General features: G+C 72.9%; 48 protein-coding genes and 2 pseudogenes (1 of these 50 running past the window's edge). 28 read left to right on the forward strand and 22 right to left on the reverse strand.

From position 1 onward, the window contains the following. Nucleotides 1-488: 488 nt before the first annotated feature. A complete protein-coding gene (locus tag IE255_RS36185) occupies nt 489-1,415 on the reverse strand; it encodes a cyclase family protein (RefSeq protein ID WP_190054666.1) in 927 nt (308 codons plus the stop codon). A gap of 106 nt (nt 1,416-1,521) precedes the next feature. Here IE255_RS36185 and IE255_RS36190 point away from each other — a divergent pair, with 106 nt between their 5' ends. The 3 genes from IE255_RS36190 to IE255_RS36200 all read left to right on the forward strand — a co-directional run bounded on the left by IE255_RS36190 (nt 1,522) and on the right by IE255_RS36200 (nt 4,735). After that, on the forward strand, nt 1,522-2,436 hold the full coding sequence (locus IE255_RS36190; protein WP_190054667.1) for an SDR family oxidoreductase: 915 nt from the start codon (nt 1,522-1,524) through the stop codon (nt 2,434-2,436). Nucleotides 2,437-2,543: 107 nt separating this feature from the next. Beyond that, nucleotides 2,544-3,686, forward strand: coding sequence for an acyl-CoA dehydrogenase family protein (locus IE255_RS36195; RefSeq protein WP_190054668.1), 1,143 nt, complete (start codon nt 2,544-2,546; stop codon nt 3,684-3,686). Next, on the forward strand, nt 3,686-4,735 hold the full coding sequence (locus IE255_RS36200) for a Zn-dependent alcohol dehydrogenase (protein ID WP_190054669.1): 1,050 nt from the start codon (nt 3,686-3,688) through the stop codon (nt 4,733-4,735). Before IE255_RS36195 ends, IE255_RS36200 begins: the two co-directional genes overlap by 1 nt. A gap of 45 nt (nt 4,736-4,780) precedes the next feature. Here IE255_RS36200 and IE255_RS36205 read toward each other — a convergent pair whose 3' ends face one another. Beyond that, nucleotides 4,781-5,818, reverse strand: a complete 1,038-nt coding sequence (locus tag IE255_RS36205) for a GlxA family transcriptional regulator (protein WP_190054670.1) — start codon at nt 5,816-5,818, stop codon at nt 4,781-4,783. Nucleotides 5,819-5,889: 71 nt separating this feature from the next. On the opposite strand from IE255_RS36205, the gene IE255_RS36210 reads away from it, so the two are divergent. From IE255_RS36210 to IE255_RS36220, 3 genes and pseudogenes are all read left to right on the forward strand, one after another. Next, a complete protein-coding gene (locus tag IE255_RS36210; RefSeq protein WP_190054671.1) occupies nt 5,890-7,194 on the forward strand; it encodes an MFS transporter in 1,305 nt (434 codons plus the stop codon). Between the two features lie 198 nt (nt 7,195-7,392). Continuing rightward, complete coding sequence (locus IE255_RS36215; RefSeq protein WP_190054672.1) at nt 7,393-8,892, forward strand: alpha/beta hydrolase; 1,500 nt, start codon at nt 7,393-7,395, stop codon at nt 8,890-8,892. Nucleotides 8,893-9,688: 796 nt separating this feature from the next. Beyond that, a pseudogene (locus IE255_RS36220) lies at nt 9,689-10,801 on the forward strand (methyltransferase); the annotation flags it as partial. 23 nt (nt 10,802-10,824) lie between these two features. On the opposite strand, the gene IE255_RS36225 reads toward IE255_RS36220, so the two are convergent. From IE255_RS36225 to IE255_RS36235, 3 genes are read right to left on the reverse strand one after another with little or no spacing between them, the layout of a single operon-like run. Continuing rightward, a complete protein-coding gene (locus IE255_RS36225; RefSeq protein ID WP_190054765.1) occupies nt 10,825-11,442 on the reverse strand; it encodes a flavin reductase family protein in 618 nt (205 codons plus the stop codon). Between the two features lie 41 nt (nt 11,443-11,483). Next, nucleotides 11,484-12,278, reverse strand: a complete 795-nt coding sequence (locus IE255_RS36230) for an enoyl-CoA hydratase/isomerase family protein (RefSeq protein WP_190054673.1) — start codon at nt 12,276-12,278, stop codon at nt 11,484-11,486. Then, nucleotides 12,275-14,503, reverse strand: coding sequence for an acetate--CoA ligase family protein (locus IE255_RS36235; protein ID WP_190054674.1), 2,229 nt, complete (start codon nt 14,501-14,503; stop codon nt 12,275-12,277). The genes IE255_RS36230 and IE255_RS36235 overlap by 4 nt, the downstream gene beginning before the upstream one ends. Nucleotides 14,504-14,817: 314 nt before the next feature. On the opposite strand from IE255_RS36235, the pseudogene IE255_RS40635 reads away from it, so the two are divergent. After that, nucleotides 14,818-15,375: pseudogene (locus IE255_RS40635) on the forward strand (transposase); the annotation flags it as partial. A 380-nt stretch (nt 15,376-15,755) separates the two neighbouring features. Further along, entirely contained in the window at nt 15,756-17,042 is a 1,287-nt protein-coding gene (locus tag IE255_RS36245) for an FG-GAP-like repeat-containing protein (RefSeq protein WP_229906763.1), read from the forward strand. A gap of 442 nt (nt 17,043-17,484) precedes the next feature. Here the strand turns inward: IE255_RS36245 and IE255_RS36250 are convergent, their stop codons facing one another. Then, the gene (locus IE255_RS36250) at nt 17,485-18,690 is read right to left on the reverse strand and encodes a flavin-containing monooxygenase (protein WP_190054675.1); all 1,206 of its coding nucleotides are present in this window, start codon (nt 18,688-18,690) and stop codon (nt 17,485-17,487) included. Nucleotides 18,691-18,960: 270 nt separating this feature from the next. Here IE255_RS36250 and IE255_RS36255 point away from each other — a divergent pair, with 270 nt between their 5' ends. From IE255_RS36255 to IE255_RS36270, 4 genes are read left to right on the forward strand one after another with little or no spacing between them, the layout of a single operon-like run. Continuing rightward, complete coding sequence (locus IE255_RS36255) at nt 18,961-19,410, forward strand: DoxX family protein (RefSeq protein WP_190054676.1); 450 nt, start codon at nt 18,961-18,963, stop codon at nt 19,408-19,410. Continuing rightward, nucleotides 19,410-19,943: a Zn-ribbon domain-containing OB-fold protein gene (locus IE255_RS36260; RefSeq protein ID WP_229906764.1), complete on the forward strand. Its 534-nt coding sequence runs from the start codon at nt 19,410-19,412 to the stop codon at nt 19,941-19,943. The genes IE255_RS36255 and IE255_RS36260 overlap by 1 nt, the downstream gene beginning before the upstream one ends. A gap of 31 nt (nt 19,944-19,974) precedes the next feature. Then, nucleotides 19,975-20,631, forward strand: a complete 657-nt coding sequence (locus tag IE255_RS36265; protein ID WP_190054677.1) for a GNAT family N-acetyltransferase — start codon at nt 19,975-19,977, stop codon at nt 20,629-20,631. Between the two features lie 3 nt (nt 20,632-20,634). Further along, a complete protein-coding gene (locus tag IE255_RS36270; protein ID WP_190054678.1) occupies nt 20,635-21,492 on the forward strand; it encodes a GNAT family N-acetyltransferase in 858 nt (285 codons plus the stop codon). Nucleotides 21,493-21,501: 9 nt separating this feature from the next. Here IE255_RS36270 and IE255_RS36275 read toward each other — a convergent pair whose 3' ends face one another. The 5 genes from IE255_RS36275 to IE255_RS36295 all read right to left on the reverse strand — a co-directional run bounded on the left by IE255_RS36275 (nt 21,502) and on the right by IE255_RS36295 (nt 25,694). Then, complete coding sequence (locus IE255_RS36275) at nt 21,502-22,128, reverse strand: NADPH-dependent F420 reductase (RefSeq protein ID WP_190054679.1); 627 nt, start codon at nt 22,126-22,128, stop codon at nt 21,502-21,504. A gap of 111 nt (nt 22,129-22,239) precedes the next feature. Further along, complete coding sequence (locus tag IE255_RS36280; RefSeq protein ID WP_190054680.1) at nt 22,240-22,905, reverse strand: pyridoxine/pyridoxamine 5'-phosphate oxidase; 666 nt, start codon at nt 22,903-22,905, stop codon at nt 22,240-22,242. Between the two features lie 37 nt (nt 22,906-22,942). Next, nucleotides 22,943-23,368, reverse strand: coding sequence for a pyridoxamine 5'-phosphate oxidase family protein (locus IE255_RS36285; protein WP_190054681.1), 426 nt, complete (start codon nt 23,366-23,368; stop codon nt 22,943-22,945). An 80-nt stretch (nt 23,369-23,448) separates the two neighbouring features. Then, the gene (locus IE255_RS36290; protein ID WP_190054682.1) at nt 23,449-24,321 is read right to left on the reverse strand and encodes a 4Fe-4S domain-containing protein; all 873 of its coding nucleotides are present in this window, start codon (nt 24,319-24,321) and stop codon (nt 23,449-23,451) included. Nucleotides 24,322-24,524: 203 nt separating this feature from the next. Then, nucleotides 24,525-25,694 carry a thiolase C-terminal domain-containing protein gene (locus IE255_RS36295; protein WP_190054683.1) on the reverse strand — a complete coding sequence of 390 codons (1,170 nt, stop codon included), beginning with the start codon at nt 25,692-25,694 and terminating at the stop codon, nt 24,525-24,527. 109 nt (nt 25,695-25,803) lie between these two features. Here IE255_RS36295 and IE255_RS36300 point away from each other — a divergent pair, with 109 nt between their 5' ends. Together IE255_RS36300 and IE255_RS36305 are read left to right on the forward strand one after the other, a co-directional pair. Further along, nucleotides 25,804-26,985 (forward strand): acyl-CoA dehydrogenase family protein, encoded by a 1,182-nt coding sequence (locus tag IE255_RS36300; RefSeq protein WP_190054684.1) that lies wholly within the window; start codon nt 25,804-25,806, stop codon nt 26,983-26,985. Further along, nucleotides 26,982-27,452 carry a nitroreductase/quinone reductase family protein gene (locus IE255_RS36305; RefSeq protein WP_190054685.1) on the forward strand — a complete coding sequence of 157 codons (471 nt, stop codon included), beginning with the start codon at nt 26,982-26,984 and terminating at the stop codon, nt 27,450-27,452. Before IE255_RS36300 ends, IE255_RS36305 begins: the two co-directional genes overlap by 4 nt. Before the next feature lie 82 nt (nt 27,453-27,534). On the opposite strand, the gene IE255_RS36310 is transcribed toward IE255_RS36305, so the two are convergent. Then, complete coding sequence (locus tag IE255_RS36310) at nt 27,535-28,182, reverse strand: TetR family transcriptional regulator (protein WP_010035683.1); 648 nt, start codon at nt 28,180-28,182, stop codon at nt 27,535-27,537. 122 nt (nt 28,183-28,304) lie between these two features. On the opposite strand from IE255_RS36310, the gene kbpA reads away from it, so the two are divergent. Both kbpA and afsK read left to right on the forward strand, forming a co-directional pair. Further along, nucleotides 28,305-29,027, forward strand: a complete 723-nt coding sequence (kbpA, locus tag IE255_RS36315; RefSeq protein ID WP_190054686.1) for an AfsK-binding protein KbpA — start codon at nt 28,305-28,307, stop codon at nt 29,025-29,027. Between the two features lie 192 nt (nt 29,028-29,219). Further along, nucleotides 29,220-31,604 carry a protein serine/threonine kinase AfsK gene (afsK, locus tag IE255_RS36320; protein ID WP_190054687.1) on the forward strand — a complete coding sequence of 795 codons (2,385 nt, stop codon included), beginning with the start codon at nt 29,220-29,222 and terminating at the stop codon, nt 31,602-31,604. Between the two features lie 135 nt (nt 31,605-31,739). On the opposite strand, the gene IE255_RS36325 is transcribed toward afsK, so the two are convergent. The 4 genes from IE255_RS36325 to IE255_RS36340 are packed head-to-tail and all read right to left on the reverse strand — an operon-like array spanning nt 31,740 to nt 35,088. After that, nucleotides 31,740-32,690, reverse strand: coding sequence for an alpha/beta fold hydrolase (locus IE255_RS36325; protein WP_190054766.1), 951 nt, complete (start codon nt 32,688-32,690; stop codon nt 31,740-31,742). 49 nt (nt 32,691-32,739) lie between these two features. After that, nucleotides 32,740-33,516: an enoyl-CoA hydratase/isomerase family protein gene (locus IE255_RS36330; RefSeq protein WP_190054688.1), complete on the reverse strand. Its 777-nt coding sequence runs from the start codon at nt 33,514-33,516 to the stop codon at nt 32,740-32,742. Then, nucleotides 33,513-33,926, reverse strand: a complete 414-nt coding sequence (locus tag IE255_RS36335) for a Zn-ribbon domain-containing OB-fold protein (protein ID WP_190054689.1) — start codon at nt 33,924-33,926, stop codon at nt 33,513-33,515. Before IE255_RS36335 ends, IE255_RS36330 begins: the two co-directional genes overlap by 4 nt. A gap of 1 nt (nt 33,927) precedes the next feature. Then, a complete protein-coding gene (locus tag IE255_RS36340; protein ID WP_190054690.1) occupies nt 33,928-35,088 on the reverse strand; it encodes a lipid-transfer protein in 1,161 nt (386 codons plus the stop codon). Nucleotides 35,089-35,183: 95 nt separating this feature from the next. Between IE255_RS36340 and IE255_RS36345 the strand changes: the two genes are divergently transcribed. Continuing rightward, nucleotides 35,184-36,791, forward strand: a complete 1,608-nt coding sequence (locus IE255_RS36345) for a FadD3 family acyl-CoA ligase (protein ID WP_190054691.1) — start codon at nt 35,184-35,186, stop codon at nt 36,789-36,791. Here the strand turns inward: IE255_RS36345 and IE255_RS36350 are convergent. Next, the gene (locus IE255_RS36350) at nt 36,781-37,704 is read right to left on the reverse strand and encodes an SMP-30/gluconolactonase/LRE family protein (protein WP_190054692.1); all 924 of its coding nucleotides are present in this window, start codon (nt 37,702-37,704) and stop codon (nt 36,781-36,783) included. The two genes, IE255_RS36345 and IE255_RS36350, sit on opposite strands and share 11 nt — an antisense overlap. A 105-nt stretch (nt 37,705-37,809) precedes the next feature. On the opposite strand from IE255_RS36350, the gene IE255_RS40070 reads away from it, so the two are divergent. Continuing rightward, nucleotides 37,810-37,938: a hypothetical protein gene (locus IE255_RS40070; RefSeq protein WP_267975502.1), complete on the forward strand. Its 129-nt coding sequence runs from the start codon at nt 37,810-37,812 to the stop codon at nt 37,936-37,938. A gap of 124 nt (nt 37,939-38,062) precedes the next feature. Here IE255_RS40070 and IE255_RS36355 read toward each other — a convergent pair whose 3' ends face one another. Continuing rightward, on the reverse strand, nt 38,063-38,248 hold the full coding sequence (locus IE255_RS36355; protein WP_190054693.1) for a hypothetical protein: 186 nt from the start codon (nt 38,246-38,248) through the stop codon (nt 38,063-38,065). A gap of 240 nt (nt 38,249-38,488) precedes the next feature. Continuing rightward, on the reverse strand, nt 38,489-41,482 hold the full coding sequence (gene afsR, locus IE255_RS36360) for an SARP-family global regulator AfsR (protein ID WP_190054694.1): 2,994 nt from the start codon (nt 41,480-41,482) through the stop codon (nt 38,489-38,491). Between the two features lie 226 nt (nt 41,483-41,708). On the opposite strand from afsR, the gene IE255_RS36365 reads away from it, so the two are divergent. From IE255_RS36365 to IE255_RS36390, 6 genes are all read left to right on the forward strand, one after another. Continuing rightward, nucleotides 41,709-42,953: an amidohydrolase family protein gene (locus tag IE255_RS36365; protein WP_190054695.1), complete on the forward strand. Its 1,245-nt coding sequence runs from the start codon at nt 41,709-41,711 to the stop codon at nt 42,951-42,953. A 14-nt stretch (nt 42,954-42,967) separates the two neighbouring features. Beyond that, nucleotides 42,968-43,870, forward strand: coding sequence for an LLM class F420-dependent oxidoreductase (locus IE255_RS36370; RefSeq protein ID WP_190054696.1), 903 nt, complete (start codon nt 42,968-42,970; stop codon nt 43,868-43,870). An 8-nt stretch (nt 43,871-43,878) separates the two neighbouring features. Continuing rightward, nucleotides 43,879-44,649, forward strand: coding sequence for an SDR family NAD(P)-dependent oxidoreductase (locus tag IE255_RS36375; RefSeq protein ID WP_190054697.1), 771 nt, complete (start codon nt 43,879-43,881; stop codon nt 44,647-44,649). A gap of 97 nt (nt 44,650-44,746) precedes the next feature. Beyond that, a complete protein-coding gene (locus tag IE255_RS36380) occupies nt 44,747-45,865 on the forward strand; it encodes an LLM class flavin-dependent oxidoreductase (RefSeq protein WP_190054698.1) in 1,119 nt (372 codons plus the stop codon). Nucleotides 45,866-45,888: 23 nt separating this feature from the next. Continuing rightward, complete coding sequence (locus IE255_RS36385; RefSeq protein WP_268255767.1) at nt 45,889-47,691, forward strand: N-acyl-D-amino-acid deacylase family protein; 1,803 nt, start codon at nt 45,889-45,891, stop codon at nt 47,689-47,691. Further along, nucleotides 47,688-49,139, forward strand: a complete 1,452-nt coding sequence (locus IE255_RS36390) for an aldehyde dehydrogenase family protein (protein ID WP_190054700.1) — start codon at nt 47,688-47,690, stop codon at nt 49,137-49,139. The genes IE255_RS36385 and IE255_RS36390 overlap by 4 nt, the downstream gene beginning before the upstream one ends. A 3-nt stretch (nt 49,140-49,142) precedes the next feature. Here IE255_RS36390 and IE255_RS36395 read toward each other — a convergent pair whose 3' ends face one another. Then, nucleotides 49,143-49,535, reverse strand: a complete 393-nt coding sequence (locus IE255_RS36395) for a nitroreductase/quinone reductase family protein (protein ID WP_190054701.1) — start codon at nt 49,533-49,535, stop codon at nt 49,143-49,145. 101 nt (nt 49,536-49,636) lie between these two features. Here IE255_RS36395 and IE255_RS36400 point away from each other — a divergent pair, with 101 nt between their 5' ends. After that, complete coding sequence (locus IE255_RS36400) at nt 49,637-50,473, forward strand: endonuclease/exonuclease/phosphatase family protein (protein WP_190054702.1); 837 nt, start codon at nt 49,637-49,639, stop codon at nt 50,471-50,473. 7 nt (nt 50,474-50,480) lie between these two features. Here the strand turns inward: IE255_RS36400 and IE255_RS36405 are convergent, their stop codons facing one another. After that, the gene (locus tag IE255_RS36405; protein ID WP_190054703.1) at nt 50,481-51,995 is read right to left on the reverse strand and encodes a CehA/McbA family metallohydrolase; all 1,515 of its coding nucleotides are present in this window, start codon (nt 51,993-51,995) and stop codon (nt 50,481-50,483) included. Between the two features lie 196 nt (nt 51,996-52,191). Here IE255_RS36405 and IE255_RS36410 point away from each other — a divergent pair, with 196 nt between their 5' ends. Genes IE255_RS36410 through IE255_RS36420 form a run of 3 tightly spaced genes read left to right on the forward strand, consistent with a single transcriptional unit; the run spans nt 52,192 to nt 55,921 of the window. Continuing rightward, entirely contained in the window at nt 52,192-53,046 is an 855-nt protein-coding gene (locus IE255_RS36410) for an LLM class F420-dependent oxidoreductase (protein ID WP_190054704.1), read from the forward strand. 39 nt (nt 53,047-53,085) lie between these two features. Further along, a complete protein-coding gene (locus IE255_RS36415; protein WP_190054705.1) occupies nt 53,086-53,292 on the forward strand; it encodes a hypothetical protein in 207 nt (68 codons plus the stop codon). Nucleotides 53,293-53,335: 43 nt separating this feature from the next. Further along, nucleotides 53,336-55,921 (forward strand): bifunctional FO biosynthesis protein CofGH, encoded by a 2,586-nt coding sequence (locus IE255_RS36420; RefSeq protein ID WP_190054706.1) that lies wholly within the window; start codon nt 53,336-53,338, stop codon nt 55,919-55,921. 13 nt (nt 55,922-55,934) lie between these two features. Here the strand turns inward: IE255_RS36420 and IE255_RS36425 are convergent, their stop codons facing one another. Continuing rightward, nucleotides 55,935-56,522 carry the 3' portion of a hypothetical protein gene (locus IE255_RS36425; RefSeq protein ID WP_190054707.1) on the reverse strand. The gene runs 816 nt beyond the window's last position, so only the last 588 of its 1,404 coding nucleotides appear in the window; its start codon lies beyond the right edge, outside the window — the gene reads right to left on this strand; the stop codon is at nt 55,935-55,937.

Genomic DNA, 56,522 nt, shown 5'->3' on the forward strand with positions numbered 1-56,522 from the left:
TCACCGGCACTGAACAGCACCGTCACTTCCCTGCGACCTGATCCAAACGACAGGCCCTAGGGGCTGTCGTCGGGGCCGCGCCGCAGACGTGGACGGCCCGCGGTGTACGGCGGCACATGCCGCGCGGAGTTGCGGCGGGGCCGGGGCACGGATGCACGGCGGATCGGCCGGTTTCGTCATGGCATGCGGCGATGCGCCGGGATGTGCTTCCGTGCGCGCCTGCGATAAATGCCGTATAAGCGACAAATCCCCGAACGGGCGTTGACGCGTCGTGACCGGTTGCTCACGCTTGAGGGCAGCGATTCGCCGTGAGGGGACGGCGAGGGCCTCGACGACGGTGGCCCTCGGCGAGTGTGAGTCGTGATTCGGCGTCGGCTCCTTTCAGGGCCATGGGAGCCGGGGCGGGAGCGCCGGAGTCGGGTGGCGGCGCGCGCTGCCGTGCTCGGGGCGAGCAGCGCGGCGCCGCCATCCAGCTTCAGGGGGATGGCCTACAGGACGGCGACCGGGGCCACGGGAGCCCCGGTCGCCCCTGTGAACGGCTCGGGCGTGGCCGCCAGCAGAAACGTGGAGCGGCCCGTTTCTCCACAGGCTGTGGACAACTCTTCGAGATTCCAGTTCTGGCCCTGCGGCATCCCCATCTCCACGAGATGGAGGGCGTGCACCGGCAGCCACAGGTCCTCCACCTCGGGCGGGAACACCTCGAAGGTGAGGGTGTCGTTGGCGACGGCCGCGACATCGCGCGCGTGGAACCACTCCGGCGTCCGGAGCGACAGCCCCGGCGACGGATACGCGTACGCGTGCCGGTCCCCGGCCAGGCAGACCTGGACCTGCCCCGTCCGCACGAGCACGATGTCACCGGCCCGCACCCGCGTACCGGCCAGCTCCTCGGCGGCGTCCAGGTCCTCGGGCGTGACGGCGTACCCGCCGTCCAGGCGGTCCGTGCCCCGGGCCCGGGCCACGTCGAGCAGCACCCCGCGCGAGACGACGTGCCGGACCTTGTCCATGCCGCCGAACCCGGCGCCGCCGTGTGCGGTGATGCTGCTCGCCGGACGGCCGTTGTAGAGCCGGCCCGAGTGCGAGACGTGGGGCAGCGCGTCCCAGTGGGTGGCCGCCTGGAGCCCCATGGTCACGGCGTCGTCGCTGCACGCGACCGTGCCCGGGCCGAAGAGCTCCTGGTTGATCTGCACCATGACGTGCAGCGGGTTGACGCGGCCCGGGATCATCCCGGTCTGCACGCCGTCCTGCCGGAGGGGCAGCGCGAGCGGGATCCGGCGCCCGGTGCGGACACCGGTGGCGGCGTCCCGGACCACCTCGTCGGTGATCAGGTTCAGTGTGCCGAGTTCGTCGTCGGCTCCCCAACGGCCCCAGTTGTTCACGCGCTTGGCGATGTCGTGGAACGCGTCCGGCAGTGACATGAGTCCTCCCCAGGGGCTTGTCTTCCCGTATCTGACGGGTCGTAGAATTCGGGAACCGAGAAATCTAACAGTCCGTCAGAAACCGTGGCGCGGGAAGGGGCCGGGCGTGGGGAACTTCTTGGCAGGCAAGGTCGTCGCCGTCACCGGCGCGGGGCGGGGCATCGGCCGGGCGGTCGCGCGCGCGGCGGCGGCCGAGGGCGCGCGGGTCGTGGTCAACGACTACGGCGTCGCGGTCGACGGCGCCTCACCGACCAGCGAGGTCGCCGAGGCCGTGGTCAAGGAGATCACGGCGGCGGGCGGGGACGCGGTGGCCGTCGCCGACGACATCTCCACGATGGCGGGCGGGCAGCGGGTGGTCGACGTGGCGCTGTCCTCGTACGGGCGGCTGGACGGTGTGGTCTGCGTGGCCGGGATCCTGCGCGAGCGGATGCTGTTCAACATGACCGAGGAGGAGTGGGACCCGGTCGTCGCGACCCACCTGAAGGGGACGTTCACGGTGTTCCGGGCGGCCTCGGCGGTGCTGCGGAAACAGCGTGCGGGGACGCTGATCGGGTTCACCAGCGGCAACCATCAGGGGTCGGTGTCGCAGGCGAACTACAGCGCGGCCAAGGGCGGGGTCATCTCGCTGGTGCGGAGCGCCGCGCTGGGGCTGCACAAGTACGGGGTGACCGCGAACGCGGTGGCGCCGGTCGCCCGGACCCGGATGTCGGCGGGGGTGCCGATGGAGCTGGCGGAGATCGGGGAGCCGGAGGATGTCGCCGCGCTGGTGGTGTATCTGCTGTCCGACCAGGCCTCTCGGCAGGGGATAACCGGTCAGGTGTACACGGTCGCCGGGCCGAAGATCGCGGTGTGGGCGCAGCCGAGGGAGTTGCGGGCCGCGTATGCCGCCGGCGGTTGGACCGTGGAGAGGATCGCGGAGTTCCTGCCCGGGTCGGTGGGGGTGGATCCGATGCCGATGTTGGAGCGGGTGGAGGCGATGGAGAGGGCTGCGCGGGGAGGGGAGCGGCCGAACGCCCACTAGCTCGGGGGCGGGTGTGGTGTGGCGGGTGCGGGTTCGTTGCGGCTTGTCGCGCAGTTCCCCGCGCCCCTGAGGGCTCGCACCCCTGCCGTGTCGAGAGGAGGACTCCGATGGACTTCGGCTTCGGTCCGGAGGACGAGACGTTCCGCAGGGAAGCCCGGGACTGGCTCGTCTCGCACGCCAAACCCGGTGACGATCGCCGTACTTGGGAACGCACCCTCGGCTCGGCCGGCTGGATCGGGCTCGGGTGGGGCGCGTCCGGGTACGGGAACCGCACCGCCACCCTCACCCAGCAGGTCGTCTGGGCGGAGGAGTACGCCCGGTCGGCCGCGCCCCCGCGCTCGGGGCACATCGGGGAGAACCTGCTCGCGCCCACGCTCATCGCCCACGGCACCGAGGAGCAGAAGTCCCGCTTCCTGCCCCCGATCGCCGCCGGTGCGGAGCTGTGGTGCCAGGGGTACAGCGAACCCGGTGCCGGGTCGGACCTGGCCGGGGTCCGGACGGCGGCGGTGCGTGCGGGCCGGGCGTATCGCGTCACCGGGCAGAAGATCTGGACCTCGCTCGCGCACGAGGCGGACTGGTGCTTCGTGCTGGCCAGGACGGAACCCGGCTCGGTACGCCACCACGGGCTGACCTTCCTGCTCGTCCCCATGGACCAGCCGGGGCGGATCGAGGTCCGTCCCATCCGGCAGCTGACCGGCACCAGCGACTTCAACGAGGTCTTCTTCGACGGCGCGCACGCCGAGCACGTCGTCGGCGGGGAGGGCAACGGCTGGCGCGTGGCCATGAGCCTGCTCGGGTTCGAGCGGGGCGTGTCCACACTGGCCCAGCAGATCGGGTTCGCCGAGGAACTGGGCGAAGTGGTGCGGGCGGCCGTGGAGTCGGGCGCGGCCCGCGATCCCGTCGTACGGGAACGGCTCGTACGGCAGTGGGCCGAGCTGCGCACGATGCGCTGGAATGCCCTGCGCACCCTGGGGGGTTCGGCCGATCCGGGCGCGCCGAGCGTGGCCAAGCTGCTGTGGGCCGGCTGGCATCAGCGGCTCGGGGAGCTGGCGGTGCTGGTCCGGGGCGCGGCGGCGGGGGTGGGGCCCGTCGCCTGGTCGGCCTCGGCGCCGTACGAACTGGACGCGGCGCAGCACCTGTTCCTGTTCTCCCGGGCCGACACCCTCTACGGCGGCTCGGACCAGATCCAGCGCACGATCATCGCCGAGCGCGTGCTCGGTCTGCCCAGGGAGCCCAAGGGGGCCGTGTGATGCGAGGCGTGATCTTCGACGGGAAGCAGGTCCGGGTCGTGACGGACCTGGAGGTGCGGGAGCCGGGGCCGGGCGAGGTGCGGGTCGCGGTCGCGGCGGCCGGGCTCTGTCACAGCGATCTGTCGGTGGTGGACGGGACCATACCTTTCCCGGTTCCTGTGGTGCTGGGCCATGAGGGTGCCGGGATCGTGGAGGCGGTGGGTGGGGGCGTCACCCATGTAGTGCCCGGTGACCATGTGGCGCTGTCCACGCTCGCCAACTGCGGCACGTGTCCGGAGTGCGACCGGGGACGGCCGACCATGTGCCGGCACGCCATCGGCCGCCCGGGCCGGCCGTTCCGCCACGGCGGCCTGCCGGTCCACCAGTTCGCGTCCAACTCGGCCTTCGCGGAGCACACGGTCGTGAAGGCCGTACAGGCGGTCCGCATCCCCGAGGACATCCCGCTGACGTCGGCCGCGCTCATCGGGTGCGGGGTGCTGACCGGTGTGGGCGCCGTACTGAACCGGGCGCGGGTGGACCGGGGCGACAGCGTCCTGGTGATCGGGACGGGCGGGATCGGTCTGAACGTGCTCCAGGGGGCGCGGCTCGCGGGCGCGTCGCGGATCGTGGCCGTGGACGCCAACCCGGCGAAGGAGGAGGCGGCGCGCCGGTTCGGCGCGACGGACTTCCTGACGTCGGCGGAGGGGCTGCGCGACCTCCTGCCCCTGGGGGTGGACCACGCCTTCGAGTGCGTCGGCCGGGTGGAGCTGATCCGCCAGGCGATCGACGCGCTGGACCGGCACGGCCAGGCGATCCTGCTCGGGGTGCCCCCGGCCACGGCCGAGGCGTCCTTCCGCGTCTCCTCCCTGTACCTGGACAAGTCCGTCCTGGGCTGCCGCTACGGCTCCTCCCGCCCGCAGCGGGACATCGCGCTGTACGCCGACCTGTACCGCGAGGGCCGCCTGCTGCTCGACGAACTCGTCACCAGGACCTGCCCGGTCGAGGAGTTCGAGAAGGCGGCGGCGGACGCGGAGGCGGGGCGGGTGGCCCGGGCCGTGCTCACGTTCTGAGGGCAGGGGGCCGTTGCTCAGGATCCGAGGGCAGGGGGCCGTTGCTCACCTTCCGAGGGCAGGGGCCTTGCCGTTCTCCGCCCGGAACGTGCGCCGGTAGGCGGTGGGGGTGACGCCGAGGGCCGCCTGGAGGTGCTGGCGCATCGACTGGGCCGTGCCGAAGCCGGCGTCCTGGGCCACCTGGTCGACGGAGCGGTCGGTGGACTCCAGCAGGTGCCGGGCCCGCTCCACGCGCTGCTGGGTGAGCCACTGGCCGGGGCTGACGCCGGTCTCCTCGCGGAAGCGGCGCGTGAAGGTGCGGACCGACATGGACTCCTGGGCGGCCATGTCGCGCAGCTGGATCGGCTCGTGGAGGCGGCCCAGGGCCCAGGCGCGGGCGGTGGTGGTGGACGCCTGCTGCGGGTCGGGCACCGGCCGGGCGATGTACTGCGCCTGCCCGCCCTCGCGGTGGGGCGGTACGACCGTACGGCGGGCCACGTCGTTGGCGACGGCGGCGCCGTGGTCGCGGCGCACCATGTGCAGGCACAGGTCGATGCCGGCGGCGACGCCGGCCGAGGTGAGGATGTCGCCGTCGTCGATGAACAGCACGTCCGGGTCGACCTCGACCTTGGGGAAGAGCCGCTGGAGGCGCTCGGCCTCGGCCCAGTGGGTGGTCGCCGGGCGGCCGTCGAGGAGGCCGGCGGCGGCGAGGACGTAGACGCCGGTGCAGATGGAGGCCAGCCGGGTGCCGGGGCGCAGGTGGGTGAGCGCCGCGGCCAGTTCGTCGGTCAGCACGCCCTCGTCGTAGACCGGGCCCAGCTCGTACGACGACGGGACGATCACCGTGTCGGCGGTGGCCAGGGCCTCGGGGCCGTGGGTCACGTGGATGGCGAAGTCGGCGTCCGTGCCGACCGGGCCCGGCTGCCGGACCGAGCAGGTCACGACCTCGTACAGGGGCCGTCCGTGAGCGTCCTTGGGGCGGCCGAAGATGCGGTGCGGGATGCCCAGTTCGAAGGGGAGCAGGCCGTCGAGGGCGAGGACGACGACGCGGTGCGGGCGGGCGCCGGGAGCCGTGTCCGGAGCGGAGTGGGTGGCCGAGGTCATGGCCCGATCCTAGCGAACGCTGTCCTCCGGGCCACTCGCTGCGATGACGCGCAGACCGGAAGCTCTATGTCGTGACCCAGACAACCGAAGCAGCGGCCGTCGAGCAGCCGCCGAAGTCCAGCCGCCGTCGTCGTGTGCACCGCGCCTGGTTCGTCGTCGCCGTCACCTTCGTGACGATCATCGGCGCCGCCGCCTTCCGTTCCGTGCCGGGTCTGCTCATCGACCCGCTGCACGACGAGTTCGACTGGTCGCGCGGCACGATCGGCGCCGCGGTCTCCGTCAACCTCGCGCTGTACGGTCTGACGGCCCCGTTCGCGGCGGCCCTGATGGACCGCTTCGGCATCCGCCGGGTCGTAGCGGTCGCCCTGACCGTGATCGCGCTCGGCTCCGGGCTCACCGTGTGGATGACGGCGGCCTGGCAGCTGATGCTGTGCTGGGGGCTGCTGGTCGGCCTCGGCTCGGGCTCGATGGCGCTGGCGTTCGCGGCGACCGTCACCAACCGCTGGTTCACCGAGCGGCGCGGCCTGGTCAGCGGCATCCTCACCGCCGCCTCCGCCTCCGGCCAGCTGATCTTCCTGCCGCTGCTGTCCTGGATCATCGAGCGGCACGACTGGCGCCCGGCGGCCGTGACGGTCGCGCTCGCCGCGCTCGCGGTCGTGCCGTTCGTGTGGCTCCTGCTGCACGACCACCCGGCCGACGTGGGCCAGAAGCCGTACGGGGCGGTGGAGTTCGTACCGAAGCCGGCACCGGTTCCCGGCGCCGCGCGGCGCGCGCTCACGGTGCTGTTCTCGGCCGCGCGCACCGGCCCGTTCTGGCTGCTCGCGGGCACCTTCGCGATCTGCGGTGCCTCCACCAACGGCCTGATCCAGACCCACTTCATCCCCGCGGCCCACGACCACCACATGCCGGTCACGGCCGCGGCCTCGCTGCTCGCCGTCATCGGCGTCTTCGACGTCGTCGGCACGATCGCCTCCGGCTGGTTCACGGACCGCTTCGAGCCGCGCCGCCTGCTGGCCGTCTACTACGCGCTGCGAGGCGTGTCCCTGATGTTCCTGCCGATCCTGCTGGCGCCCAGCGTCCACCCGCCGATGATCTTCTTCATCGTCTTCTACGGCCTCGACTGGGTCGCCACCGTCCCGCCCACCCTCGCCCTGTGCCGCGAGCAGTACGGCGAGGACAGCGCGATCGTCTTCGGCTGGGTCCTCGCCTCCCACCAGATCGGCGCGGCCCTCGTCGCCTTCCTGGGCGGCGTCGCGCGGGACACGTTCGGGTCGTACGACGTGGTGTGGTACGCGTCCGGGGGGTTGTGTGCGGCGGCGGCGTTGATGGCGTTGGTGATTCGGCGGCGGGCCGGGAGTGTGGCGGCCGCGGCCTGATCCGGGCTCAGTGCCTGCTGTGTCTGCTCTGCTGCCGCTTTTCGCCCTGAGCCCCGATCGCCCCTGAGCGGTCCCCGACCCGACCCCGAAAAGCCCCTGACGAGGGCACCACATGGGCGGCAGCGCGCCTAACGTGACGACGGTGCCCCGGCCGGGTCTGCACGCCTGACACAACCGCTCTCTTCACGAGGAGGATCCATGCCGTTAAGGGGCAGATCCGCAGTGCGGGGCATCGCGGCACGGGGCACGGCCATGACTGTGGGAACCGCCATGGCCGTGGGAGCCGCCATGGCCGTCATCACCGGTCTCGCCGCTCCCGCGGTCCATGCGTCGCCGTCTGCCAGCGGGGCCCTGCGGTGGGCACCGTGTGCCGGCCCGGCAGAGCCGGGAGCCGAGTGCGCCACTCTTTCGGTTCCGGTCGACTGGGCCCGCCCGGCCGGGCCGAGACTCGACCTGGCCGTGGCCCGCCGCAAGGCCACCGACCCCGGCGCACGCGTCGGCTCGATGGTGTTCGGCCCCGGCGGGCCGGGCGACTCGGGTGTGGAGACGGTGGTGCGCCGTATCAGCCGCTTCAGCCCCGAGGTCCGCCGCAGATTCGACATCGTCAGCTTCGACCCGCGCGGCGTGGGCCGCAGCAACCCGGTGACCTGCTCCGGCGACCTGCTTGCCGAGCGGCCGTCACCGGAGCTGAAGAGCCAGGCGGACTTCGACGCCACCGTGGCGTACAACAGGCGGCTCCGTGCGGACTGCCGGGCGCGTACCGGCCCGGTGTTCGACCACCTTGACACCGCCCAGACGGTCCGGGACCTGGACGCCCTGCGGGCCGCCCTGGGCGAGCGGAAACTGACCTTCCACGGCAGCTCGTACGGCACGCTGCTCGGCGCTCAGTACGCCGAGACCTACCCGCGCCGCGTGCGCGCGATGGTGCTGGAGAGCGTCATGGACCACAGCGTGCCGACCACCCGTGACTTCCTGCGGTCCGCGGCGGCCACGGCAGAGGATTCGTTCCAGGAGTTCGTGAGGTGGTGCGACGGTGCCGCGGACTGCGCGCTGCACGGCCGCGACGTCCGCACCGTCTGGCAGGGCCTGTTGGCCCGGGCCGGGCACGGCGAGTTGGAGGACCCGGCGAAGCCGGGCACCTCGCTGTCGTCTTCGGACCTGGTCAACAAGATCGCGTTCCGGAAGTTCTACGCGGCCGACTACGCGGGTCTGGCCACGGGGATCGCGGGGATGGACGCGAGCACGCCGCTGCCCGCGTCGCCCACCACGACAGCGCCGCTGCCTCCGGCCACCCCGGTCTTCTGCTCGGACTGGCACCTGCCGGTGCGCGACCACCAGGAGTACGCCTCACTCGTCGCCATGATGAACAGGACCGCGCCTGACCTGCCTTACCTGCTGCCGATCCACATGGTGGCGGCGTGTCTGGGCGCGCCGACCACCAACCCGCAGCACCGCCTGGACGCCCACGGCGCCCCGCCGATCCTGCTGTCCAACGCGCTGCACGACCCCGCCACCGGCTACCCGTGGGCGGTCTCGGTGGCCCGCCAGCTCGGCCGCAGCGGCGTGCTCCTCACCTACGAGGGCCACGGGCACGGCAGCGTCACCAGCGGCCCGTGCATGGAGAACGCCGTGGACAGCTACCTCATCGACCTGGCAGTACCACCGCGGGGGGCCACGTGCCCTGCGATGTCGTCCTGACCGAGCCGTTCCTGCCGATAGGCGAGTACGGTCCGTAACCCGTGCGGCTGCGGGATCCCCCAGGTACGGCGAAACGACCGCGATCCCAGCAGCCCTCGCCGCGGATCGGGCGCTCGTCGCCGCAGAGCGCTCCGGCGAGGGTGCGCAGCCCGCGGTGGCTCGTGCGATCGCCGTGCTGCGCGAGCAAGGTGTTCTGGTTCTCGATGGCCCGGACGGGTACGAGTCGCATCCTCCGAAGCGCGGGAATCCTGAGGCGTACCCCTTGGGGAAGGCAAGCACTCGCGGCTGTTCGGCGTCAGGGTGGCCTGATCGGTGCGTACGTCGGAAAGTAACTGTCGGGGCCGCCCGCTTCTTTGCCAGTGTCGTGCTTCCGCGGCCTGCCTCAAGGGCGCTGCGCGTCGCCTTCGGCGATGGCCCTGCGGGCCACCCTTGACCCAGGCCGCTCCAGCACGGGAGAGAAGCGAGCGAGCGGCCCGGAAAGGCGGGTGGCCAGGCCGGCGCTCCCTTCGGTCCGTTGCCCGGTTGCTCGGCGACAGGGTGGCGCGGGCGCGCCTCGCCTGCACACCGGGTGGAGTAAGCGGCGATCGGCGTGTGGGTGGTGGGGCGGCGGCTGTCCGCAGGTGGGGTGTCGGGGCGCGGGTTCGGCCTATTCTTGAAGCCAGGGGCTGGTTTCCCCCTGTGTTCAACTACTTCGCTGCCTCGAAAGGCCAGTTGATGACACTCGGCATGGTCCTCGGTGACGTGGTCGTCGTGACTTCGCGCGTTCGCTCACGTTCGGCCTTCCGAGGAGTTTGCCGTGTCCACGATCCACTGGATCGAGGCTCAACCCCGTTCCGCCCGCTTTCACTCTGAGTCGGGCCTGCCGCTGCCCCGCCGGGTCGTTGTCGCCGACGATCGGATGCGGGCCTCCGTCGCCTACCGCCTGGCCTGCGAGGGCACCGCGTTGCTGTGGCGCGGGGACTTCCACAACGCCCGGCAGTTGCTGCGGGCGATGGATCGCCGGGTCGGCCGTAGCGCGCCCGGTGCGGCGCCGGCGCCGGCCGAGACCTTCCGTCTGCAACGTCGGTTCCGTGCCCACCGCGCCCGTGTGCTCGGCAAGTTGCTGGTCGTGTTGGAGGATCACGCCTTGGCGCTGCGCCGGGCGCCTGATGTGCGCCGGGCGTGTGACGAGGCGTACGGGCCGGCTGACGGGCCTGTGGCCGTCGCGCTGACGGAGCTGCTGGGGGTGGTCAGTGCTCGGCAGTGGCGGGAGAGGGGGGTGCACGTCCCCGCGTTGGAGGCGCGGGTTCATCCGCATTACGGGGTGTTCGCGCCGACCAGGGGGGAGTACGTCGATCTCGTGGCGCGGGCGCCGTTGCCGTGTGGCGGGGGCGTGCGTACGGCGTTCGACCTGGGGACGGGCACCGGCGTGCTCGCCGCCGTGCTGGCCCGGCGGGGGGTCGGGCAGGTCGTGGCGACGGATGTGAGCGCGCGGGCGCGGGACTGTGCCCGGGACAACGTACGGCGGTTGGGGCTCGGCCGGACGGTCCGCGTCACCGGGCCCGGCCTGTACCCGGAAGGGCGCGCCCACCTCGTCGTCTGCAACCCGCCCTGGATCCCGGCCCGGCCCGCCTCCGACCTCGACCTCGGTGTCTACGACGCCGACGGCGGCATGCTCCACGGCTTCCTCGACGGGCTCGCCGGACGGCTGGAACCCGGCGGTGAGGGCTGGCTCGTCCTGTCCGACCTGGCCGAAGGCCTCGGGTTGCGCAGCCGGGAGGAGCTGCTGAGCGCCATTGAGGCGGCAGGGCTGCGCGTGGTCGACCGTCTGGATACGCGTCCGCGGCATCCGCGCGTGCGGGACACGGGTGATCCGCTGCATGCCGTGCGGGCCGCCGAGGTGACGTCCCTGTGGCGGCTGGCCCCGTCGGGTGACTGGGTGACCGGACCGGGTCAGTCCGTCAAGCCTGTGAAGCGTCCTCGGTGGAAGAGCAGCGGTCCCTGCGGGGCGTCGTCGCCCGTGCCGAGGGCGTTCACCCGGCCGACCACGATCAGGTGGTCGCCGCCGGTGTGGACGGCGTGGATCGCGCAGTCGATCCAGGCGACGGCACCCGACAGGCGCGGCGAGCCCGACACGGGCGCCGCGTCGTACGCCACGCCCGCGAACTTGTCCGCGCCGCTCACGGCGAAGGCACGGCACAGCTCGGCCTGGCCGGCGGACAGGACGTTCACGCAGAAGGCACCGGCCCGCGCGATCCGCGGCCAGGTCGTCGACGTACGGCCGACCATGAAGGCCACGAGGGGCGGGTCGAGGGAGAGGGAGGTGAAGGACTGGCAGGCGAAACCGGCAGGGGAGTCGCCGGTGGTGGCGGGTGGTGCCGTGACAACGGCCACGCCCGTCGCGAAGTTCCCGAGGACACGGCGGAATTCACGCGCGTCCAGAGGGGCGCGCTCGTCGTCGCCGACGCACCGCAACTCGGGGCGCGGCAGCGGCTCGACGGGCTCCGGCGCGGTGGCGCGGACCGACCTGAGGTAGCGGACGGCGGCTTCCGCCACCCCTGCTTGTCCCATCACATCCACCATTGAAGCTGACGGATCGTCAGATAGGAAGGTCAGCGGCCCCGGTACTCCGGGCTCCTGCGTTCCACGAAGCTCCGTACGCCCTCCTGCGCGTCCGCCGTCGTCATGTTGATCTCCTGCGCGGCGGCCTCCGCGGCGAAGGCGGTCGTACGGTCGGTGTCGAGGGAGGCGTTGACGAGCTGCTTGGTCAGGGCGAGGGCGCGGGTCGGGCCGGCGGCGAGGCGTTCGGCCCAGGCGCGGGCCGTCTTGTCCAGGTCGCCGTCCGGGACGGCCCGGTTCACCAACCCCATCCGCTCCGCGTCGGCCGCGGTGAGCGCGTCGCCGAAGAACATCAGCTCCTTGGCGCGCTGTGGGCCGACGAGGCGGGGGAGGAGGTAGGCGCCGCCGCCGTCGGGGACCAGTCCGCGCCGTACGAACACCTCGATGAACCGGGCCGATTCGGCCGCGAGGACGAGGTCGCAGGCGAACGCGAGATGCGCGCCGAGGCCGGCCGCCGTGCCGTTCACCGCCGCGATCACCGGCTTCTCGCAGTCGAGGACGGCGGCGATCAGGCGCTGGGCGCCGGTGCGCAGGGTGCGTGCGACGTCCCCGGCGATCCGCTCGCCCGTCACGGCGCCGGTGCCCCGCAGGTCCGCGCCCGCGCAGAAACCGCGGCCCGTGCCCGTGAGCACCACGGCTCGTACGGCGGGGTCGGCGGAGGCGCCGGACAGCAGGTGGATGACGCGTTCGCGTTGGTCGGGAGTGAGGGCGTTCAGTGCCTCGGGCCGGTTGAGGGTGAGGGAGAGGACGTGGCCGCCGGTGGTGTGCAGCACCTCGGGTCCCGTCATCGGCCGCACACCGCCAGCGCGTCCAGCGCCACGGCGCCCTGCCCCTGCGGCAGCACCATCAGCGGATTGATGTCCAGCTCCGCGAGCCGGTCCCCGAGTTCCAGTGCCATGCGCTGCACGCGCAGGACGACCTCGACGAGCGCGTCCAGATCCGCCGGTGGCCGCCCCCGGACCCCGTCGAGCAGGGCCCGCCCGCGCAGCCCCGCGAGCATGTCCCGCGCCCGCTCCTCCCCGAAGGGCGGCACCCCTACGGCCGTGTCGCGCAGCACCTCGACGAGGACACCGCCGAGCCCGACGGTCACGGTCGGGCCGAACAGGTCGTCGTGGGTGACGCCGACGACCGTCTCGACGCCCTGCTCGACCATCTGGCAGACCAGCACGCCGTCCAGGGAGACATCCTCGTAGCGGGCGATGTCGGTCAGCTCCCGGTAGGCGTCGCGGACCTGGCTGGCCGAGGTCAGGCCGATCTTCACCAGGCCCAGCTCGGTCTTGTGGGCGATCCGGGCGCCCGAGGCCTTCATGACGACCGGGTAGCCCACGAGCCCGGCCGCGCGGACGGCCGCCGCCGCGCTGGTCACCAGCTGCTCGCGCGGCACGCGGATGCCGTACGCCCGCAGCAACTGCTTCGCCGCGTGCTCGCTCAGCTGCTGTCCGGGCTGCATGAGCGCCTGCGCCTTGCGGTAGGACGGCGAGGGGGTGCGCGGGGCCTCGTCGAAGGGGGAGCGGTAGCCGGTCGTGAAGCGGTGGTGGGCCAGGTAGGCGCGGACGGCCGTGAGGCAGTTGCCGACCGTGCGGAAGGTGGCCACGCGCGAGGAGCCGAGCAGGACCTCGCGGTAGGCCGGCTCGGTGCCGACCGGCGACCCCCACACCACGCACACCAGCTTGTCCGTGTGCTCGGCCGCGTCCACCAGGTCCCGGACGAGCCGGTCGCTGAGCGGGGGGAACGGCCCGGTGATCGGGCAGACCAGCACGCCCACCTCCGGGTCGTCGAGAAGCGCGTCGATGATCTTCCGGCCGCGCCGGTCACCGACCGGATGGCCGCCGTTGTCGACGGGGTTGGCGACGCTGAGGTACTCCGGTATCCACTGGTGCAGCTCGGCCTGCTTCGCCTCGCACAGCACCGGCAGCCGCAGGCCCGCCTCGGTCGCCAGGTCGGCGACGTGCGCGCCCGTGCCGCCCGAGATCGAATAGACGACGACCCCGTCGGCGCGCGGCGGCCGGGCCCGGGCCAGCAGGGCGGCGGTGTCCTGGAGTTCGTCGAGCCCGTCGACCCGGATCACGCCGTACTGCAGTAGCGCCGCGTCCACCACCGCGTCCGCGCCGGTCAGCTTGCCGGTGTGGGAGGCGGCCGTGCGGGCGCCGGTCTCGGTGCGGCCGACCTTGACCGCGACGACCGGCACGCCGCGCCGGGCGGCCCGGTCGGCGGCGAGCAGGAAGGAGCGGCCGTCCTTCAGCCCTTCCAGGTAGCAGGCGATGGCGCCGACCTCGGGCTGCTCGGCGAAGTAGGAGAGGAAGTCGGCGGTCTCCAGGTCGGCCTCGTTGCCGGTGGGCGCCCAGTGGGAGAGGCGGATGCCGAGTTGCTGGAGGGCGAAGACGGGGCGGCCCTGGTGGCCGGACTGGGTGATCAGCGCGATCGCCGGCCCTTCCAGGTCGTCGCGGAACCGCTCGAAGGCGTTGAGGTTGGTGTTCGGCCCCAGTAGCCGCAGCCCGGACCGCTCGACGGCGGCGGCCAGTCGCCGCTGGGCGGCCTCGCCCTCCGGCCCGGTCTCGGCGAACCCGGAAGCGAAGACGACGGCGAACCGCGCCTTGGCCTCGGCCAGTTCCTCGATCACCGGCAGGGGATCACCGACGAGGACGACGGCCAGATCGACCTGCTCGGGCAGGTCCGCGACGGAAGGGGAGCAGGGAAGACCGAAGACGGACGGACGGCTGGGATGCACCGGATACAGCCGGGCCCCGACCCGCTCGGCCCAGTCGGCCAGTTGCCGGGTGATGCCGGTGTTGGGGCGCCCCTCGGCGTCCGAGGCGCCGATCACGGCGATCGAGCGGGGGCGGAAGAAGCGGTCCAGATCGGGGACGTCGGCGTGCAGCGGACGCCCGCTGACATCGAGGTCGCCCACCTGGGCCGGCCTGCCGTGCACGGCGGGTCCGGACCGCTCGCCACAGGCGATGGCCCGGGCCCGGCGGGAGTCGGTGGTGAGGGTGCCGTGGGTCGATCCAAGCATCGTTCCGCCCGCTCCTGTGAGACAGCCGCTAACTGACGCTCTGTCAGATTATCTGAACTGACATGACGTCAGGAATGGTCGGGAGCGGGCGAAGTTGCCGCTGGTCCGGCGAATCGTCCGAACCCGGTGCATGAGAAGGGGCGTTCGATGCCACGTTGAAGGGATGAGTGAGGTGGCCTCCGGTATGCGGTTGATGACCATGAATGTGCTGGCACCGCAGTACGCCGACGGCGCGAGTCGGCGGGCGGTGCTGGCGCAGGAAGTCCGGCGTCAGGGCCCGGATGTGCTCGCGTTTCAGGAAGTCACTCGTGAGGCCGTGGCAGCCCGCATACGGCGGGCTGGGACCACCCACCCTGCCCCGCTACCGCGAGGCCGCCAAGCCACTGACCGCGTTTGTCGACTCCGATACCCGCTTCGAGCCGGTCACCTGGCGACAGGGCAGCAAGGGCACGATGACCTCGCACTTCGCTGTGCTCGAAGTGCGGCCCTCGGGCAAGGAAGCCACCCGAACCGCTCAGGAAGCGGCTGGCGGACGCAGCCGCTGGAACGGTGTGCTGCCGCTGCGGACCCTGCTGGTCGAGCAGCAGCGGCTGAGCCGACCGGTTACTGGATGACCGACCTGCCGGCCACCACCCCGGTCGCCGACCTGGTGCGGTGGGCGAAGATGCGCTGGCGGATCGAGCACGACTACCGCGAGCTCAAGCACGGCCTGGGCCTGGACCACTTCGAAGGCCGCACCTGGCGCGGCTGGCACCATCACGTCACCCTCGTCACCGCCACCCAGACCTTCCTCACCCTTCGGCGGCTCGACCCAAAAGCACACGTCGGCCTGACCCTCTACCAGGTCCTGGACGCACTCCAGGACCTGCTGAGGTGCTGGACCGGTACCTGCGCCACCTGCGGCCGCCCCCTCACCACACGCAGAACCAAAGCCCAAACCCAACGAAGCACTACTAGAACGCGGGCGACGGCGCGGTGTGGTGGCTGAAGTCGGCGACCACATCGGGCGCGAAGTCCTTCGGCCCGTCGGCGCTGGGAGTGTCGACCTCGGGAGCACCGGGGTTCGGAACGGCACTGGGCGGCTGACGAAGGCTCCCTGCCCTTACCCCAGAAGTTCACCGAACTCCCGTACAACCCTCCTGCACCATCGCTGGTCTTCTAGTGGCAGATCTCTCACGTCCCACGTCACACGGCAGTTGGGCCGACGCCCAGGCGGCGGGACCCCGGCTCCTGGCTCCCTTCTGGAGTTCCCTTGCGCACTCGTCCGTTCCTCATGGCCGTCGGCCTGCTCACGAGCACGCTTGCGCTGACCGCGCCCACCGCCCACGCGGCTGGTCCGGCCGCCCCATACGACTTCAACGGCGACGGCTACCGCGACCTGGCGATCGGCGCCCCCGGCGCAACGGTCGGCGGCAAGACCAAGGCCGGCGCGGTGACGGTCGTCTACGGCGGCTCGACGGGCCCGAGCACGGCCAAGTACAAGCTCCTCACCCAGAACACGACCGGTGTGCCGGACAGCGCCGAGTCCGGCGACGGCTTCGGTACGGCGGTGGCCTCGGCCGACCTGAACAAGGACGGCTACGCGGACCTGGTCGTCGGCACACCGGGCGAGGAACGGAGCAGCGACACCGACGACGGCATGGTCCAGGTCGTCTGGGGCGGCACGTCGGGCCTGTCGGGTTCCCTCACCCTTGCCGGCGGCGATACCTACACCGACCGCCTCGGCCAGGCCCTCGCCATCGGCGACTTCGACGACAACGACAAGATCGACGTGGCGATGGGCGGCAGGGGCGCCGCCGACCTCGTCATCCTCCAGGGCCCGTACACCAGGGCGGGCGGCGCCGACGGAGGCCCGCGGGCCGCGTCGATGGCGAACGCGCCGAAGCCCTACGACCCGGCGTACGGCGTGGAGTACCTGTCGGCGGGCGACATCTACGGCCAGGGCTTCGACAGCCTCGTCGTCCACGGCCGCAAGAAGGGCACTGACGACGCGCTCACAGCGGTCGCCGACACCCGCGTCCTCGACTTCCTCGGCTGGATGGAGTACGTGCCGGGCGGCTATGTCTCCGCCGTCGGCGACGTCACCAAGGACGGCCGCGCCGACCTCCTGATCGGCAACCACCGCGAGCCCTCCGCCGACCCCTCCGGGGCGCTCGGCGGCAAGGCGACGCTCGTGCTGGGCGCCCCCGAGTCCCAGTGGGTCAACGCCCGCTCCACCGGGACGATCACCCAGGACGCCTCCGGTGTCCCCGGCACCGCGGAGCCCGGCGACGGCTTCGGCGGCGGCGTCGCCATCGGCGACTTCACCGGTGACGGCTACGGCGACCTGGCCGTCGGCGCGCCGTACGAGTCCTTCGGCGGCGCCGAGGACACCGGCACGGTGACCCTGCTCCGCGGCATGAGCGTCGGCTGGTCGCCGACCGGCGCGGTCACCCTCTCCCAGTCCACCTCCGGCGTCCCCGACACGGCCGAGTCGGGCGACCGCTTCGGCGCCCGCGTCGTCCTCTCCGACACGACGAAGGCGGCAAGGCCGACCTGACGGCGGCTGCCCCCGGCGAGAACTCCGGCGACGGCGCCCTCTGGTGGCTGAAGTCGGCGACCACGTCGACCGCAAGGACCTACGGCCCCGCGAAGTTCGGCATCTCCACCACCGGCACCCCGGCCTTCGGCGCGACCCTGCGCGGCTGACCCACCACCGACCCCACGACCTCCCGAGGACCCCTGCATGCGCAAGCACACTACGGCGACAGCCCTGACCACCGCGTTACTGACGCGCTGACCCTCCCCAAGCACTACTAGGGGCTGTTGTTTGGATCACGCCGCAGACGCGGGGTCTGGCACGCACATCTGCCGCGTTGTCGTCGGTTGCCGACTCCCCCAAGCTCTCGACTTCGCTCGAGCAGGGAGGTACCCCCATGACCCCGCTCACCGGCACTGAACACCACCGTCACTTCCCTGCGACCTGATCCAAACAACAGGCCCTAGCCCGGCAGCCGGGACACGCTCCCCGAGCCGTCCCGGGCGATGGCCTTCGCGATCTTCACCGCGTCGATCGCCATCTCGCGGAGGTTGCCGCTGATGGGGTTGGTGAAGCCGGTGAAGTGCAGGCCGGGGGCGGTCTTCGGGCTGCGGGCGCCGTGGACGACGGGCCTGCCGCGGGCGTCGAGCACGTCGAGGTGGCCGACCAGGTGTTCCAGGGCGCGGACGTACCCGGTGGCGGCGATCACGGCGTCCGGGGAGATCCGGGTGCCGTCGGCGAGCAGGATCTTGCCGCCGTCCTCGAAGCTGTCCACGGCGGCCACGATCTCCACCCTGCCCTTGCGCACGGCGTCGATCAGACCGACGTCCTGCACCGGGATCGCCCCCTGCTTCACCCTGGTGTACAGCCCGGTGTCGGGGCGCGGCAGTCCGTGTGCCGACAGGTCGGGCAGGGCCAACCTGGCCTGCACCCGGCAGAGCCGGTCGACGAGGGCGACCGGCAGCCGGCGGACGAGGATGCCGCTGTACTGGGCGGCCCAGCCGGCGGTCGAGCGGCGCACGATGTGCGGGACGGTGCGCACGGCCAGCCGGACCCGGGAGGCACCGTTCTCCACCAGGTCCACGGCGATCTCGGCACCGGTGTTGCCGACGCCGACGACGAGGACGTCCCGGCCGGCGTAGGGCTTGCCGTTGCGGTACTGCCCGGCGTGCAGGAGCTCGCCGGTGAAGGCGGAGCGGCCGGGCCAGTCCGGCAGGCGCGGGGTGTGGTTGTAGCCGGTCGCGACGACCACCGCGGCGCCGGTCAGCTCCCGGCCGCCGGTGGCGTGCAGCAGCCAGCCGGTGCCGTCGGGCGTGCGCTCGACGCGGGACACCTCGACGCCGGTGACGATCTCGAGGCGGTGGTGCTCGGCGTACTTCTCCAGGTACCGCACCACGTCGTCCCGGGACACCCACCGCCCGAACCGGCGGGGCATCGGCAGGCCGGGCAGGGCCGACAGGCGGCGGGTGGTGTGCAGGTGCAGTCGGTCGTAGTGGCGGCGCCAGGACGCCCCGACATGGTCGGACTTCTCCAGGACGACGGCCCGTATGCCCCGGGCGCGCAGCGCGTACGCGGCGGAGAGTCCGCCGGGGCCGCCGCCGATGACGTAGACGGGGCGGTCGGGTGTGGGGTGCGCGGTGGTGTGTGTGGGGGGAGTGGAGTCGGCCATGAGCGGGAGCGTAACCACGGCCCTGGTTGATGGGTCTCGGTCAAGACCGGAATTGGTTTCGGATTGATCACGGCTGTAGGAGGAGGGGGTGGGGATCGTGGCGCAGCGGGCCTGCTTGTGGCGGGCTGGTGATCATTCCTGACGCCGGGCTTCCTCGCTGCCGGGGAGGGGGCGGGCTGCCTGGTCGCAGCCGGCTCCCAGGGCTTGTTGGCCCGCCCGCATCTGACGTACCGTCAGATTCCGGTGTCGGGCGGCAGCGCGGGAGCATCCATGGACACGATCTGGCTCACCGGAGCGGAATGGCTGGCCGTACTGCGGATCGGGCTCGGGCTGTGGTGGCTGGAGAGCTGGCGGCACAAGGACCGCAAGGCCTGGTTCGAGCGGGGCACCGGGATCGCGTGGGCGGCCGGGATCGCCGCGAAGCACCGCTGGACGGCCGTCCGTTCGGGCTTCGAGGTGGCCGTCGCGCCGCACCCGCGCGTGATGGCGTACGTCGTCGTCTACGCGGAACTCGCGCTCGGCCTCGGCCTGATCACCGGATTCCTCACGCCGATCGCCCTGGCCGGCGGGTTCCTCCTCAACGCCCTCTACTTCACGCTCATGGTCCACGACGTCGCCGAGCAGGGGCAGAACTCGATGATGGCGCTGATGTCGGTGGTCGGGCTGTTCGGGATGTCCTGGCAGACGTGGTCGCTGGACAGCGCGCTGGGGCTGTTCTGATGTCCGGCCGCTTCGACCTGCCCGAGATCGACGCCTTCACCCGGACGTACTGGGACGCGGCAGCCGAGGGCAGGCTGCTGATCCGCCGCTGCCGCGCCTGCGGCCGGGCCCACCACTACCCGCGCGAGTTCTGCCCGCACTGCTGGAGCGAGGACGTCACCTGGGAGACCGCGAGCGGCCGGGCCACGCTCTACACCTGGTCCGTCGTCCACCGCAACGACCTGCCGCCCTTCGCCGGCCGCACGCCGTACGTCGCCGCCGTGGTGGACCTGGCCGAGGGCCCGCGGATGATGACGGAGGTGGTCGGCGCGGAGGATCCGCCGACCGGGGGCCTGTCGGCCGGGAGTCTGCCGGCGGGGAGTCTGTCGGCAGGGGGCCTGTCGGCCGGGGCGGATCTGGAGGTGACGTTCCGGGACGGGATCCCGGTCTTCCGGCCCGTGCGGGGAGCGGCGGGCGGGGAAATCCACTGGACCGGGAGAACAGCGCTGGACCGGGAGAACAGCACTGGGCGGGGGAACGGCACGGGCGGGTGAACCGCACTGCCCCACGCGCTTGAATGGCTCCATGGCGCCCATACGTGACCACTCCCTGACCGGCCCCGACCCCTACCCGGAGCTCCACGGCCACGGCCTGCGCCTGCGCCCCTGGGACGCCGGGTCCGGCTCCGACGTCGACACGTGGCTGCGCGGCATGCGGGACCCCGAGTTCCGCCGCTGGAACACCCCGCTGCGGCCGGTCACGGACCGCAGGAGCGCCCGGGAGTCGCTCCTCGCGCGGGAGCAGAGCGCCGTGGAGGGCACGTCGCTGTCGTTCCGGATCGCCGACGAGCGCAGCGACACGCCACTGGGCCACATCGGCGTCAACGAGATCAAGTACCACCTGAAGGTCGCCCGCGTCGGCTACTGGGTGCTCCCCGAGGCCCGCGGCCAGGGCGTCGCCACCCGGGCCCTCCTGCTCGCCGCCCACTGGGCCCTCACCGAACTCGGCCTGCACCGGTTGGAGTTGGACCACGCCGTCGGCCACGACGCCTCGTGCCGGATCGCGGAGCGCTGCGGTTTCCCGTACGAGGGCACCCTGCGCGGGGCGATCTTCCAGGAGGACCGGCACGACGCGTTCCGCGACGCCCACCTGCACGCCCGACTGGCGACGGACCCGGAGCCGGCGGGACCGGAAGCGGGAGGAAATTCGGAAGTGCCGGGGCGCGGACCGGCGGCACCATGAGGCATGGACACCGGCGGCTGGCACCTCACCCATGACCTCGACGACTTCCTGGCCCGCGCGGGCGCCTTCCTCCGCTCCCGGCCGGCCATGCACACCGTCCCGTTGACCGTGACGGAAACGCTGCGCACGCAGGGGGCGCACGTCTACGGCGACGAGCCACCGGAGTTCGGCGTACTGGAACGGGACGGCGTGGTCCGGGCGACCCTCTTCCGTACGCCGCCGCACTGGCTGAACCTCACCGCCCTCACCCCCGCGGACGCCGATGGCCTCGCCGCGCGACTGGCCGCCCTCGGGCAGCGCCTGCCGGGTGTGAACGCCGACCGCGACACCGCCGCCGCCTTCACCGAGGCCTGGCGGCGGCACACGGGCGCCGCGGCCACGCTCCGGCAGCGGCAACGCCTCTACCGGCTCGGCACCCTGACCGTGCCCCGGCCGCTGCCGCCCGGCGGCCCCCGTGTCGCCGTCGAGGCGGACCGCGCGCAACTCATGTGCTGGCACGACGAGTTCAGCGAGTCCGTCGGCCTGGGCACGGTACGGGACGCCGCCGGGTGGGCGGACGCCCGTATCGAGAGCGGCGGCATGACCTTCTGGGAAACCCCCGACGGCACGCCCGTCGCCATGGCCGGCACCAGCCCCCGGGTCGTCGGCCAGGTGCGCGTCTCCGCGGTCTACACCCCGCCCCAGCACCGCGGCCGGGGCTACGCGGGTGCGGTGACCGCCGAGGTCAGCCGCGCCGCCCTCGCCGCCGGGGTGAAGGAGGTACTCCTCTTCACCGACCTGGCGAACCCGACCAGCAACGGCCTGTACCAGCGGATCGGGTACCGGCCGGTCGCGGACTTCACGGTGTACGACTTCTCGTAGACCGGGGCGTCACGCGGCTGGGCGGGGGACGACCTTGATGTTGAACGTGTGGGACCCCAAGCCGTTCGCGATGCCCATGAAGAGCAGCGCGAAGTGCTCCTGGCCGCGTGCGGTGGTGATGCCGCCGATGTCCAGCTGGGACGACGCGGGCCAGCCCAGGTCGGTGAGGAGCCGGCCGGTGGTGCGTTTGGCTTCGACGTCGTCGCCGGAGAGGAAGACGGTGCTCGGGCCGTCGAGACTGTCCGGGGCGATCATCGCGGTCGAGTCCATGGTGCACAGCGTCTTGACGACGGGCGTCTGCGGGAAGGCCTCCTGGATCTGTTCGGCCAGGCTGCTGTTGGGGTGCGAGAGCTCGGTGAAGTCGTCGGAGAGGCCGACGCCGACGTCGATCAGCACGGTGCCGGCCAGCGCGGCCGCCCCGAGGGAGCGCAGCAACTCCAGGGAGACGGTCCCCGGGGTGGCGTTGACCAGTACCTGAGCGTGTGCCGCTGTCTCGCTGAGGCCCGCCACGGGCAGGCCCAAGCCGGTCCGTTCCTCGGGGCGGCGGGAACCGAGGAGTACGTCGTGTCCTGCCGCGCTCCAGCCCTGGGCCAGTGCGCGGGCGACATTGCCGGTGCCGAGTAGTCCGATACGCATGCTGTGACGCTAACCGGCGCCAGGGGCCCGCGAATCGGGCCGCGGACCCAGCTCGGCCCGGCACCAAAGATGTAGTTCCCAAGTCGGTGGCACGGGTACGCCAGGGCCCGCTCACGGCCACAGCAGCTCCCGCGACCACCCCTCCGGCTCGCGCCGGTAGCGGAGCCGGACGTGCCGCCGCCGCTCGTCCCCCTGGAAGAACTCCACCTCCTCGGCCCGCAGCCGGTACAGCGTCCAGGACGGCACCGGCGTCTCCGGCTCCCGCGACGCCCGCTCCCACGCCGACTCCGAGGCCCGGGCCAGGTCGTCCAGCGACTCCAGGACCTCGCTCTGCCGCCCGGTCAGCGCGGCCGCCAGCGCGCCCGTCGAGCGGGCGTGCAGATCGCCCTGGGACTCCTCGGACGGGGCGGCCGAGACCGGGCCGCGTACGCGGACCTGGCGGCCCAGCGCCGGCCAGTAGAAGCCGAGCGCGGCGTACGGGCGTGCGGCGAGGTGGCGGCCCTTGCGGCTGCCCGCGTGGGACGCGAAGGACCAGCCCGACTCGTCCGCGCCGTGCAGCATCACGGTCCGTACGTCGGGCAGCCCCGACTCGTCCGAGGTCGCCAGGGACATGGTGTGCGGCTCGCTCTGCCCGGCCGCCACCGCCGCCGCGAACCACTCGGTGAAGAGGGGAAGGGGCGCGGCGGGGGCGGTGGCCGGGTCGAAGGGCGGCAGGTGCGTGTTCTCCGGGTCCCAGACCCGCAGTGACCTCAGCAGCTCGTGAAGATCGGTTGCCATGCCCCGATTGTCACTGGTGGCGGGAACCCCCCGGGGCTCACACCTGTCCCAGGTCCGACGACAGCCAGCGCTCCGGCCGCATCCGCAGCACCAGCTGGTCACCGTGGTTCTTCCAGGAGAAGTCCACATAGCCGTCGACCTTGTCGGCCGGCAGATAGCGCGCCGAGATCTCCCGGAGCTGGTCGAGGGTGGCGGGGGCCGTGTCGATGACCGGGCCTTCGACCGACACGTAGCGGATCGTCGGTTCGAGCCGGTCCGCCATGAGCGAGAACCGGCCCGCCGCCTTGATCAGCTCGTACTTGCGGGAGTTCCCGCCGGTCAGGATCCAGATGTCGCCGCCGGGCTCGTACTGGTACCAGATCGGCAGCGTGAGCGGGGCGCGGCCGGGCCCCGCGTCGACCGCGAGGGCCCCGATGTGCGGCTCGGCCAGGAACTGTTCACGCTCTTCACGGGTCAGGGCCATTTCCGGTCTCTCCTTCGGCAGGGCGGTCGGCATGCGGAGCATCACAACGCCCTTGCGGGTGGCGGATGTTCCCCGGTCGGTCACCAGCGGACCGCCGTGAAGTCGATCGGCCTCGGCCGGAGCCGCCGCGTCCGTTCCGCCAGGGCCCGCAGCCGCCCGGACATCTCGTCCACCGGCAGGCGCCGCCGGTCGCCGTGGCCCGGCAGCAGCCACTCGAAGCGCAGCCGTCCGGCCACCCTGGTCAGGGAGCGGGCCAGTTCCTCGATGGAGTGCCAGGTCACGCTCTCCGCCACTTCCAGATCGCCGGTCGTGCGTGACCAGTAGAAGCTGTCGCCGCTGAAGCAGTACCGCTCGTCCGCGAGGTAGAGCACGGATCCCCGGGTGTGGCCGGGCAGCGGATACGCGGTGACCCCCGTACCGATCTCCAGCGGCTCCGGCCCGCGCAGCACCCGGTCCGCGTCCGGCGCAGCGTCCAGGTCGCCCTCGTGGATCCAGAGCCGGGCACCGAAGTGGTCCGCGTAGCGGCGGCCGTGCGCGGCGTGGTCGCGGTGGGTGAGCAGGATGTCGGTGACCGGGCCGCTCGACGCCTCGTACCGGTCCGCGAGTTCACGGCTCCAGCGCGGGGTGTCGATCATCATGGCCGTGCCGGACGGGCGCGGGAGCAGGTAGGAGTTGGCGCCGGCGGTCTGGGGGGAGTTGTGGCCGCACAGCAGCACGCCGTCGTCCAGGGGCATCGGGAACGGGTCCAGCGACCGGTCCGGCCGGCCGGACGCCGGGCGGATCGAGCGGGTGGGGCAGGCGAACGCGGCCGCGTGTAACCGCCGTTCCTCCGCCGCGTTCCCCGGCGGTCGCAGGATCCGCGAGCGTCCTTCCCGCTCGCCGATCAGCTCGGGCGCGAGCTGCCGGGCCGCGTCGCAGTTGACGCAGCGGTCGTCCACATACCAGCCGTCCATGGCAGGGCTCCTTCGCTGGGGAAACGGCCCGGACCGGTGGGCCGCCGATCCAGGTTCCCCGCCCGCCGCCCGAACCGGTAGCCCCTGCCGATCTTGTGTTTCCGCCCCCGAGCCACTCTGCCGCCTCGCCACCACCCACGGGGATATGTGCCTGTTTGCCCGAGATGCGACTCGCCTCGTCCTCAACATCCCCGAGGTGTGACTCACCCCGCCCCCAGCACCACCGTCCCCGACGAGCAGAACCAGCCCCCCGTCCCCGACGCCACCGCCAGCCGTGGCAGCGCACCGCCGCTGCGCCGCACCTGCCGCTCCCCGCACTCCCCGCGCAGCTGTCGCACCGCCTCCACCAGCAGGAACAGCCCCCGCATCCCGGGATGCTGGGCGGACAGCCCGCCCCCGTCGGTGTTCACCGGCAGGTCGCCGCCCTCGACCCGCAGCCGCCCCTTCGACACGAACGCCCCGCCCTCGCCCTTCCCGCAGAAGCCGAGGTCCTCCAGCGTCACCAGGGTCATGTAGGTGAAGGCGTCGTAGATCTCGGCGACGTCGATCTCCGAGGGCCGCACTCCCGCCCGCCCGAACGCCAGCCGCCCGCTGACCGCCGCCGGCGACACCGTGAAGTCCGGCCACTCGGACATCGCCGCGTGCGAGACGGACTCCCCGCTCCCCAGCACCCACACCGGCGAGGTACGGCAGTCCCGTACGTACTCCTGCGCCGCCAGCAGCACCGCCGCCCCGCCGTCGGAGCGGACGCAGCAGTGCAGCTTGGTGAAGGGGTCGGCGATCACGGGGCCGGACTGGACCTCGTCCACGGTGACCGGGGTGCGGAACATCGCCTCGGGGTTCAGGGCCGCGTTGGCCCGGGCCTGCACCGCCACCTCCGCCAGCTGCTCGATCGTCGTGCCGTACTCGATCATGTGGCGGCGGGCCGCCATGGCGTACTTGGCGATCAGGGTGTGGCCGTAGGGGACCTCGAACTGGAGGGGTCCTCGCGCGCCGAAGGACAGCGTCCCGGTGCGGCGGCCCGCCCTGACGTCCGCCCGGGCCGTGGAGCCGTAGGCGAGCAGCACCACGCGCGCGTGCCCGGCCGCGATCGCGTCCGCCGCGTGGGCCGCCATGACCTCCCAGGTGGAGCCGCCGACGGAGGTGGAGTCCACCCAGGTGGGACGCAGCCCCAGGTACTCGGCGACCTCGACGGGGGCCAGCGTGCCCAGGCCCGCCGAGGCGAAGCCGTCGACCAGCGACCGGTCCAGGCCCGCGTCGGCCAGGGCGCGCCGGGCCGCCTGGGCGTGCAGGGCGTACGGGGTCGCGCCGTCCACGCGGCCGCAGTCCGAGAGGGCCACGCCGACGACGGCCACTTTCCTCCGGGCCATCATGAATCTGACGGTACATCAGATACGGCCCTCGCGGGAGCCGCGGAACTCTGGGCATCGCCGCCCCTCCGCCCTAATATGACGCACCGTCAGATACGGAGAGAGGCAGCCGATGGACGCCCGCTTCACCGCCGAACAGGACGAGATCCGCCGCACCCTGCGCGACCTGCTCCACAAGCGGTGCGGCCCCGGGGAGCTGCGGGCCGCCGTCGGCACCCCCGCCGGGCACGACCCGGCCCTGTGGACGGCCCTCGCCGCACAGCTCGGCCTGCCCGGGCTGGCCCTCCCCGAGGCCTACGGCGGTGTCGGCTGCTCGGTGACGGAGCTGGCCCTGGCCTGCGAGGAGACGGGCCGGGCGCTCGCCCCCTCGCCCCTGCTCGCCACGGCCGTCCTCGCGGCCCCGCTGCTGCTCGCCCTCGGCACCGAAGCGCAGCGCGCCGGGCTCCTCCCGCGCATCGCCTCCGGCGACCTCACCGCCGCCCTCGCCGTACCGGGCCCCGCCCTCGCCACCGCCCTCGCGCTCACCGGCCACGACCCGCGCGGGGACTGGGCGGGCGGCGGACGGGCCGGGGGCGTGCAGGCCCGGCGCACGGAGGACGGCTGGCGGCTGTACGGGCAGGTCGACCAGGTCCTCGACGGGCACAGCGCGGGCCTCCTCGTGGTCGCCGCGCACGCCGGAGGGTTCGCCCGGTCCCGTGTCCTGCTCTTCCTGGTGCGCGGCGACGCGGCCGGCCTCACCCGCGTACGGCAGACCGCGCTGGACGCCACCCGGCCGCAGGCCCGCATCCAACTCCGCGATGTACAAGCCGAGTTGCTGGGGCAGGACGGCGACGACGTCCTCGCCGCCCTCGCCCGGCTCGGCGACACCGCCGCCGCCTGCCTGGCCGCCGAGGCCGTGGGGGCCGCCGACCGGGTGCTGGAGCGGACCGTGGAGTACGTGGGGCAGCGGGAGCAGTTCGGGCGGCCGATCGGCTCCTTCCAGGCGGTCAAGCACCGGCTGGCCGACGTCTACGTCCAGGTGCAGGCGGCCCGCTCGGCGGCGTACTACGCGGCCTGGGCCGCCGCCCGGGAGGAGACGGCCGGCGGGCCGGCCCTCGCCCAGGCGCTCCAGGCCCTGCGCGAGGCCGCCGCCGAGGGCATCCAGTCGCACGGCGGCATCGGTTTCACCTGGGAGCACGAGGCTCACCTGTACTTCAAGCGGGCCGCGGGCGACGAGCTGCTCTTCGGGCCGGTGCACCGGCTGCGGGCACACGCCGCCGACGTGGCGCACGTCTTCGAGGAGGCCGGCCGATGAGGAGCGTGCGGTTCGTGCAGAAGGTGTCCTCCACGCGCGGGTTCGCGCGGGTGGCGCCGTACGTCTTCCCGGCCCTGGACCGGGCCGTGCACCGGCTCACGGGCGGAAAGGTGCTGCTCAGCGCGCAGCTCCTGCCCGGGGTGGTGCTGACCTCGACCGGGGCGAGGAGCGGGCGGGCCCGCCGTACGCCGCTGGCCTGCATGCCCGAGGACGGCGGGCGCGGCTGGATCCTGGTCGGGTCCAACTTCGGGCGGCCGGGACACCCCGCCTGGACCCACAACCTGCTGGCCCACCCGGAGGCCGAGATCAACTGGAAGGGCCAGGACATCCCGGTCACGGCCCGGCTGCTGGAGGGCGAGGAGCGGGCGGCGGCCTGGAAGGCCGTACTGGCGTTCTGGCCGCCGTACGCCGCCTACCAGGCGCGGGTGGAGCGGGAGATCAGGGTGTTCCGGATCGTACGGCGGTAGAAAGCGCGACAGGCGGCGGCCCGGGTGGACCGCCGCCTGCCAGACAGGACTTGGGTAAGAGAAAAAGGGCCGCCGCGACCGGCTACTTCGTCGGCTTTCTGCCCGTGACGCCCAGGTGCACCAACAGCGCGAGGTTCGGCTTCAGTTCGGCCTGCTTCACGCCCCAGGAGGAGAAGCCCTTCTGGTGGGAGGCGACGGCCGCGAGCATCGCGACCAGCGAACCGGCGACGGCCGCCGGGTTCACGTCCTTGTCGACCCGGCCCTTGGCCTGGAGTTCGGCGACGGCGTCCGCGAGGGAGTTGTTCACCGAGTTGAGGATCTTCATGCGGAGCTTGTAGAAGCGCTTGTCGCCCTCGGCGGCGCCGAGATCCACGACCCGGAGGATCGCGTCGTTCTTGCGCCAGAACTCCAGGAACCCGTCGACGAGTTCCTGCGCCGTCTGCCAGCCGGCCTTGCCGGCCCAGGAGCGGCCCTGGAGGAGCTCGGTCAACGCGGCGCCCTCGGTCGCCATTTGCTCGGCGATCTCCAGGACGGCGCCCTCGACGTCCGGGAAGTACTGGTAGAAGGTCGCGGGCGAAGTGCCCGCCTTCCGGGCGACATCGATGACTTTGACGTCCCGGTACGGGGAGGAGCTGAGCATCTCGCTGAGGCAGTCGAGCAGCTTCTGCCGGGTCGCCTGCCCACGCCTACCGGCCACGCGGCCGTCGACGGTACGCACTTGTCCTGTCATGCCGTCAGCTTACCGAGGCGTGATCGGGGCGCGATTCGGCCGACTGCAAATGGGGTGTGAGGGAGTACGGAGGCTGGTGTGCCTGGTCTGCGGGCTGCCGCCGTCGCGGTTACGTTGTCGGCATGGCCGAAAACAGGGCATCGGTGTACGCAGAGGGCGTCCCCTGCTGGGTGGACGCGCAGCTTCCCGACGTGGAGGCCGGCAAGCGGTTCTACGGTGAACTTTTCGGGTGGACCTTCGAGGACTGGTTCGGCCCCTTCGTGCGGGCGCTGAAGGACGGCGAACCCGTGGCCGCGCTGGTCCGCAAGATGGACGGCCGGCTGCCCACCGTGTGGACGGTGTACTTCGCCACCCCGGACGCCCCGGCCCTGGCCCGGCGGATCCGGGAGGCGGGCGGGCAGGTCGTCTCCTCGCCGGTGCCGGCCGGCGAGCTGGGCGTCACCGCGCTCGTCACCGACCCGGAGGGGGCCGTCTTCGCCCTGTGGCAGCCGGGCGAGCACCCCGGCTTCGGCAGGCGGCACGAGCCGGGCACCTTCGCCTGGGCCGAGCTGTACGCCCGGGACACCGAGGCGGCCAATGCCTTCTACGGCGATCTCTTCGAGGAGGCCCTGTTCGGCCCCGGGGCGAAGCCTGATTTCGGCCGCGCCCCGGTCTCCGACGTCTTCCCGGCCGAGATGCCGCCCCACTTCCTCGTCCATTTCGCCGTCGAGGACGTACCGGCCGCGCTGGAGGACGTCACCCGGCTCGGCGGCCGGATCCAGGCCCCGCCGTTCCGGACCTCGTACGGCACGGTCGCCGTCGTCACCGACAATCAGGGGGCGTCCTTCGCGCTGCTGCACCGCTGAGCAGGCACCATATGGTCATGCTTTGCACCTGTATGTGCCGAGACACCCCAATGGTCACCGGGTTCGCAACCAGGGCTCCGGCCAGGAAGAATCGGGGTGCGTGCCGCCATGGCGGTGCGGTGGTGAGACGCTGCACGGGGTCGCGTGGAACATGTGGCTTGGCGCGGCTCGTACGGGGAGGTGGCAGGCAGAGTGGTGGATCAGCTGACGCAGCACGATCCGCGGCGGATCGGGCCGTTCGAGGTGCTGGGACGGCTGGGTGCCGGCGGCATGGGGCTGGTCTATCTCGCGCGTTCGGCGTCCGGCCGGCGCGTGGCGATCAAGACCGTCCGGACGGAGCTGGCCGAGGACCAGCTGTTCCGGGTCCGCTTCACGCGTGAGGTGGAGGCGGCCCGCGCCGTCTCCGGCTTCTACACGGCCGCGGTCGTGGACGCCGACCCGCGCGCCGCCGTGCCGTGGCTGGCCACCGCGTACGTCCCCGCGCCCTCGCTCGAAGAGATAGTGAACGAGTGCGGTCCGCTCCCGGCCCAGGCGGTGCGCTGGCTGGCGGCGGGCGTGGCCGAGGCGCTCCAGTCCATCCACGGCGCCGGGCTGGTGCACCGCGACCTCAAGCCGTCGAACGTCCTCGTCGTGGAGGACGGCCCGCGGGTGATCGACTTCGGTATCGCCTCGGGCGTGTCGAACACGCGTTTGACGATGACGAACGTCGCCGTCGGCACGCCCGCCTACATGTCCCCCGAGCAGGCCAAGGACTCCCGCAGCGTCACCGGCGCGAGTGACGTCTTCTCCCTCGGCTCCATGCTGGTCTTCGCCGCCACCGGACACCCGCCCTTCCACGGCGCCAACCCGGTCGAGACGGTCTTCATGCTGCTGCGTGAGGGCCCTGACCTCGAAGGACTCCCGGACGAGCTGCGTCCGCTCATCGAGTCCTGTATGCAGATGGACCCGACGGCCCGGCCCAACCCGGCCGACCTCCAGGCCCAGCTCGCCCCCCACCTCTTCGGCTCCGGCTCCGACGACAGCGGCACGGCCTCCGCCTGGCTGCCCGAGCGGGCCGTCGGCCTGATCGAGTCCCGCCGCAACGGCCGCCCCGCCGGCAAGCCCGCCTCCGGCGCCGGCCGCAGCGGCGGCGGACGCCCCGCCCCAGGCCCCGCGCCCATCCCGCCCCCGCCCTCGCACGACCCCGTCGTCCCGGCGCCCGTGCCCGCGCCGGTCGGCGGCCCCGACACCGGCCCCGTCCGGCTGGCCGGCGCCCAGGTGCCGATCGGCCCGGGCCCGCGCGTGGCCGACGTCCGTGCCGCCGCCGTCAAGGCGCCCCCTCCGGAGGCCGCCCTCGCCGCCTCCTGGTCCAAGCCCCGCCCCGGCGTCAACGGCGCCGACCCCGTCGTGGGCCCGGCCGTCGCCGCGCCCCCGGCCCCGGCCCCGGCCGCGCCGCCGGAGCAGGCCGGCGGCTGGCGCCCCTGGCGCTTCCGCATGTCCAACGACGTCTGGGGCACCCCCGCCGTCGCCGACGACCTCGTCTACGTCACCTCCTTCGAGGTGCACGCCCTGGACGTGGCCACCGGCCGCCGCCGCTTCAAGACCCGGGACGTCGCCTGGTCCATGGCCGTCGCGGACGGCCGTATCCACGCCTCCGACGGGCCCACGCTGTTCGCCCTGGACGCCCGCGAGGGCGCCGACCTGTGGCGCCTGCAGACGGACGCCTGGGTCTACTCGCTCAAGGCCGGCCGCGGCACCGTCGTCACCGGCACCCGGGGCGGCGGCGTCCAGGGCTGGGAGGCGTCCAACGGCCAGAAGCTCTGGGAGATCACCGGCTGCCAGGCCGACTTCGAGTCGCCGGAGGCCGGACCCGCCCTGCACGACGGCACGGTCTACGTCTGGCAGGACTCCCGGCTGCGCGCCCTGGACGCCCGCACCGGCGACGAGCGCTGGTCGTACCCGATCGGCGACGCGGCCTCCTGCGGCGGCGTCCCGGTCCGGATCGCCCCGGCGACCGACGGGTACGTGTACGTCTGCGCCGGCACCCGCGTCCTCGCCCTCGACGTGGCCGCCGGGCACGTGAAGTGGCACTTCGAGGCCCCGGCCGTCTTCCTCTCCCCGCCCACCTTCGTCCCGGGCCCGGCCGTCACCGGCGGCGGCATCTACCTGGCCGACTACCTCGGCACGGTCTACGCCCTCGACGCCACCGACGGCCGCGACCGCTGGCGCATCGCCACCGAGTCCCGCGCCTCCGTCGAGCCCGTCCTGGTCGCCGCCGGCCACGTCCACGTGGGCAGCGGCAAGGGCCTCTACACCCTCGACGCGGTCACCGGCACGCCCAAGTGGCGCTTCCAGGCGGGCGGCGACATCGTGGGCGCCCCCTCGGTGGCCGAGGGCCGGATCCACTTCGGCTCCACCGACCACCTGCTCTACACCCTGAAGGCCGACGACGGCCGGCTGCGCTGGAAGCTCGCCACCGGCGGCGAGATCACCGGCTCCCCGGTCGTCCGGGACGGAGTGGTGTACGCGTGCAGCAAGGACCGCTGCGTGTACGCGCTGGACGCGGAGAAGGGCACGGGCACGGCGCGCACGGCCTGACGCGCGCGGGACGGCCGTCGCACGGCGTACGGAAGGGGCTCCGGACGGCGGCCGCCGCATGGGGGAGCGGCCCGTTCACCGCTCTCACCCAAGACGCTACGCCGGGTACGCGCCGGTCGCCAGGGCGGCCGTACGTCAGTCCCGCAGCTCCGTCAGGAAGTCGATCAGCGCCGCGTTCACCTCGGCGGGCCGCTCCTGCTGCGTCCAGTGGCCGCAGCCCGGCAGCACGAGCGGCTTGCGGCGCAGGCTCGGCATCAACTCCGGGAGCCTCTCGATCAGTTCGGGCGTACCCGGGAACGCGGGGACGAGGTCCCGGTCGCCGTAGACGTACAACGCGGGCGTGGACACCACCGCGCCCTGCCAGGGGGCGGTCAGCTCCCAGTTGCGGTCCAGGTTGCGGTACCAGTTGAGCGCGCCGGTGAAGCCCGGCGCGAAGCTCTCGGTGAGGACGTCGAGGTCCTCCTCGGTGAGCCACTCGGGCAGCACCTCGGGGTCCGGCGCGTCCGCGAGCCAGCCGCGCTCCAGGTCGACCAGCGCCTGCTCGGGACGCCCGGCGCCCGGGGCGTCACCCGAGGCGGAGTACAGCAGCTTGCGCAGGGTGGTGCGGGTGTCGGCGGTGAACTCGGCTTCCGCGACGCCGGGCTGCTCGAAGTAGTTCCAGTAGAAGCGCCCGCCGAACCGCTCCCGCATGGCCGCGAGCGGCGGCTGCCCGCCCCGGAACGGCGGCGGCACGCTCAGCCCCGCCACCCCGCGCACCACGTCCGGCCGCAGCAGCGCGGTGTTCCAGGCCACCGGCGCCCCCCAGTCGTGCCCGACGACGAACGCCCGCTCCTCGCCCAGCGCGTGGATCAGCCCGACCACGTCCCCCACCAGGTGGAGGATGCTGTACGCCGCCACGTCCTCGGGGTGATCGCTGCCGCCGTACCCGCGCTGGTCCGGCGCGACCACCCGGAAACCGGCCTCGGCCAGCGGACCGAACTGGTGCCGCCAGGAGTGCCAGGACTCCGGGAAACCGTGGAGCAGCACCACGAGCGGGCCCTCGCCCTGCTCCGCGATGTGCAGTTGTATGCCGTTCACGTCGATCATTCGATGCTCAACCACCCGTCGAGCATACGCGTGTACGGGGCAACGGTTCTTACCCGCGCAACCGGTACTCGCGCCGCCGCCCCGCGAACCGCCGGGCCTGCTCCTGACCCCGGGCGTTGCCGAGCGCGATGAGATGCGGCGCCTGCGCGATCCCCTGGGCGCGCCCCGCCTCGCTCGCGGCCCACAGGGCTCGCACCGTCCCCTGCACCGCCTCCGTCGGATACCCGGCGATGATCGCGGCACAGGCGGTCGCCGCCGCCACCACCTCGCCCTCCGCCACCAGTTCCGACACGAGCCCCACCTCGTACGCCCGCCGCGCCGAGATCCGCTCCGCCGTCCCCAGCAGCGCCATCCGCGCGACCTCCCCGTACGGCATGCGCTGCGCCATGAGGACGGACTCGTAGGCGCTGACCATGCCGTAGGTGGTGTGCGGGTCGAAGAAGGAGGCGGTGGTGTCGGCGACGACGAACTCCGCCTCGCCGAGCAGGTAGAAGGCGCCGCCGCAGGCCATCCCGCGCACGGCGGCCACGACCGGCTTCCACAGGTCGTTCGCCTTCGGCCCGACCCGGAGCAGCGGATCGTCCTGCGCGTACGGCGAGTTGGGCTGCGGCACGACGGCGTCCCGGTCGATGCCCGTGCAGAAGGCGCGCTCCCCGGCCCCGGTGAGGACGACCGCCCGCACGGAGTCGTCGAACCGCAACTCGCGCCAGACGGCGGCGAGTTCGTCGGCCATGGCGAGGTCGATGGCGTTGAGCCGCTCGGGCCGGTTCAGGGTGACGACGGCGACCCCGCTGTCCTTGTCGGCGCTGACGAGCACGCTGCTCATGGCCGCTCCAGGACCCACCGGGCGAGGCCGTCGTCGAAGACGACCCGCACCCGGGCGCCGATCCTGAGGCGGTCGGCGGGCACGGAGTCGATCGCCGCGCCCGGCTCCGCGACCAGATTCCCGACGAGCCGGATGCGCGGCGCCTCGTCCAGCTCGACGACGACCACGTTGTAGGGCGCCAGCGCGGCGTAGTCGGGCAGCAGCGGCGGATGGGCGACCACGTAGGACCAGACGCGGCCCTGGCCGGACATCCGGCGCCAGTCCGCCTCGAACGACTGGCAGTGCGGGCAGCAGGGGCGGGGCGGGAAGCGGAGTTCGCCGCAGTCGGCGCAGGCCTGGACGCGCAGCTCACCCTGTTCCGCGTACGTCCAGAAGGGGGCGCCGTCCGGGTCGGTGACGGGTCGCAGCATCTCAACTCCTCAGGAGCAGGGCGGAGGTCGGCACCCCTTCGCCCGCGGTGACGAGGCAGGTGGCGGCGCCCGGCACCTGCGCGGTGCTGGTGCCGCGCAGCTGCTTCACCCCTTCGGTGACGAGGTTGAAGCCGTGCACGTACGCCTCGGACAGCCCGCCCCCGCCGGTGTTCACGGGCAGCAGCCCGCCGATCTCCAGCGCGCCGCCCTCGGTGAACGCCCCGCCCTCGCCGCGCCCGCAGAAGCCGTAGCCCTCCAGGGAGAGCAGGACCAGGGGCGTGAAGGCGTCGTAGATCTGGGCGACGTCCACGTCCTCGGGGGTCAGGTCGGCGTGCTTCCACAGGTGCCGGGCGGCGGTCCAGGCCGGGCCGGTGAGGGGGTCGTCGTTCCAGTAGTTGACCATCCCGTGGTGCTGGGCGGGCAGCGACTGGGCGGCGGAGTGGACGTAGACGGGCCTGCGCCGGCAGTCCCGGGCCCGCTCGCCGGACACGACCACGCAGGCCAGCGCCCCGTCGGTCTCCAGGCAGTTGTCGAAGAGGCAGAGCGGCTCGCTGATCCAGCGGGACGTCATGTACATCTCGCGGGTCAGGGGGCGGTCGTACATGATCGCGGCGGGGTTCTGGTTGGCGCGGTTGCGGCAGGCCAGGGCGACGTTGAACAGGTGGTCGCGGGTGGCGCCGTACTCGTGCATATAGCGGCGGGCGAGCATGGCGATCTCGTCGACGGGCCTGAGCAGCCCGTACGGCCGGGTCCACTGGGCCGGGGTCGGGAGCTGGACCGCGGTGTTCGTCCACGGCCGCGGCCCGCTGCCCCGCTTGCGGGACCGCCAGGCGACCCCGACGCTCGCCTGCCCACTGGCGATCGCACCGGCGAGATGGGCGACGGTCGCGCACGAACCCCCGCCCCCGAAGCCGACCTTGCTGAAGAACGTGAGGTCGCCGAAGCCGCAGGCCTTCGCCAGCTCCACCTCGTCGGTCTCCTCCATGGTGTAGGAGGCGAGTGCGTCGACCTCGCCGGGCGCGATCCCGGCGTCGTCGAGGGCGGCCAGGACGGCACGGCAGGCGAGGGTCCGCTCGTCCTCGGGGAGCCGCCTGGCGAAGGGGGTCTGGCCGATGCCGACGATGGCGGTGGCGTCCTTGAGGCCTGCCGATCCTGCTGCCATGCTGCGCGCACCTCCGGCCCGAGCGGTCGCTGACAGATCGTCAGATTACCGCTAATCTGACGGTCAGTCAGCTCCTAGGTCTGGGGAGGCCTGCTGTGCGAGCGGATGCGGAGTGGGGAAGCGTTCCGGGCCTGGTGCGGGCGGCGGCCGAGCGCTACGCGGACGTCGAGGCGGTCGTCGAGGGCCGTACCCGGATCACCTACGCGGAACTGGGCGCACGCGTGGACCGCGCGGCGGCGGCCTGCCTGGCGACCGGGCTCGGGCCGGGCGACCGGGTCGCCGTCTGGGCGCCGAACACGCTCGACTGGATCGTCTCGGCACTCGGAGCGGTGTCGGCGGGCGGCGTCCTGGTCCCGCTCAACACCCGCTTCAAGGGCACGGAGGCGGCGGACGTCCTGCGCCGCAGCGGGGCCCGGCTGCTGTTCGTGACGGGCACGTTCCTCGGCACCTCGTACGTGGCCTCGCTGCGCAGGGCGGCGGGGGAGGGCCCGGGCGACGGCCCGCTGCCCGGCCTGCCGGCCCTGGAGCACGTGGTGGTCCTCGCGGAGGACGCCCCGGCCGACTTCCTGACCTGGAAGGACTTCCTGGCGAGCGGGGAGGGGAGGGATCCGGCGGAGGTCCGCCACCGAGCCGCTGCCGTCGACGGCACCCACCCCTCGGACATCATCTTCACCTCGGGCACGACGGGCAGCCCCAAGGGCGCGGTCATCACCCACGCGCAGACGCTCAAGGCCTACGACATCTGGGGCGAGCTGGCGGGCCTGGCCCGGGGCGACCGCTACCTGATCGTCAACCCCTTCTTCCACACCTTCGGTTACAAGGCCGGGGTGCTCGCCTGTCTGATGCGGGGCGCGACGATGATCCCTCAGCCGGTGTTCAACGTGAGCACGGTCCTGGCCAACATCGCGGCGGAACGCGTCTCCGTCCTCCCCGGCCCCCCGACCCTCCTCCAGTCCCTCCTGGACCACCCGGCCCGGGACGCCCACGACCTCTCGGCGCTCCGCCTGGTGGTGACGGGAGCGGCGGTGGTGCCGCTGCGTCTGGTGGAACGCCTGCGCACCGAACTCGGCATCGGCACGGTCCTGACGGCCTACGGCCTCTCCGAAGCGGGCGGCGTCGTCACGATGTGCCGGCGCGGCGACGACCCGGCGGTGATCGCCTCGACGTCGGGCCGGGCGATCCCCGGCACGGAGGTGAGGGTCGTCGACGCCCAGGGGCGGGCCCTGGGGCCCGGGGCGCCGGGCGAGGTGCTGGTCCGCGGCTTCAACGTCATGACCGGCTACTACGAGGACGAGGCGGCCACCGCCGAGGTGCTGTCGGCGGACGGCTGGCTGCGCACGGGCGACGTCGGCGTCCTGGACCCCGCGGGCAACCTGCGCATCACCGACCGCCTCAAGGACATGTTCATCGTCGGCGGCTTCAACGCCTACCCCGCCGAGATAGAGCAGCTCCTCGGCCTCCACCCGGACGTGGCGGACGTGGCGGTGATCGGCGTACCGGACGCCCGGCTGGGCGAGGTCGGCCGGGCGTACGTCGTACGACGCCCCGGGGCGCTGGTCACCGCCGACGACCTGATCGCCTGGTCGCGCCGGGAGATGGCGAACTACAAGGTCCCGCGCACGGTGGAGTTCGTGGCGCAACTGCCGCGGAACGCGAGCGGGAAGGTCGTCAAGGGGGCGCTGCGGGAGAGGGTCACCGGCTGACCGGCAGGGCCGGGGTCCCGGTCACCGACATCATCAGTGAGTAGAGGGTGGTGTCGGCGGCGATGAACATGCGGTTGCGGCGGGCGCCGCCGAACCGGACGTTGGCGACGGTGCCGGGGACCAGGACGCGGCCGAGGAGGGTGCCGTCGGGGTCGTAGCAGTGCACGCCGCCGTGCAGGGCGGCGGCCCAGAGGCGGCCCGCGTCGTCGAACCGGATGTTGTCGAAGTTCCCGTTCGCGCACTCCGCGAAGACCTCGCCGCCGCCGAGCGTGCCGTCGTCGCGGACGTCGAAGACGCGGATGTGGTTGGCGAGACTGTCGGAGACGTACAGCCGGCTCTCGTCGGGGGAGAAGACCAGGCCGTTGGGCCCCTCGAAGCCGTCGGCCACCAGCCGCACCCGCCCGTCGGCCGGGTCCACCCGGTAGACGTTCCGGGCGCCGATCTCGCTCTCCCCGCGGTGCCCCTCGTAGTCGGTGGCGATCCCGAACTCGGGGTCGGAGAACCAGACCGACCCGTCCGACCGCACGACGGCGTCGTTCGGGCTGTTGAGCCGCTTCCCCTCGAACCGCTCGGCGATCACCGTGACCGACCCGTCGTGCTCGGTCCGCGTCACCCGCCGGTTTCCCTGCTCACAGGTGACCAGACGCCCCTGCCCGTCCAGGGTGTTGCCGTTCGGGAACCCGGCGGGCGAGCGGAAGACGCCGACCGCCCCGGTCGTCTCGTCCCAGCGCAGCAGCCGGTCGTTGGGGATGTCGCTCCACACCAGATACCGCCCGGCGGGGACGTACACGGGCCCCTCGGCCCACCGGCACCCCTCGAAGAGGGTCTCCAGCGCCGAGTCCCCCGCCTGGCACCGGCCCGTCCGGAACCGCTCGTCGAGGGTCTCGTACGTCTGGGGCTGCTCGCCGGGCATGGGGCCGCCTTCTGGGTCGGGCCGACTGTGATCGTTCCGGACCCACTATCGCGCGCCCGGAGCGGCAGCGCACGCCATCGGGCCGAGGTCCTCCGACCTCGGTAGGTGAACGCGATCGACGCTGCCCTGGCCGTGATCGCGGGCCGGCAGCCCGGGGGCGTGGTGCTGTTCACGTCCGACGAGGACGACATGGGAAAGCTCTGCGGGCCGGGCGTGCGGGTCGTTCCGCTGTAGCGGAAGGCCACCTGCTCGCGGACACGCCTCGGCTGTAGCGGAAGGCACACCCGCCCGCGGACACGCCTCGGCCGCGACGGCTCCCCCTCCGCGCCGCCGCGGCCGAACCCCGTGTGGAGATGGCTTACTTCGTCGGCTTGAACGGCTCCGACGTGGCGTGCAGGTCCTTGGTCTCCAGCGGCTCGCCGGTGGCGTGCAGGTCCTGGGTGGTGGCGGCGCCCTCTTCCGTGGCGTGCAGGTCCTCCGTCGAGGCCTCGCCGTCCGTCGTGCCGGTCGCGTGCAGGTCCTGCGGCTTGAGCTCGTCACCCATGATCGTCTCTCCCCTTGGCATGGATCAGGCAGTGAGGTCGGCGGGCCCGCCCGGTCGCTCCCCCGAGGGCTACCGGACGGGCCCACCTGGGCCGCTCACCCTGGTTGTTCAGGTGCGGGGCCCCGTGCGGTGACCCGTCTGCCCCCCGACGCGACGGATCGACTGGGACGAGCATCGCGCGGCGCGATAAACGAATGATGAACGCCTCGGCCGGGGCCCGTCAGAAGGACCCCGGAACCCTCAGGCCGCCCGCACCGGGGACAGCAGCGCGCGCACCTCGGCGGCCTCCGGCGAGCCCAGCTCCTCGTAGATCCCGGCCGCCTCCTGCCAGCACACCTGGGCCCGGCCGGGCTGCCCGATGGCGCTGAGCGCCCGGCCGAGGACGGTGAGGACGTTGCCGCGCCGCCACTCCCCGCCGATGCCGCGGAGCACGGTGAGCGCCATCTCGGCGTTGGCGGCGGCCTGGGCGGGACGCCGGGCGGCGAGGTCCACCTCGGCCAGCCGGAACAGGCTCATGCCTTCCCACAGGCGCTGCCTGCTGTCGCGGAACACCTCCAGCGCCTCCTGGAGCCGCCCGGCCGCGGTGCCCAGGTCGCCGCTCTGGGTGAGGGCGAGGCCGAGGGCGTAACGGGCGTTCGCCCCGCGCATGGAGTTGCCCATGGCGTCGTAGATGTCGATGCCCTCCTGGGCCAGCGCGACCGCGCTCTGGGTCCGCCCGGTCGCGAGGCGGATCCGGGACAGGTTGCACAGCGCGGCGGCCTCGCCGGGGCGGTCGCCCAGGGCCCGGAAGTGCTCGATGGCCCGGGAGAGGTGCTCCTCGCCGTCCTCGTGCCGGTTCTGGTACAGGGCGATGATGCCGCGCGCGTTGCGGGCCCAGCAGACGGGGAGCAGGTCGTCGGCCTCCTGGGCGAGGAGGATGGCCCGTTCGGCTTCCTGGTCGGCCCGTTCGAAGCGGCCGCTCATGTGGTGGACGATGACGACCGTCGTCAGCGCCCGGGCCTCCGCCCGCACGCTGTCCCGCGCCCGGGCCGCCTCCAGGAGCGCCTCGGCCGTCGCCTCGTACTCCCGGGAGTTGGCCCCCGACTCGGAGAGGTCGTGCGCGGCCCACAGCAGGTCGATCGCCCGGCCGAGCGTCTCCGGCCGCTGCGCGGACTGCCGTACGCAGGCGAGGACGCACAGGGCCTCCGCGTACAGCCAGTCCTGCGCCGCGTGCCGGCTCTCGAACCGCAGCCCCGGGTACGCGGCGGGTTCGAGGTGGTCCACGAGCCGGTCGCCGGGCCGCTTGATCGCGTACACGGCCGCCGCCGACGCCAGGTAGAAGTCCAGCAGCCGGGACAGCGCCGCCCCCCGTTCGCTCGGCGGCAGCTCGTCCCGTTCGGCGCAGGCACGCGCGTAGAGCCGCACCAGATCGTGGAAGCGGTAGCGGCCGGGGGCCGCCGACTCCAGGAGCGAGGTGTCGACGAGGGACTCCAGGAGGTCCTCCGTGGCCTCCACGGGCAGGTCCAGGACCGCCGCCGCGGCGGGCAGGGAGATGTCCGGGCCGTCCGCCAGGCCCAGCAGCCGGAACGCGCGGGCCTGGGCGGGCTCCAGCTGGCCGTAGCCCAGCTCGAAGGTGGCCTTGACCGCGAGGTCGCCGGCCTGGAGCTCGTCCAGGCGGCGGCGTTCGTCGGCGAGCTTCGCCGCGAGGACCGACACCGTCCAGGTGCGGCGAGCGGCCAGGCGGGACGCCGCGATGCGGATGGCCAGCGGCAGGAAGCCGCAGGCCGCGACCACGTCCAGGGCGGCCTCCCGCTCGGACGCCACCCGTTCCTCGCCCACGATCTTCGTGAACAGCGCCAGCGCCTCGTCCGGGGACATCACGTCCAGGTCGATCAGGTGGGCACCCGCCAGGTCCACCATCCGCACCCGGGAGGTGACCAGCGCGGCGCAGCCGTCCGTGCCGGGCAGCAGGGGGCGCACATGGGCGGCGTCCCGGGCGTTGTCCAGCAGGACCAGGACGCGGCGGCCGGCCAGCACCGAGCGGTACAGCGCCGCGCGGTCCTCCAGGGAGTCGGGGATCGCCGAGTCGGCGGTGCCGAGCGCGCGCAGGAACGAGCCGAGGACGGCCTCCGGTTCGGCCGCCCGGGCGCCCGCGCCCTGGAGGTCGACGTACAGCTGCCCGTCCGGGAACGCCGCGCGCGCCTGGTGGGCGACGTGCACGGCGAGGGTCGTCTTGCCCACGCCGCCGATGCCCGCCAGGGCCGAGACCGCCATGACCCGGCCCTCGGCGGAGGCCAGGAGGTCGCCGAGTTCGCGGACGAAGCCGGAGCGGCCGGTGAAGTCCGGCACGGTCGCCGGCAGCTGCGCCGGGCGGACCGGGACGGAGGCGGGCTCGGGGGCCGGGGAGGAGGGCTCGGCCAGGCTCGGGTCCGCCTGGAGGATCCGCTGCTGGAGCTCGCTCAGGCCGGGGCGCGGGTCCACGCCCAGTTCGTCGGCGAGCAGGCGGCGGGTGTCGGCGTAGACCGCCAGGGCCTCGGCCTGGCGGCCGCTGCGGTAGAGCGCCAGCATCAGCAGCTCGCGCAGCCGCTCGCGGAGCGGGTGGGCCGCGGTGAGGGCGGTGAGTTCGGAGACGGCCTCGGCGTGGCAGCCCTGCTCCAGGTCCATGTCCAGGCGGGACTCGATGAGCTGGAGCCGCCATTCCTCCAGGCGGACGCGCTGTGCCTCCACGTACGGGCCCGGCACGCCCGCCAGGGTCTCCCCGTCCCAGAGGGCGAGGGCGCGCCGCAGTGTGGCGCGGGCGTGGCAGAGGTCGCCGGCCGACCGGGCCTTCTCCGCCTCGGTCGCCAGGTCCTGGGCGACGGCCAGGTCCAGGGCGCCCTCGGCGAGGCCGCGGACCGCGTACCCGCCGGACTCGCTGACCAGGACGCCCGGGTCCAGCACCTTGCGCAGCCGGGAGGCGTAGGTCCGCAGCGCCGCCAGGGCCTGCGAGGGCGGTTCCTCGCCCCACAGGGCGTCGATCAGCTCCGCCGCCGTCGCCGTACGGCCCTCGCGCAGCAGCAGGGCGGCGAGCAGGGCGCGTTGCTGGGGGGAACCGGTGGTGATCGGCTCGTCACCGCGCCAGGCGCGCACCGGCCCGAGCACGCCGAAGCGCAGCGGCACGGACTCCGCCGACCTCGCCGGCTCCGGCGACTCCGCCGGTGAGCCGGTACGCCGCTGCTCCGGTACGCGCGGCACACCGTCCGGTACACCGTCCATGCAGTCCCCCTAGGCATCCTGAGCAACCAGGCCAGTTTGCCTTGTGCACGGCGGATACGTCAGCCGTGGGGGATACCGATCACGGGCCGGCGCACGGGAGTCCACGAGGTCTGCACACTCTCTCCGCATGGACCCGGTCAGGCCGAGCGGATCAGGCCATCGCGGCCGGAACCGGCCCAGGCGCACATAGCTGACGATCCGTCAGATCGGCGCTACCGTGAGCGCCATGGACACCCACGAGAGCACGTTTCCGCTGATCATCTCCGTGGACGACCACACGGTGGAGCCCGCGACCGTCTGGCAGGACCGGCTTCCGGAGAAGTACCGGGGCGCCGGACCCCGGATCGTCCGTGCGCCCGTGAAGGAGATGACCTTCCTCGGCGGGCGCTTCAAGCCGGTCATGGGCGGCCCCGGCGACGACGGTCCCGTCGGCGACTGGTGGGTCTACGAGGAACTCCGCCGGCCCCTCACCCGCCTCGACACCGCCGTCGGGTACGACAGGGACGAGATCCGGCTGGAGGTGATCACCTACGAGCAGATGCGGCCCGGGTCCTACGACGTCACCGCACGGCTCGCCGACATGGACGTCAACCACGTCCAGTCCGCCCTGTGCTTCCCGACCTTCCCGCGCTTCTGCGGCCAGACCTTCACCGAGGCGAAGGACCACGACCTCGGCCTGCTCTGCGTGCGCGCCTACAACGACTGGATGGTGGAGGAGTGGTGCGGCCCCGACGCGCGGGGCCGGCTCATCCCGCTCACCCTCATCCCCCTGTGGGACGCCGAGCTGGCGGCGGCGGAGGTCCGGCGCAACGCCGCACGCGGCGTCCGCGCCGTCGCCTTCTCCGAGATACCGCCCTACCTCGGACTCCCCTCCGTCCACACCGACGACTGGGACCCCTTCCTCGCCGCGTGCGACGAGACCGGCACGGTCGTCGCCATGCACATCGGCTCCTCCAGCCGGATGCCCTCCACCTCCGCCGACGCCCCGCCCGCCGTCGGCTCCACCATCACCTACGCCAACTGCTGCTTCTCGATGGTCGACTGGCTGATGAGCGGCAAGTTCGAGCAGTTCCCCAACCTCAAGGTGATGTACGCCGAGGGGCAGATCGGCTGGATCCCCTACATCCTGGAGCGGGCCGACGTGGTGTGGGAGGAGAACCGGGGCTGGGGCGGCGTCGCCGACAAGGTGCACCGGCCGCCGTCGGAGCTCTTCGCCGAGCACGTCTACGGCTGCTTCTTCGACGACGCCTTCGGTCTGCGCAACCTCGACTCCATAGGCGTCGGCAACGTCCTCTACGAGACCGACTACCCCCACTCCGACAGCACCTGGCCCAAGTCCCGCGAGGTCGGCGAGGCGCAGATGGGGCACCTGGAGCCGGACGTCGTGGAACGGATCGTGCGGGGCAACGCGATCGAGCTGCTCGGGCTGACGGACGAGGGGCTGTGGCCGGGCGGCGGCGGTGCGCGGTGAGCCTGCTGTACGGGATGCAGCTTCCCGTCCAGTCGCAGAGCACGATCTACGCCGAGCCCTGGGAGGCGGCAGCGGGCCCGGAGGACCTCCTGGAGATCGCCCGCGCCGCCGACCGGGCCGGCTTCGCCTACCTGGCGAGCTGCGACCACGTCGGCATCCCGCGCCGGCTGGCCGCCGCGATGAGCACGGTCTGGTACGACCCCGTCGCCACCCTCTCCTTCCTCGCCGCCGCCACCGCACGCGTCCGGCTGCTCAGCCACGTCGCGGTCGTCGGGCTGCGGCACCCCCTGCTCACCGCCAAGCAGTACGCCACCCTCGACCATCTCAGCGGCGGCCGGCTGGTCCTCGGGGTCGGCGCCGGGCACGTCCAGGAGGAGTTCGAAGCCCTGGGCGTGGACTTCCGGCAGCGCGGGCCCGTGCTCGACGAATGCCTCGACGCCCTGCGCGCCGCCCTCGGACCCGACGAGTTCCCCGAGCACCACGGCAAGCTGTACGACTTCGAGGGGCTCGGGCAGCGCCCCCGCCCGGCGCAGGACCGCGTCCCCCTGTGGGTCGGCGGCTCCTCGCCCGCCGCCGTACGACGGGCCGCCCTCAAGGGCGACGGCTGGCTGCCGCAGGGGGATCCGAGGGACCGGCTGCCCGCGCAGATCGCACGGATCCGGGAGCTGCGCGAGCAGGCCGGTGTGCGGGGCGCGTTCACCGTGGGCGCCATCACCGAGCCCCTGTACGTCGGCTCCCCCGGCTGGGACGTGGGCCGCCGGACCCTCACCGGCCGGCCCCGGGAGCTCGCCGAGTCGCTGCGGGCCTACCGGGGGATGGGCGTGCACCAGATCCAGGTGCGCTTCCGCAGCCGGAGCCGCACCGAACTCACCGATCAGATCGCGGCGTTCGGCGCCGAGGTCGCCCCTCAGCTGTGAGGAGAGCCATGGGCAAGCTCGACGGACGGGTCGTGATCGTCACCGGCGCCGCACGCGGCCAGGGCGAGCAGGAGGCCCGGCTGTTCGCGGCCGAGGGCGCCCGGGTGGTCGTCGCCGACGTCCTGGACGACCAGGGCGAGGCCCTCGCGAAGGAGATCGGCGCGCGGTACGTCCATCTCGACGTCGGCCGGGAGGACGACTGGCAGAGCGCTGTCGCCGCCGCGAAGGACGCCTACGGCCATGTCGACGGGCTCGTCAACAACGCCGGCATCCTGCGCTTCAACTCCCTGCTCGACACGCCCCTTGACGAGTTCATGCGGGTCGTCCAGATCAACCAGGTGGGCTGCTTCCTGGGCATCCGCGCGGTCGCCCCGGAGATGGCCGACGGCGGGACGATCGTCAACACCTCCTCGTACACCGGCCTGACCGGGATGGCGGCGGTGGGCGCCTACGCGGCGACCAAGCACGCCGTGCTCGGGCTGACCCGGGTCGCCGCGCTGGAGCTGGCCGGGCGGGGGATACGCGTGAACGCCGTCTGCCCCGGGGCCATCGACACGGCGATGTCCAACCCGTCCCGGCTCGACCCGGACGCCGATCCGGAGGAGGCCGCGAAGGGCCTGGACCGGCTGTACCGCAAGCTCGTGCCGCTGGGGCGGGTCGGGCAGCCGGAGGAGGTGGCGAGGCTCGCGCTGTTCCTGACGTCGGAGGACTCGTCGTACATCACGGGGCAGCCGTTCGTGATCGACGGGGGGTGGCTGGCGGGCGTCAGCGTGATCTGACGCCTCATCAGCTATTGACGCTCATGAGGGCCGGTGGAACAGTCGGAGCCATAAATCTGACGCAGCGTCAGATGCGACCGTGGGGCGGTGAACCTCCTTGGAATTCGGCATCTTCGTACAGGGATACGTCGGCAAACGGGCCGAGACCGACCCGCTCGCCGAGCACAAGGCGCTGATGGAGGAGACCGAGTACGTCATCCAGGCGGACAGGTCGGGCTTCAAGTACGCCTGGGCCTCCGAGCACCACTTCCTGGACGAGTACTCGCACCTGTCCGCCAACGACGTCTTCCTCGGGTACCTGGCCCACGCCACCGAGCGGATCCATCTGGGCTCGGGGATCTTCAACCCGCTCGCCCCGGTCAACCACCCCGTGAAGGTCGCCGAGAAGGTGGCCATGCTCGACCATCTCAGCGAGGGGCGGTTCGAGTTCGGCAGCGGGCGGGGGGCCGGGTCGCACGAGATCCTGGGCTTCATGCCGGGGGTGACCGACATGAACCACACCAAGGAGATCTGGGAAGAGACCATCGCCGAGTTCCCCAAGATGTGGCTCCAGGACGAGTACCAGGGCTTCCAGGGCAAGCACTGGTCGCTGCCGCCGCGGAAGGTCCTGCCGAAGCCGTACGGTCCGGCGCACCCGGCCATGTGGTACGCGGCCGGGTCGCCCCCGTCGTACGCCATGGCCGCGCGGAAGGGGCTCGGGGTGCTCGGCTTCAGCGTGCAGAAGGTCTCCGACATGGAGTGGGTGCTGGAGCAGTACAAGACGGCGATCGTGGACGCGGAGCCGGTCGGGGACTTCGTCAACGACAACGTGATGGTGACGACGACGGCGATCTGCGCGCCGACGCACGAGGAGGCGGTGCGGATCGCGGCGAGCGGGGGGCTGCACTATCTGCCCTCGCTGGTGTTCCGGTACCACGACACGTTTCCTCGGCCCGAGGGGTTTCCGGTGTGGCCGGAGACGCTGCCGGAGTACACGGAGGAGTTCGTGGAGGTGCTCATCGAGGAGGAGCTGCTGATCTGCGGGGATCCCGATGAGGTGCTGCGGCAGTGCGAGCGGTGGGAGCGGGCCGGGGCGGATCAGTTGAGTTTCGGGTTGCCGGTGGGGGTGCCGAAGGAGGAGACGTTGCAGACGATTCGGCTGGTCGGGGAGTACGTGATTCCGAAGATCGATACGGATCCTGTGCATCGGACTTCGCGGTTCCGGCAGGGGGTCTGAGCTTCGTTGGCGAGTGCGGGTGTGTGGGGGGTTGTTCGCGCAGTTCCCCGCGCCCCTGGGTAGCACGTCCCACCGCACATCAGGAGGTAAGCACCGTGCTCGATCACGTCATCAAGGGCGCGTCACTCGTGGACGGAACAGGTGCGCCCGCCCGCACCGCCGATGTCGGCATACGTGACGGTCGCATTGCCGCTGTCGGGCAGATCGACGAACCGGCGCGTACCAGTGAGGACGCCCGCGGGCTAGTCCTCACCCCCGGGTTCGTCGACCCGCACACCCACTACGACGCCCAGCTCTTCTGGGATCCGTACGCCACGCCCTCGCTCAACCACGGGGTCACCACCGTCGCCGGTGGGAACTGCGGATTCACGCTGGCGCCGCTGCATCCCGACCGTCCCGAGGACGCCGACTACACGCGGCGGATGATGTCCAAGGTCGAGGGGATGGCGCTGGTGGCGTTGGAGGAGGGGGCGCCCTGGAACTGGCATTCCTTCGGGGAGTATCTGGACGCCCTGGAGGGGCGGATCGCGGTCAACGCCGGGTTCATGGTGGGGCACTGCGCGCTGCGGCGGTATGTGATGGGGCCGGAGGCCGTGGGCGGGCAGCCGAGTCAGGAGCAGCTCGCCGCCATGGTGCGGTTGCTGCGGGAGGCCATGGACGCCGGGGCCTGGGGGCTGTCCACCACCCAGTCGACCAGCCACTCCGACGGGGACGGCAGGCCCGTGGCGTCCCGGCATGCCCAGCCGGCCGAGCTGCTCGCGCTGTCGCGGGCCGTCGGGGAGCACGAGGGCACGCAGATCGAGGCGATCGTCGCGGGCTGTCTCGACCAGTTCAGCGACGCGGAGATCGACCTGTTCGTGGAGATGAGCGCGGCGGCGGGCCGGCCGCTGAACTGGAACGTGCTGACCATCGACGCGGCGGTGCCCGAGCGGGTGCCCCGGCAGCTCCTCGCGAGCGAGCAGGCGCGGAAGGCGGGCGGCAGGGTCGTCGCCCTCACCATGCCGATCCTCACGCCCATGAACATGTCGCTGGGCACCTTCTGCGCGCTGAACCTCATCCCCGGGTGGGGGCCGATCCTCGGGCTGCCCGTGCCCGAGCGGATCGAGAAGCTGCGGGACCCGGACGTCCGGGCCGAGATGCTGACGCGGGCGAACTCCAAGGAGGCCGGCGTCTTCCGGCGGCTCGCGAACTTCGGGCGGTACGTCATCGGGGACACCTACAGCGAGGCGAACGCCGGGCTGACCGGCCGCGTGGTGCGGGACATCGCCGAGGAGCGCGGCCAGGAGCCGTTCGCGTGCCTGGTGGACATCTGCGCCAACGACGAGCTGCGTACGGTGCTGTGGCCGATGCCGCCCGACAACGACCCGGCGTCCTGGGCGCTGCGGGCGGAGACCTGGCAGCACGAGGACGTGCTGCTCGGCGGGTCCGACGCGGGCGCGCACCTGGACCGGATGTGCGGGGCGCCGTACACCACCCGGTTTCTCGGGGACTGTCTGCGCGGCCGGAAACTGGTCGGTCTGGAGCAGGCCGTGAAGATGCTGACCGACGATCCGGCCCGGCTCTTCGGGCTGCGGGAGCGGGGGCAGGTCCGGGAGGGCTGGCATGCCGACCTCGTCCTGTTCGACCCGGAGCGGATCGACGCGGGCCCGGCCACCCTGGTGCACGACCTGCCGGGGGACAGCCCGCGGCTGGACTCCCGGGCGCTCGGCGTGAAGGCCGTGTGGGTCAACGGGGTCGAGGCGATCCGGGACGACGTGGTGACCGGTGCCGTGCCGGGCCGGGTGCTGCGCTCGGGGCGGGACACGGAGACGGTGAGCACCAGGTGACGACAGGGCAGGCGCTGTTCGTCGGCGGCTCCTGGACGGAGCCGGACGGCGGGCACTACGAGGTGGTCGACCCGGCGACGGAGCAGACCGTCGGGTGGGCGCCGGAGGCCTCGCGGGATCAGGTGCTCGCGGCGTGCGCCGCGGCCCGCGAGGCCTTCGGGCCGTGGTCGCGCACGGCCCCCGAGGAGCGGGCGGCGATACTGGGCCGGGCCGCGGGCATCATCCGGGAGAACCTGGCGGCGTACGCGGAGCTGGCCCGGGCCGAGACCGGGGCGACCACGGCCACCGCGAGGGCCATGCAGGTCGGTGTCGCCGCCGCCCGCTTCCGGCGCTACGCGCGCGTGGAGCCCGCCGAGTGGGCGATCCCGCCGCAGATCAACGAGGCCGGGCCCATGGGGAGGGCGGGCGTGCTGGGCGCCCTGGCCGTCCGGCAGCCCGTCGGGGTCGTCACCTGCGTCACCTCGTACAACAACCCCTGGGCCAACCCGGCCGGCAAGATCGCCCCCGCCCTGGCGATGGGCAACACGGTGGTGGTGAAGCCGGCGCCGCAGGACCCGCTGTCGGTCTACCGGATGGCGGAGGCGCTTCAGGCGGCGGGTGTGCCGCCGGGCGTGGTGAACGTGGTGTCCGGCCGGTCGGCCGGGGTCGGCGAGGCGGCCGTCGCGGCGCCGGACGTCGACATGGTCAGCTTCACCGGCTCCACCGCGGTCGGGCAGCGCATCGCCGAGGTGTGCGGGCGCGGCATGAAACGCCAGTTGATGGAGCTGGGCGGGAAGGGCGCGGCGGTCGTCTTCGACGACGCCGACCTCGGCTCGGCCGTGGCCGGGATCGGCACCACCTTCTCCTTCTACAGCGGGCAGATCTGCACGGCACCCACACGGGTGCTGGCGCAGCGCGGAATCCACGACCGGCTGGTCGAACAACTGGCCGCCTACGCGGGCCGGTTGAAGGTCGGTGACCCGCGGGAACCGGACACGGTGGTCGGCCCGGTGATCTCGGCGGCGCACCGGGACCGGGTGGAGTCGTACGTCGAACTGGGCCGGAAGGAAGGCGCGGCGGTGGTGGCGGGCGGCGAGCGCCCGGACCTGCCGACCGGCTTCTACGTCGCCCCCACCCTCCTCGCCGACTGCACCAACGACATGCGCGTGGCCCGCGAGGAGATCTTCGGGCCGGTGGTGGTCGTCATCCCCTTCGAGGACGAGGAGGAGGGCCTCGCGCTCGCCAACGACACCGACTACGGCCTGATCGACTACGTCTGGTCCGGCGACGTCGCCCGCGCCTTCCGGGTGGCACGGCGGCTCCGGGCCGGCGGCGTCGGCATCAACACCGTGGGCCGCAACATGGAGGCCCCCTTCGGCGGCTTCAAGCAGAGCGGGGTCGGCCGGGACGTCGGCTCGTACGCGCTGCACGCGTACAGCGAGGTGCAGGCGATCGTGTGGCCGGGGTGACCCTCAGTCCGCCAGGTCCACCCGCACCGTCAGCAGATCCGTCCCGAACGCCCGCACCCCCAGGCCGTTGACCCGGGGCAGCCGCCGCAGTCGCGCCACCGGGTCGTCGTCCGGCACGAGATGCGCGGTGCCCTCGTGCCACCGCCCCCGGATCCGCACCCGTACCCGCGGATCGGCCTTGATGTTGCGCACGTACTGGGACCGTTCGCCGAACTCCGACACCAGCCAGAAGGAGCCGCCGACGCGGCGGCCGCCCACCGGCGTCTGACGGGGCAGCCCGGAGACCCGTCCCCGGGTCTCCAGGACCGTCTGGAGCGGCAGGCGCCGCAGGAGCGGGTTGACGCGGCGCTGGAAGGCCGTCGTGGCGCGGAACCTCAGGTCGGTGAGGCGGGACATCGTCTGCGGGACTCCTTCACACGAAGCTCTCACGGTTTCTGCAATGGTTCCTGCTTCAATGATGATCCCTGAGGCGGCGGGACGGGAGCGGGTGGCCGGTGATGCGGATAGTGACCTGGAACCTGTGGTGGCGCTTCGGCCCGTGGCAGGCCCGGCAGAAGGCGATCCTCACGGCCCTGCGGGAGCTGCGCCCCGACGTCGTCGGCCTCCAGGAGGTGTGGGCCGCCGACGGCGAGAACCTCGCCGAGTGGCTCGCCGGTGAGCTGGGTCTGCACTGCGCCTGGGCCGCCTCGCACGCCCCGGAGCGCTGGCGGCGGCGGATCGACGACCCCACGGTCGACATAGGCAACGCCGTGCTCAGCAGGTGGCCGGTCGTCGACCAGGACGTGCTGCCGCTGCCCGCCCCGGCGGACACGGACGACGGCCGGCTGGCCCTCTACGCCCGCCTGGCCGGCCCCGGCCACGACGTCCCCTTCTTCACCGCCCACTTCGCCTCCGCCCCGGACGCCTCGGCGGTCCGCTGCGGCCAGGCCACCGCGCTCGCCGGGTTCGTCGCCCGGCACCGGGGCGGCACCCCGTTCCCGCCGGTCGTCACCGGCGACCTCAACGCCTGGCCCGACTCCGACGAGGTCCGCCTCCTCGGCGGCTACAAGACCGCCCCCGCCGCCCCCGGCCAAGTGCTCCTGGACGCCTGGGAGTACGCCGACCCGGCCGCCCCCTCCGCCACCTGGGACGCCGCCAACCCGTACGTGGCGCCGACCCACGAGCCCAGCGTGCGCATCGACTACATCCACGTGGGCCCGCCCGGCCCCGACGGCCTCGGCCACGTCCGCTCCGTCCACCGCGCCTGCGCCGGCCCGGTCGACGGCGTCTGGCCCTCCGACCACGCGGCGGTCGTGGCCGACCTGGCGGACGGGCCCGGCCCCGCCCGGGCCTGAGGTCACCTCACCGCGCGCGGCGCCCCAGGAAGATCGGGTTCGTGAACGCCGCGAGCGGTCCCGGTACCGGCCCCGCCGCCGCCTCGTGCCGGACCTCCGCCCGTACGTACGCCGCGTACGACGGCGTCGTCCGCCACTCGACGGTGCCCGAGCCGGACACCGGCAGCGGGGCGCTGGTGTGCAGCACGCCCTGGTCGGTGACGAAACGGACCGTGCAGCGCGGGGCGCCGGTGACCTCCAGGCGGACGGTGACCGGGGTGTCGCGGGCGACGTCGAGCCGTTCGCCGATGCCCGCGTGCTCGCCGCGTCCGCCGGACGCCCGGAAGGACAGTGCGACCCTGGCGGACTCGGCGATGTACGACCGTCCCGACCGGATGCCCTCCTGGATCGCCCGGCGGGTCAGGTCGTCGGCCAGGACGACGGTCTGGGGGCTGCCCACCGGGTCCGGGGAGCGGTGCGCGTCGCTGCTGCCCATCGCCGGGATCCAGTCGCGCCCGTCCCGCACGGACGCCACCAGCATGCTGTCCCAGTCGGCCAGGGCGACCTCGTCGTCGGGCGTGTAGGGGCCGTTCCACACCTCGACCGCGTCCGCCTCGCCGAAGCCGAACTTCCAGTTGCAGCCGATGCAGGTGGCGTGCGGATGGGCCGGTACGACCAGGCCGCCGGCGCGGCGGATCTGCCGGGCGAACCGGCCGAAGCGGTTGTCGCGGGCGCGGTAGCGCCAGTCGACGAACGTGCCCGGGTCGGTGCCGAGCGCGACGACGTGCCCGTTCCGTGTGGTGACCTCCTCGCCCAGCATGACCAGCAGGTCGTCCCCGGCCACGTCCGCCCAGTGGGCGTGCGCCGCGTGCGTGTTGTGCTCGGAGGAGTTGATGAAGTCCAGCCCCGCCGCCCGCGCCAGTTCCCCGATCTCGGCGGGGGTGCGGCGGCCGTCGGAGTACCAGGAGTGCAGATGGCAGTCCCCCCGGTACCAGGCGCGGCCCCGGCCCTTCGCCCGGTCCGGCGGGTACACGGGCTCGACGGCCTCGCCCGGCTCGCCGTACGTCAGCGTGACCGTGATCTCGTACGACAGGCCCTGCGGGGCGACCGTGTACGGGCCGAGCGCGATGTGCCAGGTGCCCTCGCGCACCGGGCCCGGGAGGTAGCCGGGCGTCGCGTCGTCCGCGCGGATGAAGAACTCCGTGCGCGCCCCGCCCGACCAGCCGCGGAAGCCCCGGCCGCCGAGTTCGGTGCCGCGCTCGTCGAAGATGCCGATGTCGAGGGCGTTGCCGGTCGTGCCCGCCGGGACGGACGGTCGGTCGTAGGTGTAGGCGACCTTGATCTCCCGGACCCCGGCCGGGACCTCGACCGGCACGTACACGAAGTCGGGCGACCCGGGCGGCAACGTGCCCCGCACGGTTCTGGTCTGCCGGTCCCCGTCTGCCGCTGAAGCGAAGCTCACGCTTCCCAACGTAAGCGCGGCGGCCGCTCCCGTCACGAACAGAGCGCGCCGGCCGAGCCCGCCGTGGTTGTCCTCGCACATGCTGCTGCTCCCAGGTGTCGTCGGTGACGTGGCACGGGCGGTGCAGGGTGGTGCGTGGGAACTCTTGTAGTCCCCCGTGAACTGGCGTGCAAGGGAAGGGAATCCGGCGACGGGGATCCGCGGAACAGGCCGGAATCCTATAAGAGTCCGACCGGTCGGTATGGACAGTGGGGTCGTCCTCGGGTAGAGATGAACCATGCGCATCGCCGTGACGATCTTCCTCACCGACGAGACGATCACCCCGACCCGGCTCGCCCGCGAGCTGGAGGACCGCGGGTTCGCCGGGCTGTACCTGCCCGAGCACACGCACATCCCCGTCGAGCGGACCACCCCGTACCCGGCGGGCGGCGAGCTGCCGCGCGAGTACGGCCGTACGCTCGACCCGTTCGTGGCGCTCGGCCAGGCCGCCGCCGTCACCGAGCGGCTCGGTCTCGGCACGGGCATCACGCTCGTCGCCCAGCACGACCCGATCGACCTGGCCAAGCAGGTCGCGACCCTGGACCACCTCTCCGGCGGCCGCTTCACCCTCGGCCTCGGCTTCGGCTGGAACGTCGAGGAGGCCGCCGACCACGGCGTGGCGTGGCGCACCCGGCGTGAGCTGGTCCGGGACCGGATGGCGCTGATGCGGGCGCTGTGGGCGGAGGAACCGGCCGCGTACGAGGGGGAGTTCGGGAGCGTCCGGGCGAGCCTCGCGTACCCCAAGCCCGTGCAGCGGCCGCGCGGCCCGGTCGTCGGACCGCGCACGCTCCTCGGCGGGGCCGCCGGGCCCAAGCTGTTCGCCCACATCACCGAGTACGCCGACGGCTGGCTGCCCATCGGCGGCCGCGGCCTGTCCGAGTCCCTGCCGCGGCTGCGCACCGCCTGGACCGAGGCGGGCCGCGACCCCCGGGCCCTCCAGGTCGTCCCGTACGCCGTCCACCCGACCCCGGGCAAGCTCGCCCACTACGCCGACCTCGGCATCGAGGAGGTCGTGGCGCAGTTGCCGCCGGCAGGGGAGGCGGAGGTGCTGAAGGTGCTGGACGGGCTCACGCGATATCTTCCAGGTACCTGACAACCCGGTCGGGGCGCATGGGGGGAGCGGCACAGCGTCATGAGGATCGCCTGGTTAGCGTGGCTCGGGCGGCATTTCGCCGAGTACGGCTACAGCCAAGGCCTGTTGCGCGGCGCGATCGGCACGCTCGCCGTACTGGTGACCGCCCTGCTGGTCTGGATCACCCTGCATCGCCACAGGCCCCTCGCCGTGGTCCTCAGCGGTCTCGTGTCCGCCCTGGGCATCGGATGGCTGGCCTTCCACTGACGGGGCTCGGCCCGGTTGATCAGCGCACTCGTATGCTCGAAGGATGACGACTTCCGCGACCTCCGGAACCGGCCCCACCGAGAACTCCATGCGTCGCGCCCTGAAACGGGCCAGGGACGGCGTCTCCCTCGACGTCGCCGAGGCGGCCGTCCTGCTCCAGGCCCGGGGCGAGCAGTTGGAGGACCTGTCGGCGTCGGCCGCCCGGGTGCGGGACGCGGGCCTGGAGGCGGCGGGCCGGCCCGGTGTCATCACGTACTCGAAGAGCGTCTTCATCCCGCTGACCCGGCTGTGCCGGGACAAGTGCCACTACTGCACGTTCGTCACCGTCCCGGGCAAGCTGCGCCGGGAGGGCCACGGGATGTTCATGTCCCCGGACGAGGTGCTGGATATCGCCCGCAAGGGCGCCGCGCTCGGCTGCAAGGAAGCCCTCATCACCCTGGGCGACAAGCCCGAGGACCGCTGGCCGGAGGCGCGCGAGTGGCTCGACGCGCACGGTTACGACGACACCCTCGCCTACGTCCGGGCCATCTCCATCCGCATCCTGGAGGAGACGGGCCTGCTGCCCCACCTCAACCCGGGCGTGATGTCCTGGACCGACTTCCAGCGGCTCAAGCCCGTCGCGCCCAGCATGGGCATGATGCTGGAGACGACCGCGACCCGCCTCTGGTCGGAGCCGGGCGGCCCGCACCACGGCTCTCCCGACAAGGAGCCCGCCGTGCGGCTGCGGGTGCTGGAGGACGCCGGGCGTTCCTCCGTCCCCTTCACCTCCGGGATCCTCATAGGCATCGGCGAGAGCTACGAGGAGCGCGCCGAGTCGCTGTTCGCGCTGCGGAAGGTCTCCCGGGCCTACCACGGCATCCAGGAGCTGATCATCCAGAACTTCCGCGCCAAGCCGGACACGGCGATGCGCGGCATGCCCGACGCGGAACTGGACGAACTGGTCGCCACGGTGGCCGTCGCCCGCCTCCTCATGGGCCCGAGCGGCTGCATCCAGGCCCCGCCCAACCTCGTCGACGACGAGTACGAGCGGCTGATCCGGGCCGGCATCGACGACTGGGGCGGGGTGTCCCCGCTCACCATCGACCACGTCAACCCCGAGCGCCCCTGGCCGCAGATCGACCAGCTCGCCGAGAAGTCCCGCGCGGCCGGTTTCGAACTGCGCGAACGGCTCTGCGTGTACCCGGAGTTCGTGCGGCGCGGCGAGCCCTGGCTGGACCCGCGGTTGCGCCCGCACGTGGCCGCGCTGGCCGACCCGGAGACCGGCCTCGCCCGCCCCGAGGCGCTGCCGCAGGGTTTGCCGTGGCAGGAGCCGGAGGAGGTCTTCGTCGCCTCCGGCCGCACCGACCTGCACAGCTCCATCGACACCGAGGGGCGTACGTCCGACCGCCGGGACGACTTCGACGAGGTGTACGGCGACTGGGGCGCCCTGCGCGAGGCCGCCGCCCCGGGCATGGCACCCGAGCGCATCGACACCGACGTACGCGAGGCCCTGCGCACCGCGGCCGACGACCCCACCAAGCTCACCGACGACGAGGCGCTGGCCCTGCTGCACGCGGACGGCCCGGCTCTGGACGCCCTCGCCCGCGTCGCCGACGACGTGCGGAAGTCGGCCGTGGGCGACGACGTCACCTACATCGTCACCCGCAACATCAACTTCACCAACGTCTGCTACACGGGCTGCCGCTTCTGCGCCTTCGCGCAGCGCCGCACGGACGCCGACGCCTACACCCTGTCCCTGGACCAGGTCGCCGACCGGGCGCAGCAGGCCTGGGACGTGGGCGCGGTGGAGGTCTGCATGCAGGGCGGCATCCATCCGGACCTGCCGGGCACGGCGTACTTCGACATCGCGCGGGCGGTGAAGGAACGCGTCCCCGGCATGCATGTGCACGCCTTCTCGCCGATGGAGGTCGTCAACGGCGCCGCCCGCACCGGCATGTCCATCCGCGAGTGGCTGACCGCCGCCAAGGAAGCCGGTCTGGACACCATCCCGGGCACGGCCGCCGAGATCCTCGACGACGAGGTCCGCTGGATCCTCACCAAGGGCAAGCTGCCCGCGGCGGACTGGATCGAGGTCGTGACGACGGCCCACGAGCTGGGCATCCGGTCCAGCTCGACGATGATGTACGGGCATGTCGACCAGCCCCGCCACTGGCTCGGGCACCTGCGCACCCTCGCCGGCATCCAGCAGCGCACCGGCGGCTTCACCGAGTTCGTGACGCTGCCGTTCGTGCACACCAACGCGCCGGTGTACCTGGCGGGGATCGCCCGGCCGGGCCCGACCATGCGGGACAACCGCGCGGTCACGGCCATGGCCCGGCTGCTCCTGCACCCGTACATCCCCAACATCCAGACCAGCTGGGTGAAGCTGGGCACCGAGGGCGCGGCCGAGATGCTCCGCTCGGGCGCGAACGACCTCGGCGGCACGCTCATGGAGGAGACCATCTCCCGGATGGCGGGCTCGTCGTACGGCTCGTACAAGTCGGTCAAGGACCTGATCGCGGTGGCGGAGGCCGCGGGCCGTCCGGCCAAGCCCCGCACCACCCTCTACGGGGAGGTCCCGGTGGAGCGGCAGCGGGCGGCGGAGGCGTCGGACGGGCATCTGCCCGAGCTGCTGCCGGTGCTGGACTGAGGCGCCCGGCCGGCTACTTGCCCCCGGCGTCCGCCGGCTGATGCGCCGTCAAGGCGCGGTCGGCCGGGGCGCCGGGGGATGCCGGTCGCGGGGGAGGGGTGCGCCTGCCCAGCCCGAGCAGCAGCAGGCCGAGGGCGCAGGCGATCGCCGGCCAGTAGAGGTAGCGGTAGTTCGTCGCGGGCATGATCGGCAGATAGCCGAGGATGTAGGCCGCCGAGCTGATGCCCAGCGCCCGGACCGGCATCGAGAAGGTGCCCTTGCCGGGGCGGATCGCGAGCACCAGCGCGACGGTCAGCCAGAACCAGCCGCGGAACAGCCACCGCACGTCCGTGGCCATGCCGGTGACGTACGTGTCGAGCATGTCCTCCAGCCGGGGGTGCGCCACCTCGATGCCCAGGTCGTTGGGGGTGACCCCCGGGTGGTACGGATAGCCGGTCTCGAACAGCAGGCTCGCGAAGAGCTGCAGCCGGTACTGGAGATAGTGCGGCACATGCCCGCTCATCTCGCGCAGCCACAGGGACGTGATCTCGTCGGAGTCCCCGCGCAGCCCGTCCGCCGGGCGTTCGTAGCAGGCCCAGTAGGCGTCCGACAGGGCCCCGAC

Origin of the sequence: Streptomyces lomondensis, assembly GCF_014651035.1 — a bacterium.
Taxonomy (GTDB): Bacteria; Actinomycetota; Actinomycetes; order Streptomycetales; family Streptomycetaceae; genus Streptomyces; species Streptomyces lomondensis.

Bases quoted from the DNA above. Each gene is read 5' to 3' on its own strand.
- IE255_RS36185 (WP_190054666.1), bottom strand. From the start codon at position 1,415: ATGTCACTGCCGGACGCGTTCCACGACATCGCCAAGCGCGTGAACAAC.
- IE255_RS36195 (WP_190054668.1), top strand. From the start codon at position 2,544: ATGGACTTCGGCTTCGGTCCGGAGGACGAGACGTTCCGCAGGGAAGCC.
- IE255_RS36200 (WP_190054669.1), top strand. From the start codon at position 3,686: ATGCGAGGCGTGATCTTCGACGGGAAGCAGGTCCGGGTCGTGACGGAC.
- IE255_RS36205 (WP_190054670.1), bottom strand. From the start codon at position 5,818: ATGACCTCGGCCACCCACTCCGCTCCGGACACGGCTCCCGGCGCCCGC.
- IE255_RS36215 (WP_190054672.1), top strand. From the start codon at position 7,393: ATGCCGTTAAGGGGCAGATCCGCAGTGCGGGGCATCGCGGCACGGGGC.
- IE255_RS36225 (WP_190054765.1), bottom strand. From the start codon at position 11,442: ATGGGACAAGCAGGGGTGGCGGAAGCCGCCGTCCGCTACCTCAGGTCG.
- IE255_RS36230 (WP_190054673.1), bottom strand. From the start codon at position 12,278: ATGACGGGACCCGAGGTGCTGCACACCACCGGCGGCCACGTCCTCTCC.
- IE255_RS36235 (WP_190054674.1), bottom strand. From the start codon at position 14,503: ATGCTTGGATCGACCCACGGCACCCTCACCACCGACTCCCGCCGGGCC.
- IE255_RS36250 (WP_190054675.1), bottom strand. From the start codon at position 18,690: ATGGCCGACTCCACTCCCCCCACACACACCACCGCGCACCCCACACCC.
- IE255_RS36255 (WP_190054676.1), top strand. From the start codon at position 18,961: ATGGACACGATCTGGCTCACCGGAGCGGAATGGCTGGCCGTACTGCGG.
- IE255_RS36260 (WP_229906764.1), top strand. From the start codon at position 19,410: ATGTCCGGCCGCTTCGACCTGCCCGAGATCGACGCCTTCACCCGGACG.
- IE255_RS36265 (WP_190054677.1), top strand. From the start codon at position 19,975: ATGGCGCCCATACGTGACCACTCCCTGACCGGCCCCGACCCCTACCCG.
- IE255_RS36270 (WP_190054678.1), top strand. From the start codon at position 20,635: ATGGACACCGGCGGCTGGCACCTCACCCATGACCTCGACGACTTCCTG.
- IE255_RS36275 (WP_190054679.1), bottom strand. From the start codon at position 22,128: ATGCGTATCGGACTACTCGGCACCGGCAATGTCGCCCGCGCACTGGCC.
- IE255_RS36280 (WP_190054680.1), bottom strand. From the start codon at position 22,905: ATGGCAACCGATCTTCACGAGCTGCTGAGGTCACTGCGGGTCTGGGAC.
- IE255_RS36285 (WP_190054681.1), bottom strand. From the start codon at position 23,368: ATGGCCCTGACCCGTGAAGAGCGTGAACAGTTCCTGGCCGAGCCGCAC.
- IE255_RS36290 (WP_190054682.1), bottom strand. From the start codon at position 24,321: ATGGACGGCTGGTATGTGGACGACCGCTGCGTCAACTGCGACGCGGCC.
- IE255_RS36295 (WP_190054683.1), bottom strand. From the start codon at position 25,694: ATGATGGCCCGGAGGAAAGTGGCCGTCGTCGGCGTGGCCCTCTCGGAC.
- IE255_RS36300 (WP_190054684.1), top strand. From the start codon at position 25,804: ATGGACGCCCGCTTCACCGCCGAACAGGACGAGATCCGCCGCACCCTG.
- IE255_RS36305 (WP_190054685.1), top strand. From the start codon at position 26,982: ATGAGGAGCGTGCGGTTCGTGCAGAAGGTGTCCTCCACGCGCGGGTTC.
- IE255_RS36310 (WP_010035683.1), bottom strand. From the start codon at position 28,182: ATGACAGGACAAGTGCGTACCGTCGACGGCCGCGTGGCCGGTAGGCGT.
- kbpA (WP_190054686.1), top strand. From the start codon at position 28,305: ATGGCCGAAAACAGGGCATCGGTGTACGCAGAGGGCGTCCCCTGCTGG.
- IE255_RS36325 (WP_190054766.1), bottom strand. From the start codon at position 32,690: ATGATCGACGTGAACGGCATACAACTGCACATCGCGGAGCAGGGCGAG.
- IE255_RS36330 (WP_190054688.1), bottom strand. From the start codon at position 33,516: ATGAGCAGCGTGCTCGTCAGCGCCGACAAGGACAGCGGGGTCGCCGTC.
- IE255_RS36335 (WP_190054689.1), bottom strand. From the start codon at position 33,926: ATGCTGCGACCCGTCACCGACCCGGACGGCGCCCCCTTCTGGACGTAC.
- IE255_RS36340 (WP_190054690.1), bottom strand. From the start codon at position 35,088: ATGGCAGCAGGATCGGCAGGCCTCAAGGACGCCACCGCCATCGTCGGC.
- IE255_RS36350 (WP_190054692.1), bottom strand. From the start codon at position 37,704: ATGCCCGGCGAGCAGCCCCAGACGTACGAGACCCTCGACGAGCGGTTC.
- IE255_RS36355 (WP_190054693.1), bottom strand. From the start codon at position 38,248: ATGGGTGACGAGCTCAAGCCGCAGGACCTGCACGCGACCGGCACGACG.
- afsR (WP_190054694.1), bottom strand. From the start codon at position 41,482: ATGGACGGTGTACCGGACGGTGTGCCGCGCGTACCGGAGCAGCGGCGT.
- IE255_RS36365 (WP_190054695.1), top strand. From the start codon at position 41,709: ATGGACACCCACGAGAGCACGTTTCCGCTGATCATCTCCGTGGACGAC.
- IE255_RS36370 (WP_190054696.1), top strand. From the start codon at position 42,968: ATGCAGCTTCCCGTCCAGTCGCAGAGCACGATCTACGCCGAGCCCTGG.
- IE255_RS36375 (WP_190054697.1), top strand. From the start codon at position 43,879: ATGGGCAAGCTCGACGGACGGGTCGTGATCGTCACCGGCGCCGCACGC.
- IE255_RS36395 (WP_190054701.1), bottom strand. From the start codon at position 49,535: ATGTCCCGCCTCACCGACCTGAGGTTCCGCGCCACGACGGCCTTCCAG.
- IE255_RS36400 (WP_190054702.1), top strand. From the start codon at position 49,637: ATGCGGATAGTGACCTGGAACCTGTGGTGGCGCTTCGGCCCGTGGCAG.
- IE255_RS36405 (WP_190054703.1), bottom strand. From the start codon at position 51,995: ATGTGCGAGGACAACCACGGCGGGCTCGGCCGGCGCGCTCTGTTCGTG.
- IE255_RS36410 (WP_190054704.1), top strand. From the start codon at position 52,192: ATGCGCATCGCCGTGACGATCTTCCTCACCGACGAGACGATCACCCCG.
- IE255_RS36415 (WP_190054705.1), top strand. From the start codon at position 53,086: ATGAGGATCGCCTGGTTAGCGTGGCTCGGGCGGCATTTCGCCGAGTAC.
- IE255_RS36420 (WP_190054706.1), top strand. From the start codon at position 53,336: ATGACGACTTCCGCGACCTCCGGAACCGGCCCCACCGAGAACTCCATG.